The 57,671-nt window shown below is 68.0% G+C and carries 49 protein-coding genes, 2 tRNA genes, 4 rRNA genes and 2 pseudogenes (1 of these 57 running past the window's edge); 51 read left to right on the top strand and 6 right to left on the bottom strand.

Annotated elements, in window-relative coordinates:
- Positions 1 to 281, top strand: partial view of a hypothetical protein gene (locus MCHUDSM44219_RS11180; protein WP_048418310.1) — the 3' portion only. The gene continues 493 nt to the left of window position 1, outside the view; 281 of the gene's 774 nt are visible here — the last part of the coding sequence; its start codon lies off the left edge, out of view; it ends in the stop codon at positions 279 to 281.
- Between the two features lie 41 nt (positions 282 to 322).
- Positions 323 to 2,821 (top strand): hypothetical protein, encoded by a 2,499-nt coding sequence (locus tag MCHUDSM44219_RS11175; RefSeq protein WP_236695426.1) that lies wholly within the window; start codon positions 323 to 325, stop codon positions 2,819 to 2,821.
- Between the two features lie 83 nt (positions 2,822 to 2,904).
- Here MCHUDSM44219_RS11175 and MCHUDSM44219_RS11170 read toward each other — a convergent pair.
- Positions 2,905 to 2,977 (bottom strand) — tRNA-Arg (locus MCHUDSM44219_RS11170).
- A 100-nt stretch (positions 2,978 to 3,077) separates the two neighbouring features.
- On the opposite strand from MCHUDSM44219_RS11170, the gene argS reads away from it, so the two are divergent.
- From argS to rho, 6 genes are all read left to right on the top strand, one after another.
- Complete coding sequence (argS, locus tag MCHUDSM44219_RS11165; RefSeq protein WP_048418309.1) at positions 3,078 to 4,730, top strand: arginine--tRNA ligase; 1,653 nt, start codon at positions 3,078 to 3,080, stop codon at positions 4,728 to 4,730.
- A complete protein-coding gene (lysA, locus tag MCHUDSM44219_RS11160; RefSeq protein ID WP_048418308.1) occupies positions 4,727 to 6,145 on the top strand; it encodes a diaminopimelate decarboxylase in 1,419 nt (472 codons plus the stop codon). Before argS ends, lysA begins: the two co-directional genes overlap by 4 nt.
- A gap of 4 nt (positions 6,146 to 6,149) precedes the next feature.
- A complete protein-coding gene (locus tag MCHUDSM44219_RS11155; protein WP_048418307.1) occupies positions 6,150 to 7,478 on the top strand; it encodes a homoserine dehydrogenase in 1,329 nt (442 codons plus the stop codon).
- Entirely contained in the window at positions 7,475 to 8,554 is a 1,080-nt protein-coding gene (thrC, locus tag MCHUDSM44219_RS11150; RefSeq protein WP_048418306.1) for a threonine synthase, read from the top strand. The genes MCHUDSM44219_RS11155 and thrC overlap by 4 nt, the downstream gene beginning before the upstream one ends.
- A gap of 8 nt (positions 8,555 to 8,562) precedes the next feature.
- The gene (gene thrB / locus MCHUDSM44219_RS11145; protein ID WP_048418305.1) at positions 8,563 to 9,507 is read left to right on the top strand and encodes a homoserine kinase; all 945 of its coding nucleotides are present in this window, start codon (positions 8,563 to 8,565) and stop codon (positions 9,505 to 9,507) included.
- A gap of 308 nt (positions 9,508 to 9,815) precedes the next feature.
- Entirely contained in the window at positions 9,816 to 11,816 is a 2,001-nt protein-coding gene (gene rho, locus MCHUDSM44219_RS11140) for a transcription termination factor Rho (RefSeq protein ID WP_048418304.1), read from the top strand.
- Positions 11,817 to 11,818: 2 nt separating this feature from the next.
- On the opposite strand, the gene MCHUDSM44219_RS11135 is transcribed toward rho, so the two are convergent.
- Positions 11,819 to 12,223: a MarR family winged helix-turn-helix transcriptional regulator gene (locus MCHUDSM44219_RS11135; RefSeq protein ID WP_109777714.1), complete on the bottom strand. Its 405-nt coding sequence runs from the start codon at positions 12,221 to 12,223 to the stop codon at positions 11,819 to 11,821.
- Positions 12,224 to 12,318: 95 nt separating this feature from the next.
- On the opposite strand from MCHUDSM44219_RS11135, the gene MCHUDSM44219_RS11130 reads away from it, so the two are divergent.
- Positions 12,319 to 12,915 (top strand): maleylpyruvate isomerase family mycothiol-dependent enzyme, encoded by a 597-nt coding sequence (locus tag MCHUDSM44219_RS11130; RefSeq protein ID WP_048418302.1) that lies wholly within the window; start codon positions 12,319 to 12,321, stop codon positions 12,913 to 12,915.
- A gap of 1 nt (position 12,916) precedes the next feature.
- On the opposite strand, the gene MCHUDSM44219_RS11125 is transcribed toward MCHUDSM44219_RS11130, so the two are convergent.
- The gene (locus MCHUDSM44219_RS11125) at positions 12,917 to 13,543 is read right to left on the bottom strand and encodes a TetR/AcrR family transcriptional regulator (RefSeq protein ID WP_048418449.1); all 627 of its coding nucleotides are present in this window, start codon (positions 13,541 to 13,543) and stop codon (positions 12,917 to 12,919) included.
- Between the two features lie 126 nt (positions 13,544 to 13,669).
- Between MCHUDSM44219_RS11125 and fadD1 the strand changes: the two genes are divergently transcribed.
- The 16 genes from fadD1 (at position 13,670) to MCHUDSM44219_RS11045 (ending at position 28,203) form a co-directional block, all read left to right on the top strand.
- Positions 13,670 to 15,250 carry a fatty-acid--CoA ligase FadD1 gene (fadD1, locus tag MCHUDSM44219_RS11120; protein WP_048418301.1) on the top strand — a complete coding sequence of 527 codons (1,581 nt, stop codon included), beginning with the start codon at positions 13,670 to 13,672 and terminating at the stop codon, positions 15,248 to 15,250.
- Positions 15,251 to 15,383: 133 nt separating this feature from the next.
- Positions 15,384 to 15,620, top strand: coding sequence for a 50S ribosomal protein L31 (rpmE, locus tag MCHUDSM44219_RS11115; RefSeq protein WP_048418300.1), 237 nt, complete (start codon positions 15,384 to 15,386; stop codon positions 15,618 to 15,620).
- A 91-nt stretch (positions 15,621 to 15,711) separates the two neighbouring features.
- Complete coding sequence (gene prfA / locus MCHUDSM44219_RS11110; RefSeq protein ID WP_048418299.1) at positions 15,712 to 16,788, top strand: peptide chain release factor 1; 1,077 nt, start codon at positions 15,712 to 15,714, stop codon at positions 16,786 to 16,788.
- A gap of 23 nt (positions 16,789 to 16,811) precedes the next feature.
- Positions 16,812 to 17,639, top strand: a complete 828-nt coding sequence (gene prmC / locus MCHUDSM44219_RS11105) for a peptide chain release factor N(5)-glutamine methyltransferase (RefSeq protein WP_048418448.1) — start codon at positions 16,812 to 16,814, stop codon at positions 17,637 to 17,639.
- A 13-nt stretch (positions 17,640 to 17,652) separates the two neighbouring features.
- Positions 17,653 to 18,315 (top strand): L-threonylcarbamoyladenylate synthase, encoded by a 663-nt coding sequence (locus MCHUDSM44219_RS11100; RefSeq protein ID WP_048418298.1) that lies wholly within the window; start codon positions 17,653 to 17,655, stop codon positions 18,313 to 18,315.
- Positions 18,316 to 18,317: 2 nt separating this feature from the next.
- Positions 18,318 to 19,511 (top strand): glycosyltransferase family 4 protein, encoded by a 1,194-nt coding sequence (locus tag MCHUDSM44219_RS11095; RefSeq protein ID WP_413783597.1) that lies wholly within the window; start codon positions 18,318 to 18,320, stop codon positions 19,509 to 19,511.
- A 271-nt stretch (positions 19,512 to 19,782) separates the two neighbouring features.
- The gene (locus tag MCHUDSM44219_RS11090; protein WP_048418297.1) at positions 19,783 to 20,247 is read left to right on the top strand and encodes an ATP synthase subunit I; all 465 of its coding nucleotides are present in this window, start codon (positions 19,783 to 19,785) and stop codon (positions 20,245 to 20,247) included.
- Between the two features lie 19 nt (positions 20,248 to 20,266).
- Positions 20,267 to 21,055, top strand: a complete 789-nt coding sequence (gene atpB, locus MCHUDSM44219_RS11085) for a F0F1 ATP synthase subunit A (protein WP_048418296.1) — start codon at positions 20,267 to 20,269, stop codon at positions 21,053 to 21,055.
- A 72-nt stretch (positions 21,056 to 21,127) separates the two neighbouring features.
- Positions 21,128 to 21,373 (top strand): F0F1 ATP synthase subunit C, encoded by a 246-nt coding sequence (locus MCHUDSM44219_RS11080; RefSeq protein WP_011893196.1) that lies wholly within the window; start codon positions 21,128 to 21,130, stop codon positions 21,371 to 21,373.
- A gap of 9 nt (positions 21,374 to 21,382) precedes the next feature.
- Entirely contained in the window at positions 21,383 to 21,889 is a 507-nt protein-coding gene (locus MCHUDSM44219_RS11075) for a F0F1 ATP synthase subunit B (protein WP_048418295.1), read from the top strand.
- The gene (locus MCHUDSM44219_RS11070) at positions 21,889 to 23,226 is read left to right on the top strand and encodes a F0F1 ATP synthase subunit B/delta (protein ID WP_048418294.1); all 1,338 of its coding nucleotides are present in this window, start codon (positions 21,889 to 21,891) and stop codon (positions 23,224 to 23,226) included. Before MCHUDSM44219_RS11075 ends, MCHUDSM44219_RS11070 begins: the two co-directional genes overlap by 1 nt.
- Before the next feature lie 49 nt (positions 23,227 to 23,275).
- Complete coding sequence (gene atpA / locus MCHUDSM44219_RS11065) at positions 23,276 to 24,922, top strand: F0F1 ATP synthase subunit alpha (RefSeq protein WP_048418293.1); 1,647 nt, start codon at positions 23,276 to 23,278, stop codon at positions 24,920 to 24,922.
- A gap of 25 nt (positions 24,923 to 24,947) precedes the next feature.
- Positions 24,948 to 25,877, top strand: a complete 930-nt coding sequence (locus MCHUDSM44219_RS11060) for a F0F1 ATP synthase subunit gamma (RefSeq protein ID WP_048418292.1) — start codon at positions 24,948 to 24,950, stop codon at positions 25,875 to 25,877.
- Between the two features lie 37 nt (positions 25,878 to 25,914).
- Positions 25,915 to 27,348, top strand: coding sequence for a F0F1 ATP synthase subunit beta (gene atpD, locus MCHUDSM44219_RS11055; RefSeq protein WP_048418291.1), 1,434 nt, complete (start codon positions 25,915 to 25,917; stop codon positions 27,346 to 27,348).
- A 31-nt stretch (positions 27,349 to 27,379) separates the two neighbouring features.
- Positions 27,380 to 27,745 carry a F0F1 ATP synthase subunit epsilon gene (locus tag MCHUDSM44219_RS11050; protein ID WP_048418290.1) on the top strand — a complete coding sequence of 122 codons (366 nt, stop codon included), beginning with the start codon at positions 27,380 to 27,382 and terminating at the stop codon, positions 27,743 to 27,745.
- Positions 27,746 to 27,756: 11 nt separating this feature from the next.
- Positions 27,757 to 28,203, top strand: coding sequence for a DUF2550 domain-containing protein (locus tag MCHUDSM44219_RS11045; RefSeq protein WP_048418289.1), 447 nt, complete (start codon positions 27,757 to 27,759; stop codon positions 28,201 to 28,203).
- On the opposite strand, the gene MCHUDSM44219_RS11040 is transcribed toward MCHUDSM44219_RS11045, so the two are convergent.
- A complete protein-coding gene (locus MCHUDSM44219_RS11040; protein WP_048418446.1) occupies positions 28,197 to 28,772 on the bottom strand; it encodes a cob(I)yrinic acid a,c-diamide adenosyltransferase in 576 nt (191 codons plus the stop codon). The genes MCHUDSM44219_RS11045 and MCHUDSM44219_RS11040 overlap by 7 nt on opposite strands.
- An 80-nt stretch (positions 28,773 to 28,852) precedes the next feature.
- Here MCHUDSM44219_RS11040 and MCHUDSM44219_RS30920 point away from each other — a divergent pair.
- From MCHUDSM44219_RS30920 to xerD, 17 genes and pseudogenes are all read left to right on the top strand, one after another.
- A pseudogene (locus MCHUDSM44219_RS30920) lies at positions 28,853 to 29,569 on the top strand (UDP-N-acetylglucosamine 1-carboxyvinyltransferase); the annotation flags it as partial.
- A 1-nt stretch (position 29,570) separates the two neighbouring features.
- Positions 29,571 to 30,207 (top strand): annotated as a pseudogene (locus MCHUDSM44219_RS30915) (UDP-N-acetylglucosamine 1-carboxyvinyltransferase); the annotation flags it as partial.
- 342 nt (positions 30,208 to 30,549) lie between these two features.
- A 16S ribosomal RNA gene (locus tag MCHUDSM44219_RS11030) occupies positions 30,550 to 32,069 on the top strand.
- Positions 32,070 to 32,476: 407 nt separating this feature from the next.
- Positions 32,477 to 35,602: ribosomal RNA gene (locus MCHUDSM44219_RS11025) — 23S ribosomal RNA — on the top strand.
- A gap of 589 nt (positions 35,603 to 36,191) precedes the next feature.
- Positions 36,192 to 36,302: ribosomal RNA gene (rrf, locus tag MCHUDSM44219_RS11020) — 5S ribosomal RNA — on the top strand.
- Between the two features lie 179 nt (positions 36,303 to 36,481).
- Positions 36,482 to 36,595: ribosomal RNA gene (gene rrf / locus MCHUDSM44219_RS11015) — 5S ribosomal RNA — on the top strand.
- Together the 16S, 23S and 5S rRNA genes form the textbook arrangement of a ribosomal RNA operon.
- 113 nt (positions 36,596 to 36,708) lie before the next feature.
- A complete protein-coding gene (locus MCHUDSM44219_RS11010; protein WP_109777699.1) occupies positions 36,709 to 37,536 on the top strand; it encodes a tetratricopeptide repeat protein in 828 nt (275 codons plus the stop codon).
- A 1-nt stretch (position 37,537) separates the two neighbouring features.
- Positions 37,538 to 38,554 carry an HAD-IIA family hydrolase gene (locus MCHUDSM44219_RS11005; protein WP_048418288.1) on the top strand — a complete coding sequence of 339 codons (1,017 nt, stop codon included), beginning with the start codon at positions 37,538 to 37,540 and terminating at the stop codon, positions 38,552 to 38,554.
- A 13-nt stretch (positions 38,555 to 38,567) separates the two neighbouring features.
- A complete protein-coding gene (locus MCHUDSM44219_RS30275; RefSeq protein ID WP_165762039.1) occupies positions 38,568 to 38,723 on the top strand; it encodes a hypothetical protein in 156 nt (51 codons plus the stop codon).
- A 5-nt stretch (positions 38,724 to 38,728) separates the two neighbouring features.
- A complete protein-coding gene (locus MCHUDSM44219_RS11000; RefSeq protein WP_048418287.1) occupies positions 38,729 to 39,538 on the top strand; it encodes a TlyA family RNA methyltransferase in 810 nt (269 codons plus the stop codon).
- Positions 39,535 to 40,458, top strand: coding sequence for an NAD kinase (locus tag MCHUDSM44219_RS10995; protein WP_048418286.1), 924 nt, complete (start codon positions 39,535 to 39,537; stop codon positions 40,456 to 40,458). Before MCHUDSM44219_RS11000 ends, MCHUDSM44219_RS10995 begins: the two co-directional genes overlap by 4 nt.
- Positions 40,458 to 42,236, top strand: a complete 1,779-nt coding sequence (gene recN, locus MCHUDSM44219_RS10990) for a DNA repair protein RecN (protein WP_048418285.1) — start codon at positions 40,458 to 40,460, stop codon at positions 42,234 to 42,236. The genes MCHUDSM44219_RS10995 and recN overlap by 1 nt, the downstream gene beginning before the upstream one ends.
- Positions 42,237 to 42,328: 92 nt before the next feature.
- Complete coding sequence (gene steA, locus MCHUDSM44219_RS10985; RefSeq protein WP_048418284.1) at positions 42,329 to 43,513, top strand: putative cytokinetic ring protein SteA; 1,185 nt, start codon at positions 42,329 to 42,331, stop codon at positions 43,511 to 43,513.
- A 10-nt stretch (positions 43,514 to 43,523) separates the two neighbouring features.
- The gene (locus MCHUDSM44219_RS10980) at positions 43,524 to 44,465 is read left to right on the top strand and encodes a copper transporter (protein WP_048418283.1); all 942 of its coding nucleotides are present in this window, start codon (positions 43,524 to 43,526) and stop codon (positions 44,463 to 44,465) included.
- Positions 44,466 to 44,537: 72 nt separating this feature from the next.
- Complete coding sequence (locus MCHUDSM44219_RS10975; protein ID WP_048418282.1) at positions 44,538 to 46,307, top strand: CTP synthase; 1,770 nt, start codon at positions 44,538 to 44,540, stop codon at positions 46,305 to 46,307.
- On the top strand, positions 46,300 to 46,935 hold the full coding sequence (locus MCHUDSM44219_RS10970; RefSeq protein WP_048418281.1) for an NUDIX domain-containing protein: 636 nt from the start codon (positions 46,300 to 46,302) through the stop codon (positions 46,933 to 46,935). The genes MCHUDSM44219_RS10975 and MCHUDSM44219_RS10970 overlap by 8 nt, the downstream gene beginning before the upstream one ends.
- Positions 46,932 to 47,891: a site-specific tyrosine recombinase XerD gene (gene xerD / locus MCHUDSM44219_RS10965; RefSeq protein ID WP_048418280.1), complete on the top strand. Its 960-nt coding sequence runs from the start codon at positions 46,932 to 46,934 to the stop codon at positions 47,889 to 47,891. The genes MCHUDSM44219_RS10970 and xerD overlap by 4 nt, the downstream gene beginning before the upstream one ends.
- On the opposite strand, the gene MCHUDSM44219_RS10960 is transcribed toward xerD, so the two are convergent.
- Positions 47,842 to 48,639, bottom strand: coding sequence for an O-methyltransferase (locus MCHUDSM44219_RS10960; protein ID WP_048418279.1), 798 nt, complete (start codon positions 48,637 to 48,639; stop codon positions 47,842 to 47,844). The two genes, xerD and MCHUDSM44219_RS10960, sit on opposite strands and share 50 nt — an antisense overlap.
- A gap of 136 nt (positions 48,640 to 48,775) precedes the next feature.
- Here MCHUDSM44219_RS10960 and MCHUDSM44219_RS10955 point away from each other — a divergent pair, with 136 nt between their 5' ends.
- From MCHUDSM44219_RS10955 to MCHUDSM44219_RS10920, 8 genes are all read left to right on the top strand, one after another.
- Positions 48,776 to 49,648 carry a ParA family protein gene (locus tag MCHUDSM44219_RS10955; RefSeq protein WP_048418278.1) on the top strand — a complete coding sequence of 291 codons (873 nt, stop codon included), beginning with the start codon at positions 48,776 to 48,778 and terminating at the stop codon, positions 49,646 to 49,648.
- A complete protein-coding gene (locus MCHUDSM44219_RS10950; protein WP_048418277.1) occupies positions 49,645 to 50,460 on the top strand; it encodes a segregation/condensation protein A in 816 nt (271 codons plus the stop codon). The genes MCHUDSM44219_RS10955 and MCHUDSM44219_RS10950 overlap by 4 nt, the downstream gene beginning before the upstream one ends.
- 17 nt (positions 50,461 to 50,477) lie before the next feature.
- Positions 50,478 to 51,188, top strand: a complete 711-nt coding sequence (scpB, locus tag MCHUDSM44219_RS10945; RefSeq protein ID WP_048418276.1) for an SMC-Scp complex subunit ScpB — start codon at positions 50,478 to 50,480, stop codon at positions 51,186 to 51,188.
- Between the two features lie 2 nt (positions 51,189 to 51,190).
- Positions 51,191 to 51,934: a pseudouridine synthase gene (locus MCHUDSM44219_RS10940; RefSeq protein ID WP_048418275.1), complete on the top strand. Its 744-nt coding sequence runs from the start codon at positions 51,191 to 51,193 to the stop codon at positions 51,932 to 51,934.
- Positions 51,931 to 52,617, top strand: a complete 687-nt coding sequence (gene cmk, locus MCHUDSM44219_RS10935; RefSeq protein WP_048418274.1) for a (d)CMP kinase — start codon at positions 51,931 to 51,933, stop codon at positions 52,615 to 52,617. Before MCHUDSM44219_RS10940 ends, cmk begins: the two co-directional genes overlap by 4 nt.
- Positions 52,614 to 54,032: a ribosome biogenesis GTPase Der gene (der, locus tag MCHUDSM44219_RS10930; RefSeq protein WP_048418273.1), complete on the top strand. Its 1,419-nt coding sequence runs from the start codon at positions 52,614 to 52,616 to the stop codon at positions 54,030 to 54,032. The genes cmk and der overlap by 4 nt, the downstream gene beginning before the upstream one ends.
- 25 nt (positions 54,033 to 54,057) lie before the next feature.
- The gene (locus tag MCHUDSM44219_RS10925; RefSeq protein WP_048418444.1) at positions 54,058 to 54,825 is read left to right on the top strand and encodes a sulfite exporter TauE/SafE family protein; all 768 of its coding nucleotides are present in this window, start codon (positions 54,058 to 54,060) and stop codon (positions 54,823 to 54,825) included.
- A 198-nt stretch (positions 54,826 to 55,023) separates the two neighbouring features.
- Positions 55,024 to 55,938, top strand: coding sequence for a sulfite exporter TauE/SafE family protein (locus MCHUDSM44219_RS10920; protein WP_048418272.1), 915 nt, complete (start codon positions 55,024 to 55,026; stop codon positions 55,936 to 55,938).
- Here MCHUDSM44219_RS10920 and MCHUDSM44219_RS10915 read toward each other — a convergent pair.
- Complete coding sequence (locus tag MCHUDSM44219_RS10915; RefSeq protein ID WP_048418271.1) at positions 55,918 to 57,399, bottom strand: cryptochrome/photolyase family protein; 1,482 nt, start codon at positions 57,397 to 57,399, stop codon at positions 55,918 to 55,920. The genes MCHUDSM44219_RS10920 and MCHUDSM44219_RS10915 overlap by 21 nt on opposite strands.
- A 104-nt stretch (positions 57,400 to 57,503) precedes the next feature.
- On the opposite strand from MCHUDSM44219_RS10915, the gene MCHUDSM44219_RS10910 reads away from it, so the two are divergent.
- Positions 57,504 to 57,580, top strand: a tRNA-Pro gene (locus MCHUDSM44219_RS10910).
- The last annotated feature ends 91 nt before the right edge of the window (positions 57,581 to 57,671 follow it).

Genomic DNA, 57,671 nt, shown 5'->3' with positions numbered 1-57,671 from the left:
TCGCCGGCGCGGTCGCGGCCAACGCGAACGTGGCGGCCCCGATCAATGCCGGCGTCGCGGCCAACATCGGCTCCGTCGATTCGACAGCGGACGCGGTGTCGATCCAGGACGCCACCATCACGCAGAGCATGAACGACGTCCACGCAACCGCGGATTCCGATCAGACCTCGAGCATCTCGCAGGGCGGCACCAGCAGCGCGGCCGACGGCGCCACCAGCAGCGCCGGCACGACCTCGAGCGGCACCTCCGGCACCAGCGGCGGCGCCGGCTCTGCTGCCTGACGGCCAACGCTGACGCGGTTCGACGATCGAGGAGTGTCCAGGTGACCGTGACGAGCGAGGGGTCGGCGCCTCCGCAGGAGGTGCTGCGGCGGGCGGACGGCGTCGAACTGATCGGGGAGATGGCGGGATCGGGCTACAAAGTCCCGCCCTCCCTGGTCCGGCGCGCCGACGGCCAGACGATCCAGCTCACGCCGCTGCTCTACGCGATCCTGCGTGAAATCGACGGTGCGCGCACCGCCGACGGGGTCGCGGCCGCGGTGTCCGAGGCCACCGAGCGCACGGTCACCGACGACAACATCCGCCACCTCGTCGACAAGCAGTTGCGGCCATTGGGTCTGCTGGTTCTCCCCGACGGCAGTCAGCCCGCGACCAAGAAGCGAAACCCGTTGCTGGGCTTGCGCTTTCGCTACGCGGTGACCGAACCCGACCGCACCCGCCGGCTCACCGATCCCTTCCGGTTCCTGTTCCGGCCATGGATGGTCGTTCCCCTACTCGCAGTGTTCGCCGTCGTGTGCTGGTGGGTGTTCTTCCGCAAGGGTCTGGCGCACGCCGCCTACGACGCGTTCGAGCGCCCCGGGCTGCTGATCCTCGTGTTCGTCGTGACGATCCTGTCCGCGGGCTTCCACGAGTTCGGGCATGCCGCCGCAGCGCGCTACGGCGGCGCCACGCCGGGCGCCATGGGATTCGGGGTCTACCTGGTCTGGCCGGCGTTCTACACCGACGTGACCGACACCTACCGCCTCGGTCGACGGGCCCGGGTGCGCACCGACCTCGGCGGGCTGTACTTCAACGCGATCGTCGCGGTGGCGATCGCGGGCCTGTGGTGGTGGCTGCGGTACGACGCGCTGCTGCTCGTCGTCGCGACGCAGATCCTGCAGATGCTGCGCCAGCTCGCGCCGATGGTGCGGTTCGACGGCTACCACGTGCTGGCCGACCTGACCGGTGTCCCCGACCTCTACTCGCGGATCAAGCCGACGCTGCTCGGGCTGTTGCCGTGGCGGTGGGGTGACCCGCACGCGCGCATGCTCAAGCCGTGGGCCCGCATCCTTGTCACGGTCTGGGTGCTGGTCGTGGTGCCGATGCTGCTGTCCGCCATCGCCGGCGCGATCCTCGCGTTGCCCCGTCTGCTCGGCTCCGCGTGGTCGGCCCTGGGTACGCAGCGCGATGTGCTCACCAGTTCGTGGGCCGACGGCGACTTCATCCAGGTCGTCGCCCGTGTCCTGGCGATCGTGGCGATCGTCATCCCGGTGGCCGGTGTGCTCTACATGCTGGCCCGGTTCGTGCGGCAGACCGCGCAGGGTGCGTGGAAGACCACGGCGGGCAAGCCGCTGATGCGGGTGCTGGTCGTGCTGGCCGGCGCGGCGATTGCCAGCGGGGTCGCCTATGCGTGGTGGCCGGGGGAGTCGAACTACCGGCCCATCCAGCCGTGGGAGCGGGGCACCGTCGGTGACATCGCCTACGCGCTCGGCATGGAGCGTCTCGGTACGCCACCCTTGCGGTCGGAGCCCACCCGGCCCATCGCCGCGTCGCGGACGATCGCGCCCGGACAGCGCGGTGTGATGCAGGTGATGTGGGATACCCGTACGCCGCTGCCGGCGGCGGGGCAGCCGCGGTTGATGGTCGTCATGATTCCCCGGATCCTGCGCGGCGGTGGCGGACCGGCCGGCGTCACGACGGTGGCCGACAAGGGCTGGGTGTTCCCGGTCGACAAGCCGCTGACCCCCGGGCCCGGCGACAATCAGGCGCTGGCCGTGAACACCCGGAACAACACCGTCGTCTACGAGGCAGCCTTCGCCTTGGTGTGGCAGACCGACGAGGACTACGCAGAGAACATCAACGACGCGGAAGCCTATGCGTCGTGCCGCAATTGCGGTGCAGTCGCCGTGGCCTACCAGGTGGTGTTCGTCATCGACGGCGACGACACCAACGACAACGTGGCCACGCCGCAGAACCTCGCGGGCGCGTTGAGCTACGACTGCATCAACTGCCTGACCTACGCGCTGGCGCAGCAGCTGTTCATCACCGTCGACGAGCCGCTCTCGCCCGGGGCGATGGCGAAGATCGACCAAGTGTGGGCGCGCGTCGGCGCGTTCCAGAAACAGATCGAGGCGGGCCAGGTGAAGCTCGACGACATCCAACCGCAGCTGCAGGCGTACACCGACGAGATCAAGGCCATCGTCGAAGAGGACCAACCCGGCACCTTCTCGACGTCCACGGTCGCGGCCACGACGTCCGCGCCCGCCGCCCCGACGTCCAGCGCGGTGCCGAGTGTGTCGGCCACCCCGGTGGCGACGCTGACCAGTGGAGTTCCGGAACCCAGCGCCAGCGCCGAAGCGTCACCGAGTGAGACGGCCGCCCCGTCGACCTCCGCGGCGCCGACGACGACGGCGGACTCGACGTCGACCGTGGTGGTGTCCGACCCCACTGCAACGGTCGACCCGTCGGCGACGGCCGGTTCGCCGTCGACCGGAACGGCGTCGTCAGGGGACACCACGTCCGGAGGCACGGCGTCGGACGGGGGGACGGCAAGCTCGCCGTGACGCGCCGAACGCACGGTTTCTGACGTCGTCACTCGCGTTTCGCGTCACAAAGCGAACACTCGGCGTGGTGAATTCGAAGAGAGTGCCCCCGGCAGGATTCGAACCTGCGGCCTTCTGCTCCGGAGGCAGACGCTCTATCCCCTGAGCTACGGGGGCGCGTGACGAGACTGCGCCGTTCGGGCGTGGCTAGCGTAGCGCATCCACGAGGGGAAACGGATTCGGGTCGGGAAGGCCCCAGACCATAGGATGGTCCCTCGTGACCCCCGCCGATCTGGCCGAGCTGCTCCGCAGCACCGCTGCAGCGGTGCTCGACGCGCACGGCCTGGACTCCTCCGCGCTGCCGGCCACCGTGACCGTGGAGCGCCCACGCAATCCCGAGCACGGCGACTATGCCACCAACCTGGCGCTGCAGCTCGGCAAGAAGGTCGGCGCCAACCCCCGCGAGCTGGCCGGCTGGCTGGCCGCCGCGCTGGCCGAGCAGGCCGGCATCGCGGCGGCCGACGTCGCCGGGCCCGGGTTCGTCAATCTGCGCATCGAGGCCGCGGCGCAGAACGTCCTGGTCGGCGACGTCATCGCCGCAGGCACCGGCTACGGAACCTCCGGCGAACTGAGTGGCCGCAGGGTCAACCTGGAGTTCGTCTCCGCCAACCCGACCGGACCCATCCACATCGGCGGCACCCGGTGGGCGGCCGTCGGGGACGCGCTGGGCCGGCTCCTCAGCACCCAGGGCGCCGAGGTGGTACGGGAGTACTACTTCAACGACCACGGCGCGCAGATCGACCGGTTCACCAACTCGCTGATCGCCGCCGCCCAGGGCGAGCCGACACCCGAGGACGGCTACGCCGGCTCCTACATCGGCGACATCGCCACCCAGGTGCTCGCCAAGGAACCCGACGCGCTGAGCCTGCCCGCCGAGCAGATGCGGGAGACCTTCCGCGCGATCGGCGTGAACCTGATGTTCGACCACATCAAGGCCTCGCTGCACGAGTTCGGCACCGACTTCGACGTCTACACCCACGAAGACTCCATGCACACCTCCGGTCGGGTGGACCAGGCCATCGCGAAGCTGCGCGAGAACGGTTCCATCTACGAAGCCGACGGAGCGGTGTGGCTGCGCACCACCGACTACGGCGACGACAAGGACCGCGTCGTCATCAAGAGCGACGGCCAGCCGGCCTACATCGCCGGTGACCTCGCCTACTTCCTGGACAAGCGCCAGCGCGGCTTCGACCTGTGCATCTACATGCTGGGCGCCGACCACCACGGCTACATCGCCCGTCTCAAGGCCGCCGCGGCCGCGCTCGGTGACGACCCCGACACCGTCGAAGTGCTCATCGGCCAGATGGTCAACCTCGTGCGCGACGGTCAGCCCGTCCGGATGAGCAAGCGGGCCGGCACCGTGATCACCCTCGACGACCTGGTCGAGGCGATCGGCGTCGACGCCGCGCGCTACGCGCTGATCCGCAGTTCGGTCGACACCCCGATCGACATCGACCTCGCGCTGTGGTCGTCGGCGTCGGCCGAAAACCCGGTCTACTACGTGCAATACGCGCACGCCCGGCTGTGCGCGCTGGCCCGCAACGCCGCCGAACTGGGGATCGCGCCCGACACCGCGCACCTCGACCTGCTCACTCACGACAAAGAAGGCACGCTGATCCGCAACATCGGCGAGTTCCCGCGCGTGCTCGCCACCGCCGCGGCGCTGCGTGAACCGCACCGGGTGTCGCGCTATCTCGAGGATTTCGCCGGGGACTATCACCGTTTCTACGACTCCTGCCGCGTCCTGCCGCAGGGCGACGAGGAGCCCGGTGAGTTGCACGCCGCGCGGTTGGCCCTGTGTGCGGCCACCCGCCAGGTCATCGCCAACGGACTGGGCATTCTCGGCGTCAGCGCCCCGGAGCGGATGTGATCGCCCATCCCGCCGGCCCCCGCCACGCCGAAGAGGTCCACCACGCCGGCGCCCCGGATCGCCCGCAGACCGCGGCCGAGGTCGCCGCGCTCGCCCCGAATGTGTGGCCCCGCAACGCCGTTCGCCGTGACGGCGGTGTCGTGACGATCGCCGGTGTGCCGGTGTCCGACATCGCCGCCGAGTACGGCACCCCGGTCTTCGTCATCGACGAGGACGACTTCCGCACCCGCTGCCGCCAGATCTCGGCGGCGTTCGGCGGCGGCGACCACGTGCGCTACGCCGCCAAGGCATTCCTGTGCACCGAGGTGGCGCGGTGGATCGCCGAGGAGGGCCTGTCGCTGGACGTGGCCAGTGGCGGCGAGCTGGCGGTCGCGCTGCACGCGGGCTTTCCCGCGGAGCGAATCGCCCTGCACGGCAACAACAAATCGATCGACGAGCTGACCGCCGCGGTCAAGGCGGGCATCGAGCACGTGGTGGTCGACTCGATGACCGAGATCGAGCGGCTGGACGCGATCGCCGGTGATGCGGGCGTCGTGCAGGACGTGCTGATCCGTGTCACGGTGGGCGTCGAGGCGCACACCCACGAGTTCATCTCCACCGCGCACGAGGATCAGAAGTTCGGGTTGTCGCTGGCTAGTGGTGCGGCAATGGCCGCCGTGCGCAAGGTGTTCGAGGCCGACCACCTGCGTCTGGTCGGGTTGCACAGCCACATCGGTTCCCAGATCTTCGACGTCGCCGGCTTCGAACTGGCCGCGCACCGCGTGATCGGGCTGCTGCGCGACGTCGTCGCCGAGTTCGGTGTCGACAAGACCGCCCAGATGTCGATCGTCGACCTCGGTGGTGGGCTGGGCATCTCGTATCTGCCCTCCGACGATCCGCCGCCGATGGAGGACCTCGCGGCCAAGATCGGGTCGATCGTCGAGCAGGAGTCGGCCGCCGTCGGCCTGCCCGCGCCGAAGCTCGTGGTGGAACCGGGACGCGCCATCGCCGGCCCGGGCACCATCACCCTGTACGAGGTCGGCACCGTCAAGGACGTGGCCGTCGCCGCGGATCGGCAGCGGCGCTACGTCAGCGTCGACGGCGGGATGAGCGACAACATCAGGACCTCGCTGTACGGGGCCGAGTACGACGTCCGGCTGCTCTCGCGCGCCGGCGACGCCGCCCCGGCGCTGTGCCGGGTGGTCGGTAAACACTGCGAGAGCGGCGACATCGTGGTGCGCGATGCATGGCTGCCCGACGACGTCCGCCCGGGCGACCTGCTCGGCGTCGCCGCCACGGGCGCATACTGCTATTCGATGTCGAGCCGGTACAACCTGATCGGCCGGCCGGCCGTGGTGGCCGTGCGCGACGGGCGAACCCGCCTGATCCTGCGCCGGGAGACGGTCGACGATCTGTTGAGTCTGGAAGTGAGGTGACGCGGTGAGCGACGACAAGGGCCGCGAAATCGGGGTGGCCGTGCTCGGTCTGGGCAACGTGGGCAGCGAGGTGGTGCGCATCATCGAGCAGAGCGCGGCCGACCTGACCGCGCGGATCGGGGCACCGCTGGCGCTGCGCGGCGTCGGGGTCCGCCGGGTCGCCGACGACCGCGGCGTGCCGGTGGAGCTTCTCACCGACGACATCGACGAGCTGGTGTCCCGCGACGACGTCGACATCGTCGTCGAACTGATGGGCCCCGTGGAACCCGCGCGCAAGGCCATCCTGGCCGCGCTCGAGCGGGGCAAGTCGGTGGTCACCGCGAACAAGGCGCTGATGGCGGTGTCGGCCGGGGAGCTGGCGCAGGCCGCCGAGAACGCGCACGTGGATCTCTACTTCGAGGCCGCCGTCGCCGGCGCCATCCCGGTCATCCGGCCGCTGACCCAGTCGCTGGCCGGTGACACGGTGCTGCGGGTCGCCGGCATCGTCAACGGCACCACCAACTACATCCTCTCCGAGATGGACAGCACCGGTGCCGATTACGGCAGCGCCCTCGCCGACGCCAGCGCGCTGGGCTACGCCGAGGCCGATCCGACCGCCGACGTCGAGGGTTACGATGCGGCCGCCAAGGCGGCCATCCTCGCCTCGATCGCGTTCCACACCCGGGTCACCGCCGACGACGTCTACCGCGAGGGCATCACGAAGGTGACATCGGCCGACTTCGCGTCGGCGCGCGCTCTGGGCTGCACCATCAAGCTGTTGGCGATCTGCGAGCGGCTCACCAACGACGAGGGTCAACAACGGGTTTCGGCCCGGGTGTACCCGGCCCTCGTGCCGTTGGACCATCCGCTGGCGTCGGTCAACGGTGCCTTCAACGCTGTCGTGGTGGAAGCCGAGGCGGCCGGCCGGCTGATGTTCTACGGCCAGGGCGCCGGGGGAGCACCCACCGCGTCGGCCGTGCTGGGTGATCTGGTGATGGCCGCCCGCAACCGCGTTCAGGGGGGCCGTGGCCCCCGCGAGTCCAAATACGCGAAGCTGCCCGTGGCGCCCATCGGGTTCATCCCGACCCGCTACTACGTCAACATGAACGTCACCGACCGCCCCGGCGTGCTGTCGGCCGTCGCGGCCGAGTTCTCCAAGCGTGAGGTGAGCATCGCGGAGGTGCGCCAGGAGGGCATGGTCGACGAGGGTGGCCAGCGTTGCGGCGCACGCATCGTCGTGGTGACCCACCAGGCCACCGACGCCGCACTGTCGGAAACCGTTGCGGCACTGGCCGATCTAGAGGTCGTGTCGAGCATCAACAGCGTCCTGCGGATGGAAGGGACCACCGAGTGAGCACCACCCGTGCCGTGCACCAGCCCTGGCCGGGCCTGATCGAGGCGTACCGCGAGCGGCTGCCCGTCGACGACGCCTGGACCCCGATCACCCTGCGCGAGGGTGGCACCCCGCTGCTGCCGGCGCCGCGATTGAGCGAATACACCGGGTGCACCGTGCATCTGAAGGTCGAGGGTCTCAATCCCACCGGCTCGTTCAAGGACCGCGGTATGACGATGGCGGTCACCGAAGCGGTGGCGCGCGGTCAGCAGGCGGTGCTGTGCGCGTCGACGGGCAACACGTCTGCCTCGGCCGCGGCCTACGCCGCACGTGCGGGCATCACCTGTGCGGTGCTGGTGCCGCAGGGCAAGATCGCGTTGGGCAAGCTCGCCCAGGCGGTCATGCACGGCGCCAAGATCATCCAGATCGACGGGAACTTCGACGACTGCCTGGAACTGGCGCGCAAGCTGACCGCCGACTTCCCGACGGTGTCACTGGTCAACTCCGTCAACCCGTTCCGGATCGAGGGTCAGAAGACCGCCGCGTTCGAGATCGTCGACGCGCTCGGTGACGCGCCGGATGTGCACGCGCTGCCGGTCGGCAACGCAGGCAACATCACCGCGTACTGGAAGGGGTACACCGAGTACCACCGGGACGGCCTGGCCGGCCGGCTGCCGCGCATGCTCGGCACCCAGGCCGCCGGCGCCGCGCCACTCGTCCTCGGGGAGCCGGTCAGCGACCCGGAGACCATCGCCACCGCGATCCGCATCGGCTCGCCCGCGTCGTGGACCCAGGCCGTCGAAGCCCAGCAGCAGTCCGACGGGCGCTTCCTGGCCGCCACCGACGAGGAGATCCTCGCCGCCTACCACCTGGTCGCCCGCGCCGAGGGCGTGTTCGTCGAGCCCGCGTCGGCAGCCAGCATCGCGGGTCTGCTGAAGTCGATCGAAGACGGTTGGGTCGCCAAGGGTTCCACGGTGGTGTGCACCGTGACCGGCAACGGCCTGAAGGATCCCGACACCGCGCTCAAGGGCATGCCCGCCGTCATCCCGGTACCCGTCGATCCGGTCGCCGTGGTGGCGAAGCTCGGTCTGGTGTAAGAACGCCCGTGACCCGCACCCTGCCTCCCGGACTGACGGCCACCGCGGTGGTCGCAGCGTCCAGCGCCAACCTCGGCCCCGGCTTCGACAGCATGGGTCTGGCGGTCAGCCTGTACGACGAAATCGTGGTCGAGACAACGGAATCCGGCCTCGTTGTCGAGGTCCGCGGCGAGGGTGAGGGCCAGGTGCCGCTGGACCGCACCCACCTCGTCGTGCGCGCCATCGAGCGGGGCCTGCGGGAGACCTCGGTGTCGGCCGCCGGGCTGATCGTGCGCTGCACCAACGCCATCCCACACTCCCGCGGGCTCGGATCGTCGGCTGCTGCGGTGGTCGGCGGCCTCGCGGCAGCCAATGGTCTTGCCGCACAGGCAGGTTCGGTTCCGATGAGCACCGAAGCGCTGGTGCAGGTCTCCTCGGAATTCGAAGGGCATCCCGACAACGCCTCGGCCGCGGTGCTGGGCGGAGCCGTGGTCTCCTGGACCGAGAACATCGCCGGCGCGGCTCGCTATGCGGCCGCCCCGATCCGGTTGCATCCCGACATCACGTTGTTCACCGCGGTCCCCGCGGTGCGGTCCTCCACGGCCGAAACGCGGATCCTGCTGCCGGAACAGGTCAGCCACGTCGACGCGCGCTTCAACGTGAGCCGTGCGGCCCTGCTCGTCGTCGCCCTGACCGAACGGCCCGACCTGCTGATGGCGGCGACCGAGGACCTGCTGCACCAGCCGCAGCGCGCTCCGGCGATGCCGGCGTCGGCGGAATACCTCGCGGTGCTGCGGCGTTGTGGGGTGGCAGCGGTGCTGTCAGGTGCCGGGCCTGCAGTGCTGGCACTGAGCACTCGGACCGAACTGCCGGGGGAGGCCCTGGAGTTCGGTCGAAAGCTGGGGTTCTCGGTCGCGAGGACACCCGTCGGACACGGTGTGAAGTGGTCGTCCGGGGTGGCCGTCCGGCCCTGAGCATGGCTTACCCGGTCAGTCACACACGCAACAGGCGAATCACGGTGTTTCTTGCTTCCGGCCCAGATGCGGGTTATTCTCGCTCTCGTCCAGCAATCGCAGCGTCTCTACCTGCGCCGACTGCGGAGACCTCAGGACAACCCCTTCTCTCAGGTGCTCAATTTGTGGACTGACGGTTGCGCCGTATCCCGGCGAACCCCGGCGATCACCGTTGCAGTGGCAATGGTGTGACCTCCGCGTTCAGCGGATCGACTGGACGCACAGAACCCCCGCGTGACGAAAGTTCAGCGAGGGAAGAAAGGAAATCCGTGACTGATACGGACCTCATCACGGCTGGCGACAGCACCGGCAGCGATGCGCTGCCCACGGCCGTGGCCACAGACACCCCGTCCGCGCCTGCCGCGGCCCCAGCGCGCCGCGGCGCGCTGACCAGCCTCGTACTGCCTGAACTGCGTGCGATGGCCAAGGAGATCGGCGTCGAAGGCGCCTCCGGGATGCGCAAGAGCGAACTCATCGCGGCCATCCGCGAACGGCGCGGCGAGAAGAACGGCGGCGCTCCGGCCGCCGAGTCCGCCCCGAACCAACAGGCGCCGGCCGCCGACACTGCAGCCGAGCAGGCGCCGGCCGCCCCGCCGCGTCGCGAGCGGCGCTCCGCCTCCCGCGAGCAGGGCGGTCCTGCGGCTGCCGACCAGCCCAAGGGTCGAGACGATGCGCGCCCGGAGGCCGCCGAGAAGGCTGCCGACACCGCTGAGCGCAAGACCGACGAGGGTCGCAGCCAGAACCGGCAGGACAATGCGAGCCGGCAGGACAATCAGGGTCGCCAGGACCAGTCCGAGAAGACCGACCGCGGCCAGAACGACGGCGGCGGTCGCAATCAGAACGAGGGCGGCGGCCGTCAGAACGATGGCGGCGGGCGCGGCCAGAACGACGGCGGCGGTCGCAATCAGAACGAGGGCGGCGGCCGTCAGAACGACCGCAATCAGAACGATGGCGGCGGGCGCGGCCAGAACGACGCCCAGCGCGGCGGCGGCGACAACGACGACGACGACAGCCGGCAGGGCCGTCGCGGCCGCCGGTTCCGCGATCGCCGGCGCCGTGAGCGCGGCGGTGAAGGTGGCGGCGGAAACGACCGCGACACCGAACTGCGCGAGGACGACGTCGTCCAGCCGGTCGCCGGCATCCTCGACGTGCTCGACAACTACGCGTTCGTCCGCACCTCGGGGTACCTGGCCGGGCCGAACGACGTGTACGTGTCGATGAACATGGTGCGCAAGAACGGTCTGCGCCGCGGTGACGCGGTGACCGGTGCGGTGCGCGTCCCCAAGGACGGGGACGGCGGGGGACAGAACTCCCGGCAGAAGTTCAACCCGCTGGTCCGCCTCGACTCGGTCAACGGCAAGCCGGTCGAGGAGGCTCGCAACCGGCCGGAGTTCACCAAGCTCACCCCGCTCTACCCGAACCAGCGGCTGCGCCTGGAGACCAGCGGCGACAAGCTGACCACCCGCGTGATCGACCTGATCATGCCGATCGGCAAGGGGCAGCGCGCCCTGATCGTGTCGCCGCCCAAGGCCGGCAAGACCACGATCATGCAGGACATCGCCAACGCGATCACCCGCAACAACCCCGAGTGCCACCTGATGGTCGTGCTCGTCGACGAGCGGCCCGAAGAGGTCACCGACATGCAGCGTTCGGTCAAGGGTGAGGTCATCGCCTCGACCTTCGACCGGCCGCCGTCAGACCACACCCAGGCCGCCGAACTCGCGATCGAGCGGGCCAAGCGTCTGGTCGAGCAGGGCAAGGACGTCGTCGTGCTGCTCGACTCGATCACCCGTCTGGGCCGCGCCTACAACAACGCCTCACCGGCGTCGGGCCGCATCCTGTCCGGTGGTGTCGACTCGACCGCGTTGTACCCGCCGAAGCGCTTCCTCGGCGCGGCGCGCAACATCGAGGAGGGCGGCTCGCTGACGATCATCGCCACGGCCATGGTCGAGACGGGGTCCACGGGCGACACGGTCATCTTCGAGGAGTTCAAGGGCACGGGTAACGCCGAGCTCAAGCTCGACCGCAAGATCGCCGAGCGCCGGGTGTTCCCCGCGGTGGATGTCAACCCGTCCGGCACCCGCAAGGACGAGCTGCTGCTCTCGCCCGACGAGTTCGCGATCGTGCACAAGCTGCGCCGGGTGCTGTCCGGGCTGGACCCGCATCAGGCCATCGACCTGCTGATGAGCCAGCTGCGCAAGACCAAGAACAACTACGAGTTCCTGGTCCAGGTCTCGAAGAACACCCCCGGCGGCAACGGCGACGACTGACGTCAGCGGTAGGGATCGGTGATCTCGCGTAGCGAGATCAACGCCGCCCGCAGTGCCTCGAAGGACTCCCGGCCGAGATGGTCGCGCCACTGGCGTTCCACGCGCGCGACCTCCTCGGCGGCCGTCCGGCAGAGGTCGGCGCCCTTGTCGCTCAACGTCACCAGCCGCGCCCTCGCATCGCTCGGGTCGGGTCGACGGACGACGTAGCCCGCCCGTTCGAGCTGGTCGACCAGCGCGCCGGCGGTCTGCTTGGTCACCCGCGTCTGCTCGGCGAGGTCGGTGAGCCGGGATCCGCCGGGGTTCAGCCGCTGGAGCAGCCGCGACTGCGCGACGGTCACATCGGTGACGCCCGAGCGGGCCAGCGCTGCCATCACCCTGCTCTCGGCATCGCGATGCGCGATGAACATCAACGTCGCCGTCCCGGGCAGTTCGGTCACACCCGTTGACTTTAGTACGAGGATCTGACTAATTTAGTCAGAATTCCTAACTATCGGAGGGCTTCGTGGACGAACACACCGTCTGGCGCCACATCGGCACCCAGCGCCGCGAGCTCGCCGACCTGATCGAGGGGCTGGACACCGACCCGCGCGTCTGGGCCACCCCGTCGCTGTGCGAGGGCTGGACCGTGCGGGACGTGGCCGCCCATCTCACCCACGGAACCCTCCCGCTGCCCCGGATGCTCTTCGAGGCCACGCGCAGCGGCTTCCGGTTCGACGCCGTGGTCGACCGCATGGCCCGCGCCGACCGCAGCACCCCGACCCAGATCGCGTCGACGTTGCGTTCGGTGGCCGACTCCCGACGCCATCCGCCCGGCACATCGGCGGTCGAACCGCTGATCGACCTGCTGGTGCACGGGCAGGACCTGTGTGTCCCGCTGGGCATCGACCGCCCGGTGCCCGCCGATGCCGCCGTCACCGCCGCACAGCGGGTGTGGGACATGGGCTTCCCGTTCCGCGCCCGTCGCCGCTACGTGGGCCGGCGCCTGGTGGCCACCGATGCCGACTTCGCGGTCGGGGAGGGGCGGGAGGTGGCCGCGCCGATCCGCGATCTGCTCCTGCTGCTCACCGGCAGGCGGGTTGCTGTCGCCGGCGCCGGATAGGTCAGTTGGCCGGTTCGGCCCGCAGACCGGCGACGATGTAGCGGCGCGCGTGCCGCAGGACGGACTCGTGGTCGTCGAGGTCGCACTGCTCACCCGGTACGGTCGCGAGGCTCATCATGATGCGGGCGATCCATTCGGCCGCCTCGGCGCAGTCGGTATCCGGATGGATCTCCCCGCTGTCGACGGCCGCCTGCAGGTAGGGCACCCAGAACGCGGCGATCTCGGGGATGAGGCCGCGCACGCCCAGGCCCACGCACGCGGTGAACGCCTCCGGCTCCTCCTGGCGCAGCTTGAGCACCAGCGCCCCGGGGGTCTCGGACTCCCGGCGCGCCAGCGCCACGCCGACCGCGATCCGCTGATCGAGCCCGGTCACCGCGTCCAGCCGGGTGCGCGACTCGGTCCAGAACGCCTCGTTGAGACGGACGATGGCCGCTCCGAGCAGCTCGGCCTTGTCCGGGAAGTGCCGGTAGAGCCAGCCGCGGCTGACGCCGGCCACCTCGGCGACCTCGGAGACGGTCGTGGCGCGGATTCCCTTCTCGGTCAGGCACTTTTCGGCCGCGTCGATCAGCCGGTCCCGAACGGACCGCGCTCCGGGTCTGCCGGCCGGCGCGGCCGCGGAATCCGTCACTGATTCTGTCCCGGTGTCCACGCTCACCGCCTTATCTTCGCAAATGACCGGCTCATCGTCGGTGATGTACGCTGCGCGCGGTTGGTCCAGAAGACACATCGCGAGATCTGTTCACAAGGGGGACGAGTGGCCGAGACGGTGCAACAGCTGCTCCGGGAACTCCGAAGTGACGATGGTGTGGCGGTCACCTATGACGGGCAGCGCTGGACCTGGCGCGAGCACCTGGCCGAAGCGGAGGCCCAGGCTGCGGCGTTGATCGCGATCGCCGATCCCGACCGCCCGCTCCACGTCGGCGTCCTGCTCGGCAACACCCCCGACATGCTCACGGCGATGGCTGCCGCCGGTCTGGGCGGGTACGTGGTGTGCGGCATCAACGACACCCGCCGCGGCGAGGCGCTCCTGCGCGATGTCCGGCGGGCCGACTGCCAGATCCTCCTCACCGACGACACGCACCTCGGTCTGCTGGCCGGTCTGGACCTCACCGGGCTGCGCCTCCTCGTGGTCGGCAGCGGGGAGTGGAAGGAACTGCTGACCCAGGCCGGCGCGCTGACACCCCATCGCGAGGTCGGTGCCACCGACACCTTCATGTTGATCTTCACGTCCGGAACCAGCGGCGATCCGAAGGCCGTCAAGATGATGCACGCGATGGTGCTGCTGGCCGGCGCGGCGCTGGCCGGCCGCTACGAGCTCACCGCCGACGACGTCTGCTACCTGTCCATGCCGCTGTTCCACAGCAACGCGGTGCTCGCCGGCTGGTCGGTGGCGCTGAACTCCGGTGCGGCGATGGCCCCCGCCCGCTTCAGCGCCTCCCGATTCCTCGACGACGTCCGCCGGTACGGCGTCACCTACATGAACTACGTCGGCAAGCCGCTGGCCTACATCCTGGCCAGCCCGGAGCGGCCTGACGATCACGACAATCCGCTGCGGGTCGCCTTCGGTAACGAAGCCGGTGACCGGGACATCGCGGAGTTCGCGCGCCGCTTCGATTGCGAGGTCTGGGACGGCTTCGGGTCCACCGAGAATGCGGTCACCGTGACCCGCGAGGACGGCTGCCCGCCAGGCTCGATCGGCAAGGGCTTCCCGGGCGTGGCCATCTACGACCCGGCGACGATCACCGAATGCGCCGTCGCCGAGTTCGACGAGCACGGCGCGCTGGTCAACGGCGATGCCGCCATCGGGGAACTGGTCAACACGCAGGGCGCCGGTATGTTCGCCGGCTACTACAACGATCGGGACGCCACCGACGAGCGGATGCGGCACGGCATGTTCTGGTCCGGCGACCTGGCCTACCGGGACGCCGACGGCTGGATCTACCTGGCCGGCCGGACCGCCGACTGGATGCGGGTGGACGGCGAGAACATGACCGCGGCGCCGATCGAACGCATCCTGATCCGCCAGCCCGCGATCAACCAGGTCGCCGTCTACCCGGTGCCCGACGAGCATGTCGGCGATCAGGTGATGGCCGCTCTCGTGCTGGGAGGCGCTGCCACGCTGACGCCCGACGAGTTCGGCACGTTCCTCGCCGCGCAGCCGGATCTTTCGCCGAAGGCCTGGCCGCGCCATGTCTGGATCGCCGACGCGCTGCCCAGCACCGCCACCAACAAGGTGCTCAAGCGCGAACTGGTCGCCCTGGGCACCGAACCGGCGGGCAGGCGGCTCTGGCGCCGCGACGGCCGCACCTACTCCGAGGTCGGCGCGCAGGAATAGGGGCCGCCGGGTGCGTGTTTAGGCTGTTGGCGGTTGACCTGGCATAATGGGCCGCCGACACCTCGGTTCCGGTTCACGCCGCAGCATCCCGACTTGGGTTGGCGACCCGGGGCCCACGATCGAAGAGGAAACCATGAAATCGGGCATTCACCCTGACTATGTCGAGACCACGGTGCTGTGCGGCTGTGGTGCGAGCTTCACCACCCGCAGCACGAAGAAGAGCGGCAACATCACCGTCGAGGTCTGCTCGCAGTGCCACCCGTTCTACACCGGCAAGCAGAAGATCCTCGACAGCGGCGGCCGCGTCGCGCGCTTCGAGAAGCGCTACGGCAAGCGGACCAAGTCTGCTGGGGCTTCCGACGCCAACTAGCTGACCGATCGGCGCCCGCTCTGCTGCTGTATGCGCAGGCCGGGCGCCGTTTCGTGGGTAGGGTACGACCGCGCGAGGCCAAGGAGGCGAGATGAGCGACACCGCATCGGCGATCGATGCCATCCTTGCCGAGCACGCCGAGCTGGAACTGCGGCTGTCCGAACCCGAACTGCACGCCGATCCCGCCGCCGCCCGCAAGGTCGGTCGGCGGTTCGCGCAGATCTCGCCGATCGTGGCCACCTACCGCAAGCTCGAGACCGCGCGAGGTGATCTGGAGGCCGCCCGCGAACTCGCCGCCGACGACACATCGTTCGCCGCGGAGGTCGACGAACTGACGGCGACGGTCGAGCGGCTCGAGACCTCCCTGACCGACTTGCTCGCGCCGCGCGACCCCCATGACGCCGACGACATCGTGCTCGAGGTGAAGTCCGGTGAAGGCGGCGAGGAGTCCGCGTTGTTCGCGGCCGACCTCGCGCGCATGTACACCCGCTACGCCGAACGGCACGGCTGGACCGTGACCGTGCTCGACGAGACCGCATCCGACCTCGGCGGCTACAAGGACGCGACGCTGTCCATCCGCAGTAGGGGCGATGCCGCCGACGGGGTGTGGTCGCGCCTGAAGTTCGAAGGCGGCGTCCACCGCGTCCAGCGGGTGCCGGTCACCGAGTCGCAGGGGCGCGTCCACACCTCCGCGGCGGGCGTGCTGGTGTACCCCGAGCCAGAGGAAGTCGAGCAGGTGCAGATCGACGAGTCCGATCTGCGCATCGACGTCTACCGGTCCTCGGGCAAGGGCGGTCAGGGCGTGAACACCACCGACTCGGCGGTGCGCATCACGCATCTGCCCACCGGCATCGTCGTCACCTGCCAGAACGAGCGGTCGCAGTTGCAGAACAAGGCGCGCGCGATGCAGGTGCTCGCCGCCCGGCTGCAGTCATTGGCCGAGGAGCAGGCCCAGGCCGACGCGTCGGCCGACCGCGCGAGCCAGATCCGCACCGTCGACCGCAGCGAGCGCATCCGGACCTACAACTTCCCGGAGAACCGCATCGCCGACCACCGGATCAACTTCAAGGCCCACAACCTCGACCAGGTCCTCGACGGGGACCTTGATCCCTTGTTCGACGCGCTGGCCGCGGCCGACCGGCAGGCCCGGCTGCAGAGCGCCTCGTGAGCGTCGCCGACAGGCCCGTGACGATGCGTCAGCTGATCGACGCCGCCACGGACGAGTTGGCCGCCGCAGGAGTCGGGTCACCGCGCGTCGACGCCGAACTGCTCGCCGCCCATGCCGCGGGGACCGACCGTGGCCGGCTCACCTTCACCGCCCTCGACGACGATGTCGCCGAACGCTTCGGCGGACTCGTCGCCCGGCGCGCCGAGCGCATCCCGCTGCAGCACCTCACCGGTACCGCGGCGTTCGGTCCGGTCGACCTGCACGTCGGCCCCGGGGTGTTCGTCCCGCGGCCCGAGACCGAGGCGCTGCTGGAGTGGGCGCTGGCCCAGCCCCTGCCGCCCGAGGCGGTGATCGTCGACCTGTGCACCGGCTCGGGTGCGCTGGCCGTCGCGCTGGCTGCCGGGCGCCCGACCGCGCGGGTGATCGGCGTCGACGACTCCGCCGAGGCCCTGACCTACGCCCGCCGCAACACCGCCGGCACGGCGGTGGAACTGCTGTGCGCCGACGCCACCGCATCCGACCTTCTCGCCGACCTCGACGGCGCCGTCGATCTCCTGGTGGCCAACCCGCCCTACATCCCCGCCGATGCAGAGCTGGAACCCGAAGTGGCGCTCCATGATCCGGCGCACGCGTTGTACGGCGGCCCGGACGGGATGGCGGTGATCGACCGGATCGTCGACGTCGCCGCGCGGTTGCTGCGCCCCGGCGGCCTTTGCGCCGTCGAGCACGACGACACCACCTCGCAGCGCACCGTGGAAGCGTTCGCCGGCACCGGACACTTCGGCAGCGTGACGGCGCGACGCGACCTCACCGGGCGGCCACGCTTCGTGACCGCCGTGCGGAGCGAGTGAGAGGCTGGAAGACGTGAGCGAACAGTTCGACTGCGCCGTCCCCGGCGAGCGCGAGACGGGCATCGCGTCGGCGATCAGCGCACTCAAGGGCGGCCGCCTCGTCGTGATGCCCACCGACACCGTCTACGGCATCGGCGCCGACGCCTTCGACAGCGACGCCGTCGCCGCGCTGCTGGCGGCCAAGGGGCGCGGGCGCGACATGCCGGTGCCTGTGCTGGTGGGCTCCTGGGACACCATCGGCGGCCTGGTGTACTCGGTGCCGCAGAGCGCCCAGGAGTTGATCCGCGCGTTCTGGCCCGGCGCGCTCAGCCTCGTCGTACGGCAGGCTCCGTCGCTGCAGTGGGATCTCGGCGACGCCAACGGAACCGTCATGCTGCGGATGCCGCTGCATCCCGTGGCGATCGAACTGCTGCGCGAGGTCGGCCCGATGGCCGTCTCGAGCGCCAACATCTCGGGTCGGCCGCCGGCGGTCACCGTCGCGCAGGCCCGCGATCAGTTGGGCGACCTGGTCGAGGTGTACCTCGACGGCGGTCCGGCCGAGCAGCAGGCCGCGTCGACAATCGTCGACCTGACCGGCGCGCATCCCCGGGTGCTGCGGCAGGGTCCGGTGTCCGCGGAAGCCATCGCCGCCGTGCTGGGCGTGGAGGCCGCGAGCCTGACCGCCACGACGGACTGACCGTGTCGTCGACGCTGCTGGCACTCACCGACCGAGGGGCGGGCGTACCGCTGCGGGAGCTGGCGCTCGTCGGCCTGACCGCGACGATCATCACCTACCTCGCCACCGGCTGGGTGCGGGTGCTGGCGACCCGCTGGGGTGCGGTGGCCTATCCGCGGGAACGCGACGTCCACCTGCAACCGACCCCGCGGATGGGCGGCCTCGCGATGTACGTGGGCGTGGTGTTCGCGGTGCTGCTGGCCTCCCAGCTGCCGGCGCTGACACGCGGCTTCGTCTACTCCTCGGGCCTTCCGGCGGTCGTCGTCGCGGGCGGCCTGATCATGGTCGTCGGGCTCATCGACGACCGGTGGGGGCTCGACGCGCTGACCAAGTTCGCCGGCCAGATCACGGCGGCCAGCGTGATGGTCACGATGGGCGTCGCGTGGAGCGTGCTCTACATCCCGATCGGCGGCGTCGGCACCATCGTGCTGGACCAGGTCGCGTCGATCCTGCTGACGCTGGCGCTGACCGTCGCGATCGTGAACGCGATGAACTTCGTCGACGGACTCGACGGGCTGGCGGCCGGGCTGGGACTGATCACCGCGTCGGCGATCTGCATCTTCTCGATCGGTTTGCTGCGCGATCACGGCGGCGACGTGCTGTACTACCCGCCCGCGGTGATCTCCGTGGTGCTCGCGGGCGCGTGTCTGGGCTTCCTGCCGCACAACTTCCACAAGGCCCGAATCTTCATGGGCGACTCCGGCTCCATGCTGATCGGCCTGATGTTGGCCGCCGCGTCGACCACCGCCGCGGGGCCGATCTCGCAGACGGCCTACGGCGCACGGGACGTCTTCGCGCTGCTGTCACCCTTCCTGCTCGTGGTCGCGGTGATGTTCGTGCCCGCCCTCGACATGCTGCTCGCGATCATCCGCCGCACCCGCGCGGGGCTGAGCCCGTTCAGCCCGGACAAGATGCACCTGCATCACCGACTGCTCGAGATCGGGCACTCCCATCGCCGCGTCGTGCTGCTGATCTACCTGTGGGTCGGCATCGTGGCCCTGGGCGCGGCGAGCACGATCTTCTTCGATCCCCGGCACACCGCGGCGGTCATGGCGGCGGCGATCGTGATCGCGGTCGTGGTCACGCTGATCCCGTTGCTGAGACGACGGGACGACCCCGCCGACGACGCGACCAGCGAGGTGTACGACAAAAAGTAGTAGGTCGCGTTTTGTGGCTCTCACCATGTGTTAGGGTTTGGTGAGAACCCGAATTGACCTCGCGGGTTGCCGGCCCCCGGGCCGTCGGCGCCAGTCTTTCTGGCACCGCTCGGAACGGACAAACGACCGACAGATCGACCGACCACAGGAGCTGCCCCTTGGGTGATTCCCGCGCGCCCGTCGCCCTCCGATACGCTACGGACGCTCACAGGAATCATCGGGACCGGCTCCTTCGAACTCCATACGACGACCGCGGGATTGAGGTGAAGCAGTGACGACGCCAGCGCAGGACGCGCCGTTGGTGTTTCCGTCCGTGGCCTTCCGGCCGCTGCGCCTGCTTCTCATCTGCGCGGCCGTCTCGGGCCTGATCACGCTCGCCGCAGCGCTCGTCGGCTATCCGCTGTTCGGCCTGTTCTTCGCGATCGGCATGGCCCTCGGCCTGACCAACGCCCTGATGGTCCGTCGCGCGGTCGAGTCGATCACCGCCGACGATCACCCGCTGAAGAAGAAGATGGCGCTCAACTCGGCCTCGCGTCTGTTGGCGATCACCGTCGTCGGGCTGACCATCGCGTTCGTTTTCCGTCCGATGGGCCTCGGCGTGCTCTTCGGTCTGGCACTGTTCCAGGTGGTCCTCGTCCTCAGCACCTCCCTGCCGGTTCTCAAGAAGCTCCGCGCAGGCGACGGTGATCAGGCCGCGGACCCCGCTCCCGACGCTTCGACATCCAACGACGGATAGCTCAAGGACTGATTCGTAGATGACTGAAAGTGTGCTCGCCCTCGAGGTTGGTCACCACATCGAGCAGAAGTGGTTCGGCCTGACGGTCAACGTGGACACCGTGTTGTCCACCGCGATCGCGGGTGCCATCGTCATCGCGCTGGCGTTCTTCCTGCGCGCCAAGGTCACCTCGACCGGCGTGCCCGGCGGCGTCCAGTTGTTCTTCGAGGCGATCACCATCCAGATGCGCAACCAGGTGGAGAGCGCGATCGGGATGCGCATCGCGCCGTTCGTGCTGCCGCTCGCGGTCGCGCTGTTCTGCTTCATCCTGTTCGCGAACTGGCTGTCGGTGTTGCCGGTGCAGTACACCGATTCCGAGGGCGTCACCACCGAGCTGATCAAGCCGCCGGCTTCGGACATCAACTTCGTGCTCGCGCTCGCAGTGTTCGTGTTCATCTGCTATCACCTGGCCGGCATCTGGCGGCGCGGCATCATCGGTCACCCCATCAAGGTCGCCAAGGGCCACGTGGCCTTCCTCGCGCCGATCAACATCGTCGAGGAGATCGCCAAGCCGATCTCGCTGTCGCTGCGACTCTTCGGCAACATCTTCGCCGGCGGCATCATGGTCGGTCTGATCGCGCTGTTCCCGGCGTGGATCATGTGGCTGCCCAACGCGATCTGGAAGTCGTTCGACCTCTTCATCGGCCTGATCCAGGCCTTCATCTTCGCTCTGCTGACGATCCTGTACTTCGGGCAGTCGATGGAGCTCGACCACGACAGCGATCACGCCTCAGACCATGCGGAACAGGGCGCGGCCGACAAGCACTAGAACCAGCATTACCTGTTAGACCCACACAGAACCTGGCGACAACCAACAGCCAGTTATCAAGGAGGATAAGGAATGGATCCCACTATCGCTGCAGGCGCGCTCATCGGCGGTGGTCTGATCATGGCCGGCGGCGCGATCGGCGCGGGTATCGGTGACGGTATCGCCGGTAACGCCCTGATCTCGGGCATTGCCCGGCAGCCGGAGGCCCAGGGTCGACTCTTCACTCCGTTCTTCATCACCGTCGGTCTGGTCGAGGCGGCGTACTTCATCAACCTCGCCTTCATGGCGCTGTTCGTCTTCGCCACCCCGGTCGGCTAATTCGTCGTCATGGGTGAACTGACCGTAACCGTCCTGGCGGCCGAAGAGGGTGGGGGAACCAGTAACTTCCTGGTGCCCAATGGCACCTTCTTCTTCGTGCTGCTCATCTTCCTGATCGTGCTCGGCGTGATCGCGAAATGGGTGGTGCCACCGGTCAGCAAGGTGTTGGCCGAGCGCGAGGCGATGCTCGCGAAGACGGCAGCCGACAACAAGAAGGCGGCAGAACAGATGGCCGCGGCCCAGGCCGACTACGACGAGACGATGGCCGCTGCGCGCGGCGAGGCGTCGTCGATTCGTGACGAGGCCCGGTCCGAGGGCCGCAAAGTCGTCGACGAGGCGCGGGCCGAGGCCGGCGGCGAGGTGTCCGACAAGCTGCAGTCCGCCAACGCGGAACTGGAGCAGACCGCGTCGAGGACGACGAGCGAGCTCGAGTCCTCGGTGGACGGCCTGTCGAGCACGTTGGCCAGCCGCATCCTCGGCGTCGACGTCAACGACACGTCGAGCGGGAGGCGTTGATGTCCACGTTCATCGGACAGCTGGTCGGATTCGCGATCATCATCTACATCGTGGTCCGGTGGGTCGTGCCCCCGGTGCGCACGATGATGAAGAACCAGCAGGAGGCGGTCCGCGCGGCGCTCGAGGAGAGCAAAGCGGCGGCCGACAAGCTGGCCAGCGCCGACCAGCGGCACGCCAAGGCCGTCGAGGACGCCAAGGCTGCCGGCGCCAAGCTGACCGAGGAGGCTCGCGCCGACTCGACCCGCATCGCCGAGCAGCTGCGCGAACAGGCCGATGTCGAGGCCGAACGCATCAAAGCCCAAGGCGAGCAACAGATTCACCTGCTCCGCCAGCAGACCATCCGCAACCTGCGGCAGCATCTGGGCCTCGAGTCGGTGGGCAAGGCCGAAGAGATCGTCCGCAGCTACGTGTCCGACCCGGGCGCGCAATCGCAGACGGTCGACCGGTTCCTCGACCAGCTCGACGAGATGGCGCCGTCGCCGGCCGTGCTCGAAGCCGGTGCGACGCTGAACCTCCGGGCGTCCAGCCGCGAGGCCCTGGCCGAGCTGGTCAAGAAATTCGATTCGGTCGCCGACGGCGCCGATGCGGGTGCCCTGACCACGCTGGCCGACAACGTCGGTGCGGTGGCCAAGCTGCTCGCTACCGAGCCGGCCCTCAACAGCCTCCTCGCGGAGTCCAGCGACGAGTCGGACGCCAAGGTGCGGCTGGTGGAGCGGCTGTTCGGCGGCAAGGTCGACGACTCCTCGCTCGAAATCCTGAAAACAGCTGTCTCGCAGCGGTGGTCGGACGAGGGCAATCTCATCGACGCGCTCGAGCATGTGGCGCGCCTGGCCCTGCTGGCTCGTGCCGAACGGGACGACCAGAGCGAAGAAGTCGAGGAACAGCTCTTCCGGGTGGGCCGTGTGCTCGACAACGAGTCGCGGTTCAACAGACTCCTCTCGGACCCCACGGTGCCCGCGGAGAAGCGGGTCGAGCTGTTGGACAAGGTGCTCGAGGCCGGCGGAGGTGTCAACGACACCACCGCGACACTGCTCCGGCAGACGGTCGAACTGCTGCGCGGCGAACTCGCCGACGCGGCGGTGAGCGATCTGGCCGAACTCGCCGTCGCACGGCGCGGGGAGGCCGTCGCCGAGGTGACCGCTGCCGCCGAGCTGTCCGACGAGCAGCGCACCCGCCTGACCGAGGTGCTCAGCCGGATCTACGGCACCGAGGTATCGGTCCAGCTGAACGTCGACCCCGACGTCCTCGGCGGGCTCCTCATCACCGTCGGTGACGAGGTCATCGACGGATCCATCTCCTCTCGGTTGGCCGCCGCCCGCACTGGGCTGCCGGACTGACCCACGAACTCGCGCAGTATCAAACACGAAGGCAGGAAGACGAAAAGCCATGGCAGAGTTGACAATCTCGGCTTCTGACATCGAAGGGGCGATCGAGGACTACGTCTCCTCCTTCACCGCCGACTCCGATCGCGAAGAGGTGGGCGTCGTCATCGACGCCGGTGACGGCATCGCCCACGTCGAGGGTCTGCCCTCGGTCATGACCCAGGAGCTGCTCGAGTTCCCCGGCGGGGTTCTCGGTGTGGCCCTGAACCTCGACGAGCACAACGTCGGCGCGGTGATCCTGGGCGACTTCGAGAAGATCGAAGAGGGCCAGCAGGTCAAGCGCACCGGCGAGGTGCTCTCGGTGCCGGTGGGCGACGGCTTCCTCGGCCGGGTGATCAACCCGCTCGGGCAGCCGCTCGACGGGCAGGGCGACATCGAGTCCGAGACTCGTCGCGCGCTGGAACTGCAGGCCCCCTCGGTGGTGCAGCGACAGGGTGTGTCCGAGCCGCTGCAGACCGGCATCAAGGCCATCGACTCCCAGACGCCGATCGGCCGCGGCCAGCGCCAGTTGATCATCGGTGACCGCAAGACGGGCAAGACCGCTGTCTGCGTGGACACGATCCTCAACCAGCGCCAGGCCTGGGAGACCGGTGACCCCCAGCAGCAGGTGCGTTGCGTCTACGTCGCGATCGGCCAGAAGGGCACCACGATCGCATCCGTCAAGCGGGCCCTCGAGGAGGGAGGCGCGATGGAGTACACCACCATCGTCGCGGCTCCCGCCTCTGACGCTGCCGGCTTCAAATGGCTTGCGCCCTACACCGGTTCGGCCATCGGCCAGCACTGGATGTACGACGGCAAGCACGTGCTGATCGTCTTCGACGACCTGTCCAAGCAGGCCGACGCCTACCGCGCGATCTCGCTGCTGCTGCGCCGCCCGCCGGGCCGCGAGGCGTTCCCCGGCGACGTGTTCTACCTGCACTCGCGTCTGCTGGAGCGTTGCGCGAAGCTGTCCGACGAACTGGGTGGCGGATCGATGACGGGGCTGCCGATCATCGAGACCAAGGCCAACGACATCTCGGCGTTCATTCCCACCAACGTCATCTCGATCACCGACGGCCAGTGCTTCCTGGAGTCCGATCTGTTCAACCAGGGCGTCCGGCCGGCCATCAACGTCGGTGTGTCGGTGTCGCGCGTCGGTGGCGCCGCGCAGATCAAGGCGATGAAGGAAGTGGCCGGGTCGCTGCGTCTGGAGCTCTCGCAGTACCGCGAGCTCGAGTCGTTCGCGGCGTTCGCCTCCGATCTCGACCCCGCGTCCAAGGCTCAGCTCGATCGTGGCGCCCGCCTCGTCGAGCTGCTCAAGCAGCCGGCCTACACCCCGTACCCGGTCGAGGACCAGGTGATCGCGATCTTCCTCGGCACCAAGGGCCACCTGGATTCCGTTCCGGTGGAAGATGTCTCACGCTTCGAGCGCGAGGTTCTCGAGCACGTCAAGGGCTCGCACAGCGAGATCCTCGACGAGATCCGCGACACCAAGAAGCTCTCCGAGGAGACCGCGGACAAGCTCACCGACGTCATCAACGAGTTCAAGAAGGGGTTCTCCGCCTCTGACGGAAGCTCGGTGGCGGTCAACGAGCACGAGGCCGAGGCCATGGACGAAGAGGACGTCGAGAAAGAGTCCGTCAAGGTCCGCAAGCCGGCGCCCAAGAAGTAGGACCCGAAAGGTTCTGGAGAGCTAGATGGCTGCAACACTGCGTGAGTTACGCGGGCGGATCAGGTCCGCCGGGTCGATCAAGAAGATCACCAAGGCCCAGGAGATGATCGCCACGTCGCGAATCGCCAAGGCCCAGGCACGGGTCGAAGCGGCTCGCCCGTACAGCACCGAGATCACCAACATGCTGACCGAACTGGCCAGCGCGAGCGCGCTGGACCATCCGCTGCTCGTCGCGCGGGACAACCCGAAGCGGGCCGCGGTGTTGGTGGTGTCGTCCGACCGCGGACTGTGCGGCGCCTACAACGCCAACGTGCTGCGGCAGGCCGAGGAACTCTTCTCGCTTCTGCGGGAAGAGGGCAAAGATCCGGTGGTCTACGCCGTCGGCCGGAAAGCGCTCGGGTTCTACAACTTCCGCCAGCGCAACGTCGTCGAGTCATGGACCGGCTTCTCAGAGCGGCCCACCTACGAGCAGGCCAAGGAGATCGCCGAGACACTGGTGGCCTCCTTCATGTCCGGCGTGGACGACGAGGGCGACGACCCGGGCGACGACGGCGTTCTCGGTGTCGACGAACTGCACATCGTCTTCACCGAGTTCAAGTCGATGCTTTCCCAGTCGGCGGTGGCCCGCCGGATCGCCCCCATGGTGGTCGAGTACGTCGGCGACGACGAGCCCGAGGACGGACCGCGCACGCTGTTCTCCTTCGAGCCCAACGCCGAAACGCTGTTCGACGCACTGCTTCCGCGCTACGTCGCGACCCGGGTGTACGCGGCGCTGCTCGAAGCGGCCGCGTCGGAGTCCGCTGCCCGACGGCGCGCGATGAAGTCGGCCACCGACAACGCCGACGATCTGATCAAGTCTCTGACGCTGGCGGCCAACCGCGAACGTCAGGCTCAGATCACCCAGGAAATCAGCGAGATCGTCGGCGGCGCGAACGCGCTGGCCGACGCCAAGTGACCTTCAGCAGAACGCCCCGTTAGGAAGCGAAGAGAAAATGAGTGCACCAGCCAAAGACAGGGACATCACCGGTCGCGTTGTCCGCATCACCGGCCCTGTGGTCGACGTGGAGTTCCCGCGTGGTTCCGTTCCCGAGTTGTTCAACGCGCTGCACGCCGACATCTCCTACAAGGAGCTGTCCAAGACGCTGACCCTCGAGGTCGCGCAGCACCTCGGCGACAACCTGGTGCGCACCATCTCGATGCAGCCGACGGACGGTCTCGTTCGTGGCGTCGAGGTGACCGACACCGGCGACTCGATCTCGGTGCCCGTCGGCGACGGCGTCAAGGGCCACGTGTTCAACGCCCTCGGTGATTGCCTCGACGAGCCCGGCTACGGCAAGGATTTCGAGCACTGGTCGATTCACCGCAAGCCGCCGCCCTTCTCGGAGCTGGAGCCCCGCACCGAGATGCTGGAGACCGGTCTGAAGGTCGTCGACCTGCTGACCCCGTACGTGCGTGGCGGCAAGATCGCCCTGTTCGGCGGCGCCGGCGTGGGCAAGACGGTGCTCATCCAGGAGATGATCAACCGCATCGCCCGCAACTTCGGCGGTACCTCGGTGTTCGCCGGCGTCGGCGAGCGCACCCGTGAGGGCAACGACCTGTGGGTCGAGCTCGAGGACGCCAACGTCCTGAAGGACACCGCGCTGGTGTTCGGTCAGATGGACGAGCCGCCGGGCACCCGTATGCGCGTGGCGCTGTCGGCGCTCACGATGGCGGAGTACTTCCGCGACGAGCAGGGCCAGGACGTGCTGCTCTTCATCGACAACATCTTCCGGTTCACCCAGGCCGGTTCCGAGGTGTCCACGCTGCTCGGCCGTATGCCGTCCGCGGTGGGTTACCAGCCCACGCTGGCCGACGAGATGGGTGAGCTGCAGGAGCGCATCACCTCGACCCGTGGCAAGTCGATCACCTCGATGCAGGCCGTGTACGTGCCCGCCGACGACTACACCGACCCGGCCCCGGCCACCACGTTCGCGCACCTCGACGCGACCACGGAGCTCTCTCGTACCGTGTTCTCGAAGGGCATCTTCCCGGCCGTGGATCCGCTGGCATCGTCCTCGACGATCCTCGACCCGTCCGTGGTCGGCGACGAGCACTACCGCGTCGCTCAGGAAGTCATCCGGATCCTGCAGCGGTACAAGGATCTTCAGGACATCATCGCGATCCTCGGTATCGACGAGCTCGCCGAAGAGGACAAGCAGCTGGTGCAGCGCGCCCGCCGTATCGAGCGCTTCCTGAGCCAGAACATGATGGCCGCCGAGCAGTTCACCGGCCAGCCCGGTTCCACGGTGCCGCTCAAGGAGACCATCGAGGCGTTCGACAAGCTCACCAAGGGCGACTTCGACCACCTGCCCGAGCAGGCGTTCTTCCTCATCGGTGGCCTGGACGACCTGGCGAAGAAGGCCGAAAGCCTCGGCGCCAAGCTGTGATTGACGCGAAGACGACGGAAGGTGGTGTGACATGGCGGAGATGAACGTCGAGATCGTCGCCGTGGAGCGCGAATTGTGGGCCGGCGAGGCCACGTTCGTGTTCACCCGCACCACCGCGGGTGAGATCGGCATCCTGCCGCGTCACATCCCGCTGGTGGCCCAGCTCGTCGACGACGCGATGGTCCGCGTCGAGCGTGACGGCGAGGACGACCTGCGCATCGCGGTCGACGGCGGGTTCCTGTCCGTCACCGACGAGGCCGTGCGCATTCTCGTCGAGAACGCGCAGTTCGAGTCCGAGATCAACGCCGACGAAGCCAAGCAGGACTCCGAGTCCGACGATCCCCGGAAAGCTGCCTGGGGACGCGCGCGACTGCGGGCACTGGGCCAGATCGACTAGCGGGTCAGCCGATGAGCGCGTCCATGCTGTTCATGGTCGCGCTGGTCAGCGTGCTCCTGCTGATCGTCGTCGCGCTCAGCTACCGGCTGTGGAAGCTCCGGCAGGTCGGTGGCACGGCGGCGATCCTGCGCGACGTGCCCGCGGTCGGCGGTCACGGATGGCGCCACGGCGTGATGCGTTACCGCGGCGGTGATGCGCAGTTCTACCGACTGTCGAGCCTGCGGTGGTGGCCCGACCGGACCCTGAGTCGGCGCGGTCTGGAAGTGGTGTCCCGGCGGCCGCCCCGCGGCGACGAGTTCGACATCATGACCGACGAGATCGTGGTGCTCGAACTCCGCGATCTCGACCCGGACCGCGGGCGCGGCTACGAGATCGCCCTGGACCGCGGCGCGCTCACCGCGTTCACCTCCTGGGTGGAGTCGCGGCCCTCACCACGCGCGCGGCGCCGCAGTTACTGACTGCCGCCGCCCGGCTTCCAGAGCACGTCGCCCTCGGGGTTGGCCACCCGCGACAGGATGAACAGCAGGTCGGACAGCCGGTTGAGGTACTTCGCCGGCAGCACGCTGATCGACTCCCCGTGGGTCTCGACCGCATGCCAGGCGGACCGTTCCGCGCGGCGCGCCACGGTTCGTGCCACGTGCAGGAGCGCCGACAGACCCGTGCCGCCGGGCAGGATGAACGAGTTGAGCGCGGGCAGCGGCTCGTTGAATTCGTCGCACCACTGCTCGAGCCGGTCGATGTAGCTCTGCCGGATGCGCAGCGGCGGATACTCCGGGTTCTCGACCACCGGGGTCGACAGGTCGGCACCCGCGTCGAACAGGTCGTTCTGGATCTGACGCAGCACCGCGAGGATCCGCTGATCGGGCTGTCCGAGCGCCACCGCGACACCGATCGCGGCGTTGGTCTCGTCACAATCGGCGTAGGCCACCAACCGCGCGTCGTTCTTCGAGACCCGGCTGAAATCACTGAGCCCTGTGGTGCCGTCGTCGCCGGTCCGGGTGTAGATCCGCGTCAGGTGCACTGCCATGCCCAAACCGTACGGGACGCGCATGCCGGCGGTCGCGCAGGAGACTGACATGGCCCGAAGCGCTGTTTACACTGACCGGCGTGGGCGAGCGTTTCGTGGTGACCGGCGGTAGTCGGTTGGCGGGCGAAGTGACCGTCGGCGGTGCCAAGAACAGCGTCCTGAAATTGATGGCCGCGACTCTGCTCGCCGAGGGCACCAGCACGATCACGAACTGTCCGGACATCCTCGATGTCCCGCTGATGGCCGAGGTCCTTCGCGGGCTCGGCGCCACCGTGGAACTCGACGGTGACGTCGTGCGGATCGCCTCGCCGGACGAACCCAAGTACGACGCCGACTTCGCCGCCGTACGTCAGTTCCGTGCGTCGGTGTGTGTGCTGGGCCCGCTGGTCGGCCGGTGCAGGCGGGCGAAGGTGGCGCTGCCCGGCGGTGACGCGATCGGCTCCCGTCCCCTCGACATGCACCAGGCCGGACTGCGGCAGCTCGGCGCACGGTGCAACATCGAGCACGGCTGTGTGGTGGCCGAGGCGGACCACCTGCACGGCGCCGAGATCCAGCTGGAGTTCCCCTCGGTGGGCGCCACCGAGAACATCCTGATGGCGGCAGTGCTGGCCGACGGTGTGACGACGATCCACAACGCCGCCCGCGAACCCGACGTCGTGGATCTGTGCACGATGCTCAACCAGATGGGCGCGCAGATCTCGGGTGCGGGTTCCTCGACGCTGACGATCACCGGTGTCGACAAGCTCTATCCCACCGAGCATCGCGTCATCGGCGACCGGATCGTCGCCGCGACGTGGNCTCGGGTGCGGGTTCCTCGACGCTGACGATCACCGGTGTCGACAAGCTCTATCCCACCGAGCATCGCGTCATCGGCGACCGGATCGTCGCCGCGACGTGGGGGATCGCCGCTGCGATGACGCGCGGCGACATCTCGGTGACCGGGGTGGACCCGTCGCATCTGCAGCTGGTCCTGCACAAGCTGCATGACGCCGGCGCGACGGTGACGCAGTCCGATGACGGGTTCCGCGTCGTCCAATACGAACGGCCCAAGGCGGTCAACGTCGCCACGCTGCCGTTCCCCGGATTCCCGACGGATCTGCAGCCGATGGCGATCGGGTTGGCCGCGATCGCCGACGGGACGTCGATGATCACCGAGAACGTCTTCGAGGCGAGGTTCCGCTTCGTCGAGGAGATGATCCGCCTCGGCGCCGACGCCCGCACCGACGGTCACCATGCGGTGGTGCGGGGGATCCCGCAGCTGTCGAGCGCCCCGGTGTGGTCCTCGGACATCCGTGCCGGCGCCGGCCTCGTCCTCGCCGGACTCGTCGCCGATGGTGACACCGAGGTGCACGACGTCTTTCACATCGATCGCGGGTATCCGAAGTTCGTGGAAAATCTGGCCAGTCTGGGTGCGGAGATCGAGCGCGTCCAGTAGCTTGCGCGGGCCGGATCAGGGTCGTGTCCTGGGCATTTGGGCGTCTGGCCGACAGCGCGTAGTATTTCCAACAGAAGCGCACGGCCCCTGTCGAAAGATTCGGGGCTGAGCCTTGACCGCCCTGGTCGCATGCAGTACAGTGGCAGGGTTGCCTGAAAACGGCGGTGTTGTTTGAGAACTCAATAGTGTGTTTGGTGGTTTTTGTTTGTTGTTTTTTGTTGTGTCCGCATTTTCCCGTTTGGGGGCGCAACGCTTTTTTGGATGCCAGTTTTGGTGTCTTTTGTTTGTGATCGGATTTTTCTGATTCGAATTCTGCCTGCGCCTTTCGGGTGTGGGGGTTTTTGTTTGGAGAGTTTGATCCTGGCTCAGGACGAACGCTGGCGGCGTGCTTAACACATGCAAGTCGAACGGAAAGGCCCTTCGGGGTACTCGAGTGGCGAACGGGTGAGTAACACGTGGGTGATCTGCCCTGCACTTTGGGATAAGCCTGGGAAACTGGGTCTAATACCGGATAGGACCACGGCATGCATGTGCTGTGGTGGAAAGCTTTTGCGGTGTGGGATGGGCCCGCGGCCTATCAGCTTGTTGGTGAGGTTACGGCTCACCAAGGCGACGACGGGTAGCCGGCCTGAGAGGGTGTCCGGCCACACTGGGACTGAGATACGGCCCAGACTCCTACGGGAGGCAGCAGTGGGGAATATTGCACAATGGGCGCAAGCCTGATGCAGCGACGCCGCGTGAGGGATGACGGCCTTCGGGTTGTAAACCTCTTTCGCCAGGGACGAAGCGCAAGTGACGGTACCTGGAGAAGAAGCACCGGCCAACTACGTGCCAGCAGCCGCGGTAATACGTAGGGTGCGAGCGTTGTCCGGAATTACTGGGCGTAAAGAGCTCGTAGGTGGTTTGTCGCGTTGTTCGTGAAAACTCACAGCTTAACTGTGGGCGTGCGGGCGATACGGGCAGACTGGAGTACTGCAGGGGAGACTGGAATTCCTGGTGTAGCGGTGGAATGCGCAGATATCAGGAGGAACACCGGTGGCGAAGGCGGGTCTCTGGGCAGTAACTGACGCTGAGGAGCGAAAGCGTGGGGAGCGAACAGGATTAGATACCCTGGTAGTCCACGCCGTAAACGGTGGGTACTAGGTGTGGGTTTCCTTCCTTGGGATCCGTGCCGTAGCTAACGCATTAAGTACCCCGCCTGGGGAGTACGGCCGCAAGGCTAAAACTCAAAGGAATTGACGGGGGCCCGCACAAGCGGCGGAGCATGTGGATTAATTCGATGCAACGCGAAGAACCTTACCTGGGTTTGACATGCACAGGACGCCGGCAGAGATGTCGGTTCCCTTGTGGCCTGTGTGCAGGTGGTGCATGGCTGTCGTCAGCTCGTGTCGTGAGATGTTGGGTTAAGTCCCGCAACGAGCGCAACCCTTGTCTCATGTTGCCAGCACGTAATGGTGGGGACTCGTGAGAGACTGCCGGGGTCAACTCGGAGGAAGGTGGGGATGACGTCAAGTCATCATGCCCCTTATGTCCAGGGCTTCACACATGCTACAATGGCCGGTACAAAGGGCTGCGATGCCGTGAGGTGGAGCGAATCCTTTCAAAGCCGGTCTCAGTTCGGATCGGGGTCTGCAACTCGACCCCGTGAAGTCGGAGTCGCTAGTAATCGCAGATCAGCAACGCTGCGGTGAATACGTTCCCGGGCCTTGTACACACCGCCCGTCACGTCATGAAAGTCGGTAACACCCGAAGCCGGTGGCCTAACCCCTTGTGGGAGGGAGCCGTCGAAGGTGGGATCGGCGATTGGGACGAAGTCGTAACAAGGTAGCCGTACCGGAAGGTGCGGCTGGATCACCTCCTTTCTAAGGAGCACCACGAGACCTGAGCCCGCCCGCATCGTGTGGGAGTTCGGTGATTCAGGCGATTCGTTGGATGGCGTGTCTCTGTAGTGGAGGCGCGTCTGGTGCAACAACAAACTTGGCGAGCCGGTTGGGAGATATCGGTGAGGATGACCATCAGACACACTATTGGGCTTTGAGACAACAGCCCGTTTTTTCTCTGGCCCCTGTGTGGGGTGGGAGGGCGTGTTGTTGCCCTGCTTTGGTGGTGGGGTGTGGTGTTTGATTTGTGGATAGTGGTTGCGAGCATCTGAGCGCAGACGGCTTTTGTGGGCTGTGTGTGTTCAGCATGTAATGCAAATTTTTCTGATACCCGCATGCATTCTTTCGGGGGTGTGTGTGGGTGATGACTCATTTTTTTTGGTTTTGTGTTGTAAGTGTTTAAGGGCGCATGGTGGATGCCTTGGCACTGAGAGCCGATGAAGGACGTGGGAGGCTGCGATATGCCTCGGGGAGCTGCCAACCGAGCGTGGATCCGAGGATGTCCGAATGGGGAAACCCGGCACGAGTGATGTCGTGTCACCCGGCACTGAATACATAGGTGTCGGGGGGGAACGCGGGGAAGTGAAACATCTCAGTACCCGTAGGAAGAGAAAACAAAAGTGATTCCGTGAGTAGTGGCGAGCGAAAGCGGAGGATGGCTAAACCGTGTGCATGTGATACCCGGCGGGGGTTGTGTGTGCGGTGTTGTGGGGCGTTTCTTCTCTCATCCGCCGATGAGGGCGACAGTGAGAAAATGGTGGGTTAGGTGAAGTGGCCTGGGATGGTCTGCCGGAGCGGGTGAGAGCCCCGTAACTGAAAACCCGTCATCTGTTGTGGAATGTTTTCCCCGAGTAGCAGCGGGCCCGTGGAATCTGCTGTGAATCTGCCGGGACCACCCGGTAAGCCTGAATACTTCTCAGTGACCGATAGCGGATTAGTACCGTGAGGGAATGGTGAAAAGTACCCCGGGAGGGGAGTGAAAGAGTACCTGAAACCGTGCGCTTACAATCCGTCAGAGCCTTCGACTTGTCGTGGGGTGATGGCGTGCCTTTTGAAGAATGAGCCTGCGAGTCAGGGACATGTCGCGAGGTTAACCCGGGTGGGGTAGCCGTAGCGAAAGCGAGTCTGAATAGGGCGTATCCACACAACAGTGTGTGGTGTAGTGGTGTGTTCTGGACCCGAAGCGGAGTGATCTACCCATGGCCAGGGTGAAGCGCGGGTAAGACCGCGTGGAGGCCCGAACCCACTTAGGTTGAAGACTGAGGGGATGAGTTGTGGGTAGGGGTGAAAGGCCAATCAAACTCCGTGATAGCTGGTTCTCCCCGAAATGCATTTAGGTGCAGCGTCGCAGTGTTCGTGTCGGAGGTAGAGCTACTGGATGGCCGATGGGCCTCACAAGGTTACTGACGTCAGCCAAACTCCGAATGCCGACACGGTGTAATGCGGCAGTGAGACGGCGGGGGATAAGCTCCGTGCGTCGAGAGGGAAACAGCCCAGATCGCCGGCTAAGGCCCCTAAGCGTGTGCTAAGTGGAAAAGGATGTGCAGTCGCGAAGACAACCAGGAGGTTGGCTTAGAAGCAGCCACCCTTGAAAGAGTGCGTAATAGCTCACTGGTCAAGTGATTGTGCGCCGATAATGTAGCGGGGCTCAAGCACACCGCCGAAGCCGCGGCAGCACACCTCGTGTGTGCTGGGTAGGGGAGCGTCCTGCATCCGGTGAAGCCGCCGAGTGATCGAGTGGTGGAGGGTGTGGGAGTGAGAATGCAGGCATGAGTAGCGATAAGGCAAGTGAGAACCTTGCCCGCCGAAAGACCAAGGGTTCCTGGGCCAGGCCAGTCCGCCCAGGGTGAGTCGGGACCTAAGGCGAGGCCGACAGGCGTAGTCGATGGACAACGGGTTGATATTCCCGTACCCGTGTGTGAGCGTCCCTGATGAATCCATTGTGCTAACCGCCCAAAACCAGGGCCACTGATCCCTTCGGGGTGACGGGTTCTGGGGCTGCGCGGGACCCCGGTGGGTAGTAGTCAAGCGATGGGGTGACGCAGGAAGGTAGCCGTACCAGTCAGTGGTAATACTGGGGCAAACCTGTAGGGAGAAACCTAGGCAAATCCGGGTTTCACATATCCTGAGAGGTGATGCATAGCCGAGTGAGGCGAATTCGGTGATCCTATGCTGTCGAGAAAAGCCTCTAGCGAGCGCACACACGGCCCGTACCCCAAACCAACACAGGTGGTCAGGTAGAGAATACCAAGGCGTACGAGTGAACTATGGTTAAGGAACTCGGCAAAATGCCCCCGTAACTTCGGGAGAAGGGGGACCCCTGTACCGTGTAAGCCCTTGCGGCCCAAGCGGGGTGGGGTGGCACAAACCAGTGAGAAGCGACTGTTTACTAAAAACACAGGTCCGTGCGAAGTCGCAAGACGATGTATACGGACTGACGCCTGCCCGGTGCTGGAAGGTTAAGAGGACCTGTTAACCCTTTCGGGGGTGAAGCGGAGAATTTAAGCCCCAGTAAACGGCGGTGGTAACTATAACCATCCTAAGGTAGCGAAATTCCTTGTCGGGTAAGTTCCGACCTGCACGAATGGCGTAACGACTTCTCAACTGTCTCAACCATAGACTCGGCGAAATTGCATTACGAGTAAAGATGCTCGTTACGCGCGGCAGGACGAAAAGACCCCGGGACCTTCACTACAACTTGGTATTGGTGCTCGATACGGTTTGTGTAGGATAGGTGGGAGACTATGAAGCAGTCACGCCAGTGATTGTGGAGTCGTTGTTGAAATACCACTCTGATCGTATTGGGCCTCTAACCTCGAACCGTATATCCGGTTCAGGGACAGTGCCTGGTGGGTAGTTTAACTGGGGCGGTTGCCTCCTAAAAAGTAACGGAGGCGCCCAAAGGTTCCCTCAACCTGGACGGCAATCAGGTGTTGAGTGTAAGTGCACAAGGGAGCTTGACTGCGAGACTGACACGTCAAGCAGGGACGAAAGTCGGGACTAGTGATCCGGCACCTCTGAGTGGAAGGGGTGTCGCTCAACGGATAAAAGGTACCCCGGGGATAACAGGCTGATCTTCCCCAAGAGTCCATATCGACGGGATGGTTTGGCACCTCGATGTCGGCTCGTCGCATCCTGGGGCTGGAGCAGGTCCCAAGGGTTGGGCTGTTCGCCCATTAAAGCGGCACGCGAGCTGGGTTTAGAACGTCGTGAGACAGTTCGGTCTCTATCCGCCGCGCGCGTCAGAAGCTTGAGGAAATCTGTCCCTAGTACGAGAGGACCGGGACGGACGAACCTCTGGTCCACCAGTTGTCCCACCAGGGGCACCGCTGGATAGCCACGTTCGGACAGGATAACCGCTGAAAGCATCTAAGCGGGAAACCCCCTCCAAGACCAGGCTTCTCACCCATTAAGTGGGATAAGGCCCCCCGCAGACCACGGGATCGATAGACCAGACCTACAAGACCAGCAATGGTCGCAGGGAACTGGCACTAACCGGCCGAAAACTTACAACAACAACAAAACCTCGCAACCACACCACATGCCCCCCGCAGACCACGGGATCGATAGACCAGACCTACAAGACCAGCAATGGTCGCAGGGAACTGGCACTAACCGGCCGAAAACTTACAACAACAACAAAACCTCGCAACCACACCACAAACAACCCACACCCCACCACCAAATAACCACCAGGGGCACACTCACAGATTCACACTCAAAAACGAGTGAATAAAGTTACGGCGGTCCATAGCGGCAGGGAAACGCCCGGACCCATCCCGAACCCGGAAGCTAAGCCTNGGCCCCCCGCAGACCACGGGATCGATAGACCAGACCTACAAGACCAGCAATGGTCGCAGGGAACTGGCACTAACCGGCCGAAAACTTACAACAACAACAAAACCTCGCAACCACACCACACACCACAAACACCCACCCCACCACCAAATAACCACCAGGGGCACTCACAGATTCACACTCAAAAACGAGTGAATAAAGTTACGGCGGTCCATAGCGGCAGGGAAACGCCCGGACCCATCCCGAACCCGGAAGCTAAGCCTGCCAGCGCCGATGATACTACCCACACGGGTGGAAAAGTAGGACACNGGTCCATAGCGGCAGGGAAACGCCCGGACCCATCCCGAACCCGGAAGCTAAGCCTGCCAGCGCCGATGATACTACCCACACGGGTGGAAAAGTAGGACACCGCCGAACACCATTTAAGTCCTGTGCCCCCCAATTCTGTTGGGGGGCACAGGCATTTGTGTATCAGGCTGCTCAGATGAAGAGCGTCGGCACGGCCGGCGCGTAGCGCTTCTCCATCCCCAACAGCAACTTCTTGCGGTCCTAGGGGCACACTCACAGATTCACACTCAAAAACGAGTGAATAAAGTTACGGCTGTCCATAGCGGCAGGGAAACGCCCGGACCCATCCCGAACCCGGAAGCTAAGCCTGCCAGCGCCGATGATACTACCCACACGGGTGGAAAAGTAGGACACCGCCGAACACCATTTGGAATCGCCCCCCGCGAAATGCGGGGGGCGATTTCCTATTTCGCAGCAATTGGCCAATGAATTCGTCAATTGTGGCGTCGGACTTTTTGGCCGTATCCTTTTTGGCGTGTCCCACGACAATCAGGACGGCCGCGGCGACCGTCGGTCCCAGCGCGGCGGTTCGGCCGGCAACAGGCAGGGGCCGCGGCGCGATCAGCGTTCGGCGCCGCGCACCTCGGGACCCCAGCGCGCCCGTCCCGCCCAGCCGCGCACCCACGACGACGCGAAAACACCCGCGGGCCCGCCGATTCCCGCCGAGATCGAAGCCCGTCAGCTCTCACCGGAGATCCGGGGAGAGCTCACCACCCTCGATCGGGCCACCGCCGACGCCGTCGCACGGCATCTCGTCGCCGCCGGCGAGTTGCTCGACGAGGATCCGGAGGCCGCGCTCGAGCATGCCCGCGCAGCCCGCGCCCGCTCCGGACGGATCGCCGCGGTGCGCGAGGCCGTCGGCATCGCCGCCTACGCCTGCGGGGACTGGGCGCAGGCACTCGCCGAACTGCGGGCGGCCCGCCGAATGGGCAGCAAATCACCGCTTCTCGCGCTGATCGCCGACTGCGAACGCGGCGTCGGCCGACCGGAGCGGGCCATCGAACTGGCCCGCAGCCCCGAGGCGGCACAACTCACCGGTGACGACGCCGACGAACTGCGGATCGTGGTCGCCGGGGCCCGCTCGGATCTGGGACAGCACGAGCAGGCGCTCGCGGTGCTGTCCACGCCGCAGCTGGATCCGTCGCGCACCGGTCAGACCGCGGCCCGGCTCTTCTACGCCTACGCGGACACCCTGCTGGCGCTCGAACGCAACGACGAGGCCCTGCAGTGGTTCCTCAAGGCCGCGGCAGCCGATGCCGACGGCGTCACCGACGCCGAAGAGCGCATCACGGAGCTGTCCTGACATGAGCAGCCTTGCGCAGCAGCATGATTGCCTGCTGCTCGACCTCGACGGCACGGTGTTCCGCGGCCACGAACCCACCCCCGGTGCGGTCGAGACGCTCGCCTCGGTGCAGTCCCGGGTGCTGTACGTGACGAACAACGCCTCCCGCGACGCCATCCAGGTCGCCGACCATCTGCGCGAGCTCGGTTTCACCGCCGCACCCGACGATGTGGTGACCAGTGCGCAGAGCGCGGCCCGCCTGCTCGCCGACCAGCTGCCGGACAACGCGAAAGTGCTCATCGTGGGCACGGATGCGCTGGCCGAGGAGGTTCGCGGCGTCGGCTTGACGCCGGTCCGGGAGTTCGCCGACGAGCCGCTGGCCGTCGTGCAGGGCCACTCCCCGGACACGGCGTGGCCCGCACTCGCGGAGGCGGCGCTGGCGATCAGGGCCGGGGCGCTGTGGATCGCCGCCAACGTGGACAAGACGCTGCCCTCGGAGCGTGGTCTGCTGCCCGGCAACGGGTCCATGGTCGCCGCGCTGCGCACCGCCACCGATCAGGAGCCGCAGGTCGCCGGCAAGCCGTCGCCGGTGCTGATGGCGAATGCGTTGGCGCGCGGGCACTTCGAGTCACCGCTGGTGATCGGGGACCGGCTCGACACCGATATCGCCGGCGCCAACGCGGCCGAGCTGCCGAGCCTGATGGTGCTGTCGGGCGTCAACAACGCCGCCGACGCGATCTTCGCGGTTCCCGACGAGCGCCCGCAGCTGCTCGCCGAGGACCTCCGCGCGCTGACCGACGACTCGGACACCCTTCGCGTCGGGCCGCACCCGGCGTGGCGCGTCGAGGTCGACGACGATGCGGTCTCGGTGCACTCCACGGGCACCGATTCCGGCGACGCCCTGTCCGTCGTGCGGGCGATCGCCGCCGCCGTCTGGGCGGCGGACGCGCCCGCGCGCCGCAGGCCGATCGTCGCGGCCGACGACGCAGCCCGACAGGCCGCTCAGCGGTGGTCGCTGCTGTCGGACCGCATCGACTAGCGTGAACCACGACATGAGTACCGACCCAGAGCAGATCCGCGCCCAGGTCGCCGAACTCCTGGGCGAGCCGACCGAGCCCACGGCCGCCGACCTGGATGCCGTGGCCGCGCGCCTGGACGAGGCGCACGACGTGCTGGTGCGCGCGTTGGAATCGGTCGAGAAAGGCTGATCCGCGTGACGCGGCGCGCTCGTGTGGACGCCGAGCTGGTCCGGCGCGGCCTCGCGCGCTCCCGCCAGCAGGCCGCCGAGTTGATCGGCGCAGGACGGGTCAGCATCGACGGCATGCGGGCGGCCAAACCGGCCACGGCCATCGCGGTGAGCGCGAACCTGACCGTGGACGACGCCGGCGAACCGTCCTGGGTGTCGCGCGGAGCGCACAAACTGATCGGCGCGCTCGACGCGTTCGGTGTCGACGTCGCGGGCCGGCGCTGCCTCGACGCAGGCGCCTCCACCGGCGGGTTCACCGAGGTCCTGCTCGCCCGCGGGGCAGCTGAGGTGGTGGCCGTCGACGTCGGTTACGGACAGCTGGCGTGGGCGCTGCGCACCGACGAGCGGGTCACGGTGATGGAGCGGACCAACGTCCGGGAGCTCACCGGCGAGGCCATCGGCGGGCCGGTCGAGGTGATCGTGGCCGACCTGTCGTTCATCTCGCTGGCGACCGTGCTGCCCGCGCTGACTGCGTGCGCGTCTGCCGGCGCGGATATCGTTCCCATGGTGAAGCCGCAGTTCGAGGTCGGCAAGGACCGGGTGGGCGCCGGCGGGGTGGTCTCCGACCCGCTGCTGCGCGCCGACGCGGTCCGCTCGGTCGCCGAACGGGCGGCCGAGCTGGGCTGGTCGGCCGTCGCGGTCACCGCCAGTCCGTTGCCCGGCCCGGCCGGCAACGTCGAGTACTTCCTGCATCTACGAGCCGACACGACGGATCCCCTGCACGGCGACGCGCTCGCCGCCGCGATCCACCGTGCCGTCGAGGAGGGTCCCCAATGACGCTCGAACGCACCATCCTGCTGGTGGTGCACACCGGCCGCGAGGAGGCCACCGACGTCGCGCGCCGGGTGGAGAAAGTGCTGAGCGACAACGGGATCGGGCTGCGGGTGCTCTCCGCCGAGGCCGTCGACCGCGGGCCGCTGCATCTGGCGCCCGACGACATGCGCGCCCTCGGCGTCGAGATCGAGGTCGTCGACGCCGATCAGCGCGCTGCCGAGGGATGCGAGCTGGTGCTGGTACTCGGCGGTGACGGCACCTTCCTGCGGGCCGCCGAGCTCGCCCGCAATGTCGAGATCCCGGTGCTCGGGGTGAACCTCGGCAAGATCGGGTTCCTCGCCGAAGCCGAGGCCGACTCGATCGACACCGTCCTCGACCGCATCATCCGGCGCAACTACCGCGTCGAGGAGCGGATGACGCTCGACGTGACCGTGTGGGCCGGCGGCGAACTGCTCGACCGGGGCTGGGCGCTCAACGAGGCCAGCCTGGAGAAGGGGCCGCGGCTCGGTGTGCTGGGCGTCGTGCTGGAGGTGGACGGACGGCCGGTGTCGTCGTTCGGATGCGACGGGATGCTCGTCTCGACCCCGACCGGTTCGACCGCCTACGCGTTCTCCGCGGGCGGCCCGGTGCTGTGGCCGGACCTCGAGGCCATCATCGTGGTGCCCAACAATGCGCACGCCCTGTTCGCCCGGCCGATGGTGACCAGCCCGCACGCGCTGATCGCCATCGAGATCGAGGCCAGCGGCCATGACGCGCTGGTGTTCTGCGACGGCCGCCGCGAGATGGTGCTGCCCGCCGGCGGCCGACTCGAGGTGACCCGCTGCGGCACGCCGCTGAAATGGGTGCGGCTGGACAGCGCGCCGTTCGCCGACCGGCTGGTGCGCAAGTTCCGGTTGCCCGTCACAGGGTGGCGCGGGCAGTAGTGCTAGCCGAGATTCGGATCGAGTCGCTGGGCGCCATCAGCGCCGCGACCGCAGAGTTCGACGGGGGCTTGACCGTGCTGACCGGGGAGACCGGTGCCGGCAAGACCATGGTGGTGACGGGCCTGCACCTGCTCGGCGGCGCACGTGCCGATCCGGCCCGGGTGCGATCGGGCTCGGCCAAGGCCGTGGTCGAGGGCCGGTTCGTGACCGACGACCTGGGCGACACGGTGGTCACGCAGGTGGACGACATCCTGGACTCCTCGGGTGCCGAACGCGACGACGACGGCAGCGTGATCGCCGCCCGCTCGGTGAGCCGGGACGGGCCGTCGCGGGCCTACCTGGGCGGCCGGAGCGTGCCCGCGAAGTCGCTGAGCGAGTTCACCAGCGAGTTGCTCACGCTGCACGGCCAGAACGATCAGCTGCGCCTGATGCGGCCCGACCAGCAGCGCGCCGCGCTCGACCGGTACGCCGACGTGTCGGCGCAGCTGCAGCGCTACCGCTCGCTGCGCGACGAGTGGCTCTCGGCCCGGCGTGATCTCGACGAACGGCGGCGCCGCGCCCGTGAACTCGCGCAGGAGGCCGACCGGCTCCAGTTCGGCCTCAACGAGATCGACGTCATCGCGCCGCAACCCGGAGAGGACGAGTCGCTGGTCTCCGACATCCGGCGACTGTCCGAGCTCGACGCGCTCCGCGAGGCGGTGCAGACCGCGCGCGCCGCGCTGTCGGGGATCAGCGACGACGGGGCGGGCGAGGGGTTCTCGGCCGCCGACTCGGTGGGCCAGGCCCGGACGGCGCTGGAGAACACCGACGACGCGGCACTCAAGGCGCTGGCAGGCCAGCTCGACACGGCGCTGACGGTGCTCACCGACGTGTCGGCCGAGCTGGGCGGGTTCCTCTCCGAACTACCCAGTGATGCAAGCACATTGGAGGGGAAGCTGGCCCGGCAGGCCGAGCTGCGGACGCTGACGCGCAAGTACGCCCCCGACATCGACGGGGTGCTGGAGTGGGCGCGCACGTCGCGTGAGCGCCTGGCCCAGCTCGACGTGTCCGAGGAGGCGTTGGCCGGCCTCGCGCGCCGCGTCGACGAACTCCAGGGCGCGGTGGCCGCCGCCGCCGCGGAGCTGACCAAGGTTCGGGTCAAGGCGGCAAAAGGCCTGTCCAAAGCGGTGACTGCCGAGCTGTCCGGGCTGGCGATGTCCGGCGCCCAGTTCACGATCTCCGTCGGTCCGCTGCCGGCGCGTCCCGACGACAGCGCGCCGTTGACGCTGGCCTCGGGAGACACCGTGCACGCCGGCCGCGACGGGGTCGACGCCGTGGAATTCGGGTTCGCCGCGCACGGCGGATCGGACCTGCTGCCGTTGCACAAGAGCGCCTCCGGCGGTGAGCTGTCCCGCGTCATGCTCGCGCTCGAGGTGGTGCTCGCCGTGTCGACGGAAGGCACCACGATGGTCTTCGACGAGGTCGACGCCGGCGTCGGCGGACGGGCCGCGGTCCAGATCGGCCGTCGGCTCGCGCGGCTGGCGCGCACGCACCAGGTGATCGTCGTGACGCACCTGCCCCAGGTGGCCGCCTACGCCGACGCGCACCTGGTCATCGAGGGAGAAACGGCGGGCACCAAGTCCCGGGCGAAGTCCAGCGGGGTGCGCCGTCTCGACGACGACGACCGGGTGGCCGAGCTGGCCCGGATGCTGGCAGGTCTCGGCGAGTCCGACAGCGGGCGCGCGCACGCGCGGGAGCTCCTCGACGCCGCCCGGGCCGAACGTGAGGGCGCCACCTGAGCGTGTGACGGATGTGAAAGAAAGAGACTTCTGGGGCTGATGTTTCGGCGCGCCTCCGACGGATCCGGAGCGTTGCTGGCAAGAATCGGCCCATGAAGATGTCAGCGCTGCTCTCCCGAAACGCCAGCTCACGGCCGGGCATCACCGGCACCGCCCGCGTCGACCGCGACATCGACCGGCTGCTGCGACGGGTGACGCCGGGGGACATCGTCGTGATGGACGCGCAGGATCTGGACCGCGTCACCGCTGACGCCCTGGTCGAGGCGAACGTCGCGGCCGTCGTCAACGCGTCGTCGTCGATCTCGGGGCGCTACCCCAACCTCGGGCCGGAGGTGCTGGTCGCCAACGGCATCACGCTGGTCGACGACACCGGCCCCGAGGTCTTCAAGAAGGTCAAGGACGGCGCCCGCATCCGGATCAACGAGGGCGGTGTCTACTCCGGGGACCGTCGGCTGATCCTCGGCACCGAGCGCACCGACGCCGACATCCACGAGCTGATGCAGGAGGCCAAGGGCGGGCTGGTCGCCCACCTCGAAGCGTTCGCGGGGAACACCATCGAGTTCATCCGCAGCGAGAGCCCCCTGCTGATCGACGGTATCGGCATTCCCGACATCGACGTCGACCTGAACCGCCGGCACGTCGTGATCGTCGCCGAGGAGCCGCACGCCGCGGCCGACCTCAAGGCGCTCAAACCGTTCATCAAGGAGTACCAGCCGGTGCTGGTCGGCGTCGGGACCGGCGCCGATGTTCTGCGCAAGGCCGGCTACCGGCCGGCGCTGATCGTCGGCGACCCGGACAAGATCAGCACCGAGGCGCTGCGCTGCGGTGCCCAGGTGGTCCTGCCCGCCGACGCCGACGGCCACGCCGCCGGTCTGGAGCGCATCCAGGACCTCGGCGTCGGTGCGATGACGTTCCCGGCCGCGGGGTCGGCCGCCGACCTGGCGCTGCTGCTCTGCGACCACCACGGCGCCTCCCTGATCGTCACCGTCGGACACACCGCGAGCATCGAGGAGTTCTTCGACCGCACCCGCCAGCGCAGCAACCCGTCGACCTTCCTGACCCGGCTGAAGGTGGGGGAGAAGCTCGTCGACGCCAAAGCCGTTGCCACGCTGTACCGCAGCCGCGTCTCGGGCGGGGCGATCGCGTTGCTGGTGCTGGCGATGCTGATCGCCGTCATCGCCGCGCTGTGGGTGTCGCGCGCCGACGCCGCCGTGCTCGAGTGGCTCACCCACACCTGGAATCAGTTCCTGCTGTGGGTCCAGGGCCTGGTCTCGTAGGACAACCGCCGTGATCTCGCTGCGTTCGCACGCCATCTCGCTGGCCGCCGTGTTCCTGGCGCTGGCCATCGGCATCGCCCTGGGCTCCGGGCTGCTGTCCAACACCGTGCTGTCCGGGCTGCGCGACGACAAGGCGCAGATGCAGACCGAGATCGACTCGCTGACCAACGACCGCAACGCGCTGAACGAAAAGCTAAGCGCAGCAGGCGATTTCGATGCCCAGATGGCGCCGCGGATCCTGCGCGGCACCCTCGCGGACAAATCGGTGGTGCTGTTCCGCACGCCCGATGCCGCCGACGACGACGTCGACGCACTCTCCCGACTCGTCAGCGAGGCCGGCGGCACCGTCACCGGCACCGTCGGCCTGACCCAGGAGTTCGTCGACGCCAACTCCGCCGAGAAGCTGCTGTCGGTGGTGAACTCACCGATCGTGCCCGCCGGCACCCAGTTGAGCACCACCACCGTCGACCAGGGCTCGCAGGCCGGTGACCTCCTGGGCATCGCGCTGTTGATCAACAGGGACCCCAAGCTCCCACCCGTCAACGACGACCAGCGCGACACCGTGCTGACCGCGCTGCGCGACACCGGCTTCATCACCTACGGCGCCGACCGCATCGGGGCGGCCAACACCGCACTGATCGTCACCGGCGGCGCGCTCGGGGACGACGCGGGCAACCAGGGCGCCACCGTGGCCCGGTTCGCGGCGGGTCTGGCACCCCACGGCTCCGGCGTCGTGCTCGCCGGCCGCGACGGCGCCGCCTCCGGCACCTCCGCGGTAGCGGTCGCACGCTCGGACAGCGCGTTGACCAGCACGGTCAGCACTGTCGACGACGTCGACCGGGAGTCGGGACGGATCACCACCGTGCTGGCGCTGAGCGCACTGATCAACAACGGCAAACCCGGCCAGTACGGCAGCGGGCAGGGCGCCTCCGCCGTCACCGTGCCGCAATAGGCGGCCCGCCGCCCGCGTGTCAGCGACGCGGTGTCGGAGACGGTGTTAGGGTGGGGTTCCGTGCCAGGCCAAATGAAGCCGTTGCGCAAGCACCCGCAGACAGCCACCAAACACCTCTTCGTGACCGGTGGGGTGGTGTCCTCCCTCGGCAAGGGCCTCACCGCCTCGAGCCTCGGTCAACTGCTCACCGCCCGCGGTCTGCAGGTGACCATGCAGAAGCTCGACCCGTATCTGAATGTCGATCCGGGCACGATGAACCCGTTCCAGCACGGTGAGGTGTTCGTCACCGAGGACGGCGCGGAGACCGACCTCGACGTCGGCCATTACGAGCGCTTCCTCGACCGGAATCTGTCGGGCTACGCCAATGTGACCACCGGACAGGTGTATTCGTCGGTGATCGCCAAGGAGCGGCGCGGCGAGTACCTCGGTGACACCGTGCAGGTCATCCCGCACATCACCGACGAGATCAAGAACCGCGTGCTGGCGATGGCCGAGGCCGACGCCGACGGCAACCGGCCCGACGTGGTGATCACCGAGATCGGCGGCACCGTCGGCGACATCGAGTCGCTGCCGTTCCTGGAGGCCGCCCGGCAGGTGCGTCACGAAGTCGGCCGGGAGAACTGCTTCTTCCTGCACTGCTCCCTGGTGCCGTTCATGGCACCGTCGGGTGAGCTGAAGACCAAACCGACCCAGCACTCCGTGGCGGCGCTGCGCAGCATCGGCATCAGCCCCGACGCGCTGATCCTGCGGTGCGACCGCGACGTGCCCGAACCGCTCAAGAACAAGATCGCGCTGATGTGTGACGTCGACATCGACGGGTGCATCTCGACCCCAGATGCGCCGTCGATCTACGACATCCCCAAGGTGCTGCACCGCGAGGAGCTCGACGCCTACGTGGTGCGGCGGCTCAACCTGCCGTTCCGCGACGTGGACTGGACGCAGTGGAACGACCTGCTGCGACGGGTGCACGAGCCGCGCGAGACCGTGCGAATCGCGTTGGTGGGCAAGTACATCGACCTGTCGGATGCCTACCTGTCGGTCGCCGAGGCGCTGCGCGCCGGCGGTTTCGCCCACCACGCCCGCGTCGAGATGCGCTGGGTGCCCTCCGACGACTGCGAATCCGACACCGGCGCGGCCGCCGCACTCGCCGACGTCGACGGGGTGCTGATCCCCGGCGGCTTCGGTATCCGGGGCATCGAGGGCAAGATCGGCGCGATCCGGTACGCCCGCCGGCGCGGCCTGCCGGTGCTGGGCCTGTGCCTGGGGCTGCAGTGCATCGTCATCGAGGCCGCGCGGTCGGTCGGACTGACCGAAGCCAGTTCGGCGGAGTTCGATCCCGACACCCCGGACCCGGTGATCTCCACGATGGCCGACCAGCAGCACATCGTCGCCGGCGAGGCCGACCTGGGCGGCACGATGCGGCTCGGCGCGTATCCGGCCGCGCTGACGCCGGGATCGATTGTGGCGCAGGCCTATCAGGCCACCGAGGTGTCCGAGCGGCATCGGCATCGCTACGAGGTCAACAACGCCTACCGCGACAAGATCGCCGAGAGCGGCCTGCGGTTCTCGGGCACCTCGCCCGACGGCCACCTCGTCGAGTTCGTCGAGTACGCCCCCGAGGTGCACCCGTTCCTCGTCGGCACCCAGGCCCACCCGGAGCTCAAGAGCCGGCCCACCCGGCCGCACCCGCTGTTCGTCGCGTTCGTCGGAGCCTCGCTGGACTACAAGAACGCCGAACGGCTGCCGGTCGAGATGCCCGAGATCCCCGACCACGAGGACACCGAGACCGAGGCGGCCAACGGTGTCGAGCACACCCTCGAAGACGCCCCGGCCCGTGGCTGACGGGGAGCCCGGCAATCACGACTTCACCGTCGCCGCGTCCGAGACGCTCTACGTCGGCAACATCTTCGCGTTGCGCGCCGACGAGGTGCGGATGCCGGGCGGGACGACGGCGCGCCGCGAGATCGTCGAGCATTACGGCGCGGTGGCCGTGGTCGCCCTCGACGACGAGGGCCGCGTCGTGCTGGTCTACCAGTACCGGCACCCGTTCGGCCGGCGGCTGTGGGAGCTGCCCGCGGGGCTGCTGGACATGGATGGCGAGCCGCCGCACGTCTCCGCCGCGCGCGAGCTCACCGAGGAGGCGGGACTGACCGCCGAGACGTGGCACACGCTGGTCGACCTGGATACCGCTGCCGGTTTCAGCGACGAGAGCGTGCGGGTGTTCCTGGCGACCGGGCTGCGCGACGTCGGCCGCCCGGAATCCGAACACGAAGAAGCCGACCTCACCGTCGAGCGTGTCGCGCTCGACGAGGCCGTCGCCAAGGTGTACTCGGGGGAGATCGTGAATTCGATCTCCGTCGCCGGCATCCTGGCCGCGCACGCGATGCCCGGCATCGATGCGCTGCGCGCCGTCGACGCGCCGTGGACCGACAGGCCCACGGCGTTCGCACGGCGGAAGGGACATGCGTGACCCAGACGTTCTCGTCGGTCGGCTCCACGCTGGACGGTCAGATCCAGGGCTACCTCGACCACCTGGCGATCGAACGTGGCGCGGCGGCGAACACGCTGAGCTCCTACCGGCGCGATCTGCGGCGCTACGCCGAGCACCTGACCTCGCGGGGTGTGTCGGATCTGGCGGGCGCGGCCGAGGCCGATGTCAGTGAGTTCCTGGTCGCGCTGCGCCTCGGTGACCCCGACAACGGCGTGCCGGCGCTCTCGGCGGTGTCGGCGGCGCGGGCGCTGATCGCGGTGCGCGGCCTGCACCGGTTCGCCGCCGCCGAAGGCATCGCCGCCCTCGACGTCGCGCGGGAGGTCAAACCGCCCACCCCGAGCCGCCGGCTGCCCAAGAGCCTGTCGCTGGACGAGGTGCTCGCGCTGCTCGAGGCCTCGGGCGGTGACAGCGAGGCCGACGGGCCGCTGACGCTGCGCAACCGGGCGCTCCTGGAACTGCTGTACTCGACCGGCGCGCGCATCTCCGAAGCCGTCGGGCTCGACGTCGACGACATCGACCTGCACGCCCGGTCGGTGCTGCTGCGCGGCAAGGGCGGCAAGCAGCGGCTGATCCCGATCGGCCGGCCTGCGGTGGCCGCCCTGGAGGCTTACCTGGTGCGGGCGCGTCCCGACCTGGCCCGGCGCGGCCGCGGCACCCCGGCGATCTTCCTCAACGCCCGCGGCGGGCGGTTGTCCCGGCAGAGCGCCTGGCAGGTGCTGCAGGACGCCGCGGACCGGGCCGGCATCACCGCCACCGTGTCACCGCACGTACTGCGCCACTCGTTCGCCACCCATCTGCTCGAGGGCGGCGCGGACGTGCGCGTCGTGCAGGAACTGCTGGGTCACGCGTCGGTGACCACCACGCAGATCTACACGATGGTCACCGTCAACGCGCTGCGCGAGGTGTGGGCGGGCGCCCATCCCCGGGCGCGGTAGCGGGCCCGAGGTACTCCGACTCCAGGACGAGGTCGGGCAGCACCGACTGGTACTCGACGTGGGTCTTGTGTTCGACGGTGCGCCACCGGGTGCCCTCGTGTCGGCGCATATACGCCCGGTACCCGGGCGCGCCCGGCACCCGAACGTTGTCGGCGACCACGACGGAGCCGGGGTGCAGCCACCCGCGGTCGAGGATCGTCCGCAGATCGGACAGGTACGCGTTCTTGTCGTGATCGATGAACAGCACGTCGACGCTGCCCGCGCCGACGCCGTGGTCGGAGGTCAGCGTCTCCAGGGTGCGGCCACCGTCGCCGATGGTGCCGACGACGCAGGTGACGCGGTCGGCGACGCCGGCGTGGGTCCAGATGCGCCGGGCGACGTCGGCGTTGGCGGCGGAGAACTCGACCGACACGACGCGAGCGGTGGGTGCCGCACGCGCGATGCGCAGTGCGCTGTACCCGCAGTAGGTCCCGAGCTCCAGCACCAGCGCCGGTGCGGCCCGGCGCACCGCGGCGTCGAGCAGCGGACCCTTCTCGTCGCCGATGTTCACCAGCATCGCCTCCCGGCGGGCGAACGTGTCGATCGCCGAGAGCGCGGCGTCGATGTCCCCGCGCGGGGCGGTGGACTCGACGAACGCGGCGCAGGCGGCTTCCCGCCCATCACCGATCTGGCCGGTGCGGACGAACGACGGCATGCCCAGGGCCAGGCGCGCCCAGCGCAACACCGGCACCCGCTGAGTCAGTCCCATGCGGTCCAGCTTAGGAAGCCGCCGCACACTCGCGGCGATCTTGCCTGCGGGTCTGCCTCACCGGCGCGATGCTCACCGTTAAACTTGCCGCGATGTCCGCCACGCCGCAAGGATGCCTGACCAGCGACGGTCCGGTATGAGCGACGACACGGGCACCATCGATCCCGCACCCACACCCGGCCTGACCGGCCGCCTTCCCCGCGAAACCCCCGATCCCGCGCCGCGCAGCTCCCACGGACCGGCCAAGGTCATCGCGATGTGCAACCAGAAGGGCGGGGTCGGCAAGACCACCTCGACGATCAATCTGGGCGCCAGCCTCGCCGAGTACGGTCGCCGCGTCCTGCTCGTCGACCTCGACCCGCAGGGCGCGCTGTCGGCCGGCCTCGGCGTGCCGCACTACGAGCTGGAGAACACGGTCTACAACCTGCTGGTCGAGCCGCGGGTGTCGATCGACCAGGTGCTGCTGACCACCCGCGTGCCGGGCCTGGATCTGGTGCCCAGCAACATCGACCTGTCGGCGGCTGAGATCCAATTGGTCAACGAGGTGGGCCGGGAGCAGTCGCTGGCCCGCGCGCTGTATCCGGTGCTCGACCGCTACGACTACGTGCTCATCGACTGCCAGCCCTCGCTGGGTCTGCTCACGGTCAACGGGCTGGCCTGTAGCGACGGCGTCATCATCCCGACCGAATGCGAGTACTTCTCGCTGCGTGGCCTGGCGCTGCTCACCGACACCGTCGAGAAGGTGCACGACCGGCTCAACCCGAAGCTGTCGATCAGTGGGATCCTGATCACCCGCTACGACCCGCGCACCGTCAACTCCCGCGAGGTGATGGCCCGTGTGGTGGAGCGTTTCGGCGACCTGGTGTTCGACACCGTGATCACCCGCACCGTGCGCTTCCCGGAGACCAGTGTGGCCGGCGAGCCGATCACCACCTGGGCGCCGAAATCGGCTGGGGCCGAGGCATATCGGGCCCTGGCACGCGAGGTCATCCACCGGTTCGGCGCGTGAGCGGGCCCCCGGCCGCCGAGGAGTCGACCAAGCCCGGATTCCAGGTTCGGCTGAGCAATTTCGAGGGCCCGTTCGACCTGCTCCTGCAACTGATCTTCGCCCACCGGCTCGACGTCACCGAGGTGGCGCTGCACCAAGTCACCGACGAGTTCATCGCCTACACCAAGGAGATCGGGAGCCGGCTCGGCCTGGACGAGACGACCTCGTTCCTGGTGGTCGCGGCCACTCTGCTGGACCTGAAGGCGGCCCGGCTGCTGCCCGCCGGCGACGTGCACGACGAAGACGACCTGGCGCTGCTGGAAGTGCGCGACCTGCTGTTCGCCCGCCTGCTGCAGTACCGCGCGTTCAAGCACGTCGCGGAGATGTTCGCCGAGCTGGAGTCCGCGGCGATGCGCAGCTACCCCCGCGCCGTGGCGCTGGAAGACCGCTACTCCGAACTGCTGCCCGAGGTGATGCTGGGCGTCGACGCCGCCCGGTTCGCCGAGATCGCGGCCACCGCGTTCACCCCGCGCCCGGTGCCGACCGTGGGCACCGAACACCTGCACCAGGTGCCGGTGTCGGTGCCCGAGCAGGCCGCCAACCTGATGTCGCAGCTCGAAGACCGGGGGATAGGCCACTGGGCGTCGTTCGCCGATCTGGTGGCCGACTGCCGGATGCCGATGGAGATCGTCGGCCGCTTCCTGGCGCTGCTCGAACTGTATCGGGCGCGGGCGGTAGCATTCGACCAGTCAGAACCGCTTGGTGTGCTCCAGATTTCGTGGACCGGGGAGCGGCCCAACAGCGAGCAGTTGGCGACCGCGGACGCCGAATAACGCGGAACAGAAAGACGATGACAGAAGATCTTCCCGTAGACACCGAGCCCGGCGCTGAACTCGACGCCGAGCCCGACACCGACCCCGACACCGCCGAACTCGAGGACGCCGAACTCGATGCGGTGCTCGAGGCACTGCTGCTCGTCGTCGACACCCCGGTGCCCGTCGACGCGCTGGCCACCGCCACCGACCAGGCGTCCGGCCGGATCTCCGAGCGGCTGCGCGTGCTGGCCGCGGACTTCGCGGCCCGGGCCAGCGGGATCGATCTGCGCGAGGCCGGCGGCGGCTGGCGGCTCTACACCCGCGCCCGCTACGCCCCCTATGTAGAGAAGCTGCTGCTCGACGGCGCCCGGTCCCGGCTGACCCGCGCCGCGCTGGAGACCCTGGCCGTCGTCGCCTACCGTCAGCCGGTGACACGCGCCCGGGTCAGCGCCGTGCGCGGCGTGAACGTCGACGCGGTGATGCGCACACTGCTGGCGCGCGGACTGATCACCGAGGCGGGCACCGATCCGGACTCCGGCGCGGTCACCTTCGCCACCACCGAGCTGTTCCTGGAACGCCTCGGATTGTCGTCGCTGACCGACCTGCCCGACATCGCACCGTTGCTGCCCGACGTCGACGTCATCGACGACATCAGCGAAACCCTCAGTGAAGAGCCACGTTTCATGAAGCTCAACGGCACACCCACCCCGCAGGCCGGGGCCTCCTTCGACGTGGATCGAGATTGACGATGACCGACGACGACGGCGTGCGTCTGCAGAAAGTGTTGTCCCAGGCGGGAATCGCGTCCCGCCGGGTCGCGGAGAAGATGATCCGTGACGGCCGCGTCGAGGTCGATGGCGTGGTGGTCACCGAACTCGGCACCCGGGTGGACCCACAGGCATCGCTGATCCGGGTGGACGGTGCGCGCATCGCGGTCGACGACGATCGCGTCTACCTGGCGATCAACAAGCCGCGCGGGATGCACTCGACGATGTCCGACGACCGCGGCCGCCCCTGCGTCGGTGACCTGGTCGAGCACCGGGTCCGCGGGAACAAGAAACTGTTTCACGTCGGACGGTTGGACGCCGACACCGAGGGCCTGCTGCTTCTCACCAACGACGGGGAACTCGCGCACCGGCTCATGCACCCCTCCTACGAGGTACCCAAGACCTATCTCGCCACGGTGATGGGCGCGGTGCCGCGCGGGCTGGGCAAAAAACTCCGGGCGGGCGTCGAGCTCGACGACGGGCCGGTGCGGGCCGACGACTTCGCGGTGGTCGACACGGTGCCCGGGAGATCGCTCGTGCGGGTCACGCTGCACGAGGGCCGCAAACGCATCGTGCGCCGGCTGCTGGCAGAGGTGGGCTTCCCGGTGCAGGAGCTGGTCCGCACCGACATCGGCGAGGTCACGCTCGGCGACCAGCGGCCGGGCAGCATCCGGGTGTTGACCCAGAAGGAGATCGGCGACCTGTACAAGGCGGTGGGACTGTGAGCCGTACCACGGTGATCGCGATCGACGGTCCGGCTGGTACCGGAAAGTCCACGGTGGCAAGGGGATTGGCGACGTCGCTGGGTGCCCGGTATCTGGACACCGGCGCGATGTACCGCATCGTCACGCTCAGCGTGCTGCGCCGCGGCGTCGACGTGGGTGATCCCGCGGCGATCGCGGCGGCCGTCGGCGACGTGGACCTGGCGGTCGGGCACGACCCCGGTGAGGACCGCTCCTATCTGGCCGGCGAGGACGTGTCGGCGGAGATCCGCGGCGACGCCGTCACCAAGGCCGTGTCGGCGGTCTCGGCGGTGCCCGAGGTGCGCAGCCGGCTGGTCGCGCTGCAGCGGGCCCTGGCCGACGGGCCGGGACGCGTCGTCGTCGAGGGCCGCGACATCGGCACGGTCGTGCTGCCGGACGCCGACGTCAAGATCTTCCTGACCGCCTCGGCCGAGGAACGGGCCCGGCGGCGCAACGACCAGAACGTCGCGGCCGGCCTGCCCGACGACTACGCGGCCGTGCTCGCCGACGTCCAGCGCCGCGACCACCTCGACTCCACCCGGGCGGTGTCGCCACTGTGCGCCGCCGACGACGCGGTGGTCGTCGACACGAGCGACATGACCCAGGACGAGGTGATCGGCCACCTGACCGAACTCGTCGAACAGAAAGCCGGTGCGACCCGATGAGCGATGGTGACGGCACGTGGGTCGACGAGGGCGACTGGAAGGAATGGACTGAGGCCGCAGAGGGCATTGCAGAGGCGATCGAGGAGGCGTCGTCGCCGCCGCCGGTGCTCGCCGTCGTCGGGCGCCCCAACGTCGGTAAATCCACGCTGGTCAACCGGATCCTCGGGCGACGGGAAGCGGTCGTGCAGGACATCCCGGGCGTGACCCGTGACCGCGTCTCCTACGACGCGTCCTGGTCGGGCCGACGATTCGTGGTGCAGGACACCGGTGGGTGGGAGCCCGACGCGAAGGGTCTGCAGCAGCTGGTCGCCGAGCAGGCGTCGGTGGCGATGCGCACCGCCGACGCGATCGTGTTCGTCGTCGACTCGGTGGTCGGGGCCACCGCCGCCGACGAGGCCGCCGCCAAGATCCTGCAGCGCTCCGGCAAGCCGGTCTTCCTGGCCGCCAACAAGGTCGACAACGACCGCGGGGAAGCCGACGCCGCCGCTCTGTGGTCACTGGGTCTCGGTCAGCCGCACCCGATCAGCGCGATGCACGGCCGCGGGGTGGCCGATCTGCTCGACGCTGTCCTCGAGGAACTGCCGGCGATCTCGGAGATGGGTGGCGGGGGCGGCGGCCCGCGCCGCGTCGCGCTGGTGGGCAAGCCGAACGTCGGGAAGTCCTCGCTGCTCAACCGGCTCTCCGGAGACGAACGGTCGGTGGTGCACGATGTGGCCGGCACGACCGTCGACCCCGTCGACTCGCTCATCGAGATGGAGGGCAAGCTCTGGCGCTTCGTCGACACCGCCGGGCTGCGGCGCAAGGTCGGGCAGGCCAGCGGCCACGAGTTCTACGCCTCGGTGCGCACGCACGGCGCCATCGACGCCGCCGAGGTGGCGATCGTGCTGATCGACGCCTCCCAGCCGCTGACCGAACAGGATCAGCGGGTGCTGTCGATGGTGATCGAGGCGGGCCGGGCGCTGGTGCTGGCGTTCAACAAGTGGGACCTGGTCGACGAGGATCGCCGCTACCTGCTCGACCGCGAGATCGACCTGCAGTTGGCGCAGATCCAATGGGCACCCCGGGTCAACATCTCGGCGAAGACGGGCCGGGCGGTGCAGAAGCTGGTGCCCGCGCTGGAGACGTCGCTGGCGTCATGGGACAAGCGGATCACCACCGGGCAGCTGAACTCGTTCCTCAAAGAGGTCGTCGCGGCGACGCCCCCGCCCGTGCGGGGCGGCAAGCAGCCGCGGATCCTGTTCGCCACCCAGGCCACCGCGCGGCCGCCGACCTTCGTGCTGTTCACCTCCGGATTCCTGGAGGCCGGCTACCGCCGGTTCCTGGAGCGCCGGCTGCGGGAGACGTTCGGCTTCGAGGGCAGCCCGATCCGCATCAACGTGAGGGTGCGCGAAAAGAGGGGCGCCAAGCGCCGATAGGGTGAGTCGAGTGCCCGTCGTCGACATGATCCTCATCGCCCTCGCGGGCGTCGGCGCCGGCGCCATCAACGCGCTCGTCGGCTCCGGCACCCTCATCACGTTCCCGACCCTGGTGGCGCTGGGCTATCCGCCGGTGACCTCGACGATGTCCAACGCGGTCGGTCTGGTCGCCGGGGGAGTGTCCGGGACGTGGGGTTACCGGCGCGAGTTGCGCGGTCAATGGCACCGGCTGCGCTGGCAGATCCCGGCCTCGTTGATCGGCGCCGGCTGCGGGGCATGGTTGCTGCTGCACCTCCCCGAGAAGGTGTTCACCCGGGTCGTCCCGGTGCTGCTGGTGCTGGCGCTCGCGCTGGTGGTCATCGGGCCGCGCATCCAGACGTGGGTGCGGCGACGGGCAGAGGCGTCGGGTCGCTCGGTTCACCACATCTCCGGTGCGCGGATGACGGCGCTGGTGGCGGCGACGTTCGCGGTCGGTGTCTACGGCGGCTACTTCACGGCCGCCCAGGGCATCCTTCTGATCGCTGCGATGGGGGCGCTGCTGCCCGAGGACATGCAGCGGATGAACGCCGCGAAGAACCTGCTGTCGCTGCTCGTGAACATCGTCGCGGCCGTCGCGTACACCACGGTCGCGTTCGACCGGATCAGCTGGCCAGCGGCGGGGCTCATCGCGCTCGGCTCGCTGATCGGCGGATTCCTGGGCGCGCACTACGGTCGCCGGCTGTCACCGAACGTGCTGCGGGCGGTCATCGTGGTGGTGGGATTGATCGGGCTGTACCGGCTGTTGACTGTGTAGGCTTACCGGATCCGAGGGGATGGGGTGTTCGATGGTCGACTGCGTGCTGGTGGCGCCTGCACCGTCTGACGTGTCGGCTCTCGAGCCTTTCTGGCCGTCCCGCCGCGTGATGGCGTTCGACGAATGGTGTTGTTCGCGTCCCTGACGCGCCCCCATCCGTCCGGTCGCCCACGGTGACCGCTTTCTCCGAAGGCAATCATGCGTTCGCTCCTGATCTTCACGCTCGTCGGTGTCGGTGCTCAACTCGTCGACGGCGCCCTGGGCATGGCGTTCGGCGTCACCGCCACCACGCTGCTGGTGCTCTCCAGCGTCGGGGCCGCCCAGGCCAGCGCGGCTGTGCACCTCGCCGAGGTCGGCACCACGCTCGCCTCCGGGCTGTCGCACTGGAGGTTCAAGAACATCGACTGGCCGCTGGTCGCCAAACTGGGAGCGCCCGGGGCGGTCGGGGCGTTTCTCGGTGCGACGGTGTTGTCGTCGCTGTCCACCGAGCACGCGGCGCCGCTGATGGCCGCCATCCTGGTCGCCATCGGGGTGTACGTGCTGCTGCGCTTCTCGCTGCGTACGCCGATCGCCGTCGACGGCCGGGGCACCCGGCACGGCGTGAGATTCCTTGCGCCGCTGGGTCTTTTCGGTGGTTTCATCGACGCGTCGGGCGGCGGCGGATGGGGTCCGGTGACCACCAGCACGCTGCTGTCTCAGGGCAAGACCGCGCCACGAACCGTGATCGGATCGGTGAGCGCCTCGGAATTCCTGGTGTCGGTGTCGGCGTCGGTGGGCTTCCTGATCGGGTTGGGACGGCAGTTCCTCGACAACTGGCCGGTGGTGGTCGGGCTGATGCTCGGCGGCGTGATCGCCGCGCCGATCGCCGCCTGGCTGGTCAGCCGGATCAGCCCGGCGCTGCTGGGCACCGCGGTCGGTGGTGTCATCGTGTTGACCAACAGCCAGAAACTGGTGCACTTCTTCGACATCCAGTGGCCGTGGTCGACAGCGATCTACTCCCTGATCGTCGTGGCCTGGGCGTCGCTGGTGGTTTACGCGTGGCGGGTGTCGCGAGCGCCGAGAACGGCGCCGGTCACCGCCTTGGACGTCAGCTCAGAATCGGTCGCGCGCTGACTCCTGTTCGAGGACGGCCTCGAGGTCGCCGAGGCGTTCCATCGACGACACCGCCCGCCGGGTGCGCATGTTCTTGGCGAGCAGGTCCTGGTGGCGGTGCGTGAAGGCCCAGTAGCCGGCGGTGAACGGGCAGGCATTGTCGCCGAGGCGTTTCTTCGGGTCGTATGCGCAGTCGCCGCAGTGGTCGCTCATCTTGTTGATGTAGGCGCCGCCCGAGGTGTAGGGCTTGGTGGCCAGCAGGCCACCGTCGGCGTGTTGGCTCATGCCGACGACGTTGGTCGGCATCACCCACCGGAAGCCGTCGACGTAGGTGGTGGCGAACCACTCGGTGAGTTCGTCGGGCCGGTAGCCGCGCTGTAATGCGTGGCTGCCCAGGATCATCAACCGCTGGATGTGGTGGGTCCAGCCGCGGTCGCGGACACCTTTCAGGGCGTGGTGCAGGCACTGGGCAGTGACGGTGTCGGCGTCCAGGTCGGCCCACCACTGCGGCAGCGGGGTGTGGGCCTTCAACTCGTTCTTCTCCGTGTAGTCGGGGCCGAAGTGCCAGTACAGGTGCCACATGTACTCCCGCCAGCCGAGGATCTGCCGGATGAAGCCCTCGACCGCGGCCAGCGGAGCCTTGTCGTCGCGGTAGGCGCGCTCGGCGGCCTCCACGGCGTCGAGGGGGTGCAGCACACCGAGATTGAGCGGCACCGACAACAGCGAGTGCGACATCGCCCAGTCGCCGCCCATCATGGCGTCCTCGTAGCGTCCGAACAACGGGAGTCGGTGCTCGATGAAGCGGGTCAGTGCCCGCTTGGCCTCGGCGGGGGTGACGGCGAACAGGCGGGGTCCGTCGGCGCCGACGGTGTCCAGTTCCATCTGGTCCAGGTCGTGGCGGACCTGCTCGTCGATGTCGTCCTCACGCGGCTTGTACGGGGCGGGCACGTCGAGGTGGTCCTGCTTCTTCGGCGGGGCCTCGCGGTTGTCCTCGTCGTAGTTCCATCGATTGCCGACCGGGTCGGCGCCGTTCATCAGCACGTCGAAGCGGCGCCGCTGGCCCCGGTAGAAGTCCTCCATCCGGAACCGGGTGCGCTGTCCGGCCCACTCCTCGAAGTCCTTGCGCGGCAACGCGAACGTCGGTGTCGGCAGGACGTCTGCGACCAGACCCTGCTCGTGGAGCCGGTTGACGAACCGTTCGGCGGCGTGCGAGGTCGGTTGATGGACGAGCACGGGGCGCTTGAAGTCCGTCAGCGCGTCGGTGTAGGTGTCCGCTTTCATCAACGTGGCGCGGTCACCCAGATCGCGTTCGGCATGCCGTAGCGCCGACAGCACCAGGTGCAGCTTCTGCCGGTGGTAGCGGCGTTTGGTCAGCGCCGAGGTGGCCTCGACGAGCAGCACCTCGCGGTGGGCGTGCTCACCGCCGTAGACGGCGGGACCGAGCTGATCGGCGAACAGCCACAGCGGGGTGTCGTCAGTCATTCCTCCACGGTAGGCGTCGGCGGTGACAGGGCCGGGCGGTTGGGATCCGGGGCGGTGGCTGAGGTAGGCTTTCGACCGCCTACCGGCGATCCCGGGAGGCACCGCGGGCTGTGGCGCAGCTTGGTAGCGCACTTGACTGGGGGTCAAGTGGTCGCAGGTTCAAATCCTGTCAGCCCGACCATTGTGGTGTCGCAAGACATCGGAATAGCCGCGGACCTACTTTAGGTCTGCGGCTTTTTCCGTTTGGGGCCTTTGGGTGCGCCGGTGGGTTG

This window comes from Mycolicibacterium chubuense, from assembly GCF_001044255.1.
In the GTDB taxonomy this organism is placed as follows: domain Bacteria; phylum Actinomycetota; class Actinomycetes; order Mycobacteriales; family Mycobacteriaceae; genus Mycobacterium; species Mycobacterium chubuense.
The sequence above is the reverse complement of the archived record's forward strand: the minus strand, read 5'-3'. Positions and strand labels throughout refer to the sequence as shown.

Excerpts from the sequence above, each read along its gene's own strand:
- MCHUDSM44219_RS30275 (WP_165762039.1), top strand. The coding sequence starts at position 38,568 with ATGAGTACCGACCCAGAGCAGATCCGCGCCCAGGTCGCCGAACTCCTG.
- MCHUDSM44219_RS10940 (WP_048418275.1), top strand. The coding sequence starts at position 51,191 with ATGACCGACGACGACGGCGTGCGTCTGCAGAAAGTGTTGTCCCAGGCG.
- MCHUDSM44219_RS11045 (WP_048418289.1), top strand. The coding sequence starts at position 27,757 with ATGAGCGCGTCCATGCTGTTCATGGTCGCGCTGGTCAGCGTGCTCCTG.
- rpmE (WP_048418300.1), top strand. The coding sequence starts at position 15,384 with ATGAAATCGGGCATTCACCCTGACTATGTCGAGACCACGGTGCTGTGC.
- steA (WP_048418284.1), top strand. The coding sequence starts at position 42,329 with ATGAAGATGTCAGCGCTGCTCTCCCGAAACGCCAGCTCACGGCCGGGC.
- MCHUDSM44219_RS10955 (WP_048418278.1), top strand. The coding sequence starts at position 48,776 with ATGAGCGACGACACGGGCACCATCGATCCCGCACCCACACCCGGCCTG.
- MCHUDSM44219_RS10995 (WP_048418286.1), top strand. The coding sequence starts at position 39,535 with ATGACGCTCGAACGCACCATCCTGCTGGTGGTGCACACCGGCCGCGAG.
- MCHUDSM44219_RS10975 (WP_048418282.1), top strand. The coding sequence starts at position 44,538 with ATGAAGCCGTTGCGCAAGCACCCGCAGACAGCCACCAAACACCTCTTC.
- MCHUDSM44219_RS10960 (WP_048418279.1), bottom strand. The coding sequence starts at position 48,639 with ATGGGACTGACTCAGCGGGTGCCGGTGTTGCGCTGGGCGCGCCTGGCC.
- MCHUDSM44219_RS11040 (WP_048418446.1), bottom strand. The coding sequence starts at position 28,772 with ATGGCAGTGCACCTGACGCGGATCTACACCCGGACCGGCGACGACGGC.
- atpB (WP_048418296.1), top strand. The coding sequence starts at position 20,267 with ATGACTGAAAGTGTGCTCGCCCTCGAGGTTGGTCACCACATCGAGCAG.
- MCHUDSM44219_RS11050 (WP_048418290.1), top strand. The coding sequence starts at position 27,380 with ATGGCGGAGATGAACGTCGAGATCGTCGCCGTGGAGCGCGAATTGTGG.
- prmC (WP_048418448.1), top strand. The coding sequence starts at position 16,812 with ATGCGTCAGCTGATCGACGCCGCCACGGACGAGTTGGCCGCCGCAGGA.
- MCHUDSM44219_RS11075 (WP_048418295.1), top strand. The coding sequence starts at position 21,383 with ATGGGTGAACTGACCGTAACCGTCCTGGCGGCCGAAGAGGGTGGGGGA.
- MCHUDSM44219_RS11135 (WP_109777714.1), bottom strand. The coding sequence starts at position 12,223 with ATGTTCATCGCGCATCGCGATGCCGAGAGCAGGGTGATGGCAGCGCTG.
- atpD (WP_048418291.1), top strand. The coding sequence starts at position 25,915 with ATGAGTGCACCAGCCAAAGACAGGGACATCACCGGTCGCGTTGTCCGC.
- der (WP_048418273.1), top strand. The coding sequence starts at position 52,614 with ATGAGCGATGGTGACGGCACGTGGGTCGACGAGGGCGACTGGAAGGAA.
- MCHUDSM44219_RS10920 (WP_048418272.1), top strand. The coding sequence starts at position 55,024 with ATGCGTTCGCTCCTGATCTTCACGCTCGTCGGTGTCGGTGCTCAACTC.
- scpB (WP_048418276.1), top strand. The coding sequence starts at position 50,478 with ATGACAGAAGATCTTCCCGTAGACACCGAGCCCGGCGCTGAACTCGAC.
- MCHUDSM44219_RS10915 (WP_048418271.1), bottom strand. The coding sequence starts at position 57,399 with ATGACTGACGACACCCCGCTGTGGCTGTTCGCCGATCAGCTCGGTCCC.
- MCHUDSM44219_RS11070 (WP_048418294.1), top strand. The coding sequence starts at position 21,889 with ATGTCCACGTTCATCGGACAGCTGGTCGGATTCGCGATCATCATCTAC.
- prfA (WP_048418299.1), top strand. The coding sequence starts at position 15,712 with ATGAGCGACACCGCATCGGCGATCGATGCCATCCTTGCCGAGCACGCC.
- MCHUDSM44219_RS11080 (WP_011893196.1), top strand. The coding sequence starts at position 21,128 with ATGGATCCCACTATCGCTGCAGGCGCGCTCATCGGCGGTGGTCTGATC.
- MCHUDSM44219_RS11060 (WP_048418292.1), top strand. The coding sequence starts at position 24,948 with ATGGCTGCAACACTGCGTGAGTTACGCGGGCGGATCAGGTCCGCCGGG.
- atpA (WP_048418293.1), top strand. The coding sequence starts at position 23,276 with ATGGCAGAGTTGACAATCTCGGCTTCTGACATCGAAGGGGCGATCGAG.
- MCHUDSM44219_RS10925 (WP_048418444.1), top strand. The coding sequence starts at position 54,058 with ATGATCCTCATCGCCCTCGCGGGCGTCGGCGCCGGCGCCATCAACGCG.
- MCHUDSM44219_RS11005 (WP_048418288.1), top strand. The coding sequence starts at position 37,538 with ATGAGCAGCCTTGCGCAGCAGCATGATTGCCTGCTGCTCGACCTCGAC.